This window comes from Polaribacter sp. (assembly GCF_051251875.1).
Taxonomy (GTDB): Bacteria; Bacteroidota; Bacteroidia; order Flavobacteriales; family Flavobacteriaceae; genus Polaribacter.
This window is the reverse complement of sequence record NZ_JBPOGL010000028.1, coordinates 1-57,671: the sequence shown is the minus strand read 5'-3', so window position 1 is coordinate 57,671 and position 57,671 is coordinate 1. Positions and strand designations below refer to the sequence as shown.

Here is a 57,671-nt window from a genome sequence, read left to right as displayed (position 1 = left end):
GACTATAATTTACCAAAACGATTTGAATTAACCTATAAAGGAGCAGATAATCAGTTACACAGACCTGTAATGATTCACCGAGCACCGTTTGGTTCTATGGAGCGCTTTATTGCGGTATTGCTAGAACACACAGGGGGTAACTTCCCACTTTGGTTAACGCCAGACCAAGTTATCTTGTTGCCAATCAGTGATAAATATCAAAAATATTCAGAAAAAGTTTTAGAATCGTTAGAAAATTCCGAAATTCGCGCCCTAGTAGATGACCGAAGTGAGAAAACGGGTCGTAAGATTAGAGATGCAGAAGTAAGCAAAATACCATTTATGGTAATTGTAGGAGAGAAAGAAGAGCAAGAAGGCACAGTTTCTGTAAGAAAACATGGCGAAGGCGATTTAGGTACATTTACCATTGAAGAATTTATTTCTTTAATTAAAGTAGAAGAAAGTAAAACATTGAAGAAATTTTAATTAATTTTGAAATTCCATAAAAAATAAAAGGTTGGTAAAAACAACCTATAAGTTAAATTTAAAAATTATAAGTCATAGCAATACGTAGAAGTAGGTCGAGAAGACCGTTAAGAGTAATCAAAGAAGATCAGCATAGGATTAATGAAAAAATAAAATATGTTGACGAAGTTCGTCTTGTGGGCGACAATGTAGAAGTTGGTGTATATCCTTTAGATAAAGCTAAAGAATTAGCCCGAGAACAGGAATTGGATTTGGTAGAGATATCTCCAAAAGCAAAACCACCTGTTTGTAAAATTATTGATTACAAGAAATTCTTGTATGAGCAAAAGAAGCGTGAAAAATCTTTAAAATCTAAAGCCACCAAGGTTACGATTAAAGAAATTCGTTTTGGACCTCAAACTGATGAGCATGATTATGAATTTAAAAAGAAACATGCCCTTAAGTTTTTACAAGATGGTGCTAAGTTAAAAGCATTTGTATTCTTTAAAGGACGTTCTATAATTTTTAAAGAACAAGGTCAAATTTTATTATTAAAATTAGCCCAAGAATTAGAAGAATATGGTAAAGTAGAACAATTACCAAAATTAGAAGGTAAACGTATGATTATGTTTATTGCTCCTAAAAAAGTAAAATAAAAAGAGTTCTTAAAGTTTTAAAGTTCTTAAAGTTTTAAAGTTTAGTTTGTACTTTACTTATATACTTTTTTAACTTTCTTACTTTTTTAACTAAAGATAATAAGCAAGTTTAAAACGAAGGAGAAATGCCTAAAATGAAAACCAAATCTAGCGCCAAAAAACGATTTAAAGTTACTGGTTCTGGGAAAATTAAAAGAAAGCACGCGTTTAAAAGTCACATCTTAACAAAGAAGTCTAAAAAACGTAAGCTTAAATTGACGCATGATACATTAGTACATAAGTCAGATGTTGCAAACATCAAACAACAATTAACTATATAATTTAGTTAAAGGGAATTTAATTATTAACCATGGAGTTTGGCTAAAAAAGAATTCAAAGTTTAAAATTCAAAATTTTGATTATTGAACTTATGAATCGCCAACTACAAAAAACAGTGAAATTATGCCAAGATCAGTAAATTCAGTAGCCTCAAGAAAAAGAAGAAAAAAAATCTTGAAGGCAGCAAAAGGTTACTTTGGACGTAGAAAAAACGTTTATACAGTAGCAAAAAATGCGGTTGAAAAAGGAATGCTTTATGCATACCGTGACCGTAAAAACAATAAGAGAAACTTCCGTTCTTTATGGATTGTACGTATTAACGCTGCAGCTCGTTTACACGGAATGTCTTACTCTCAGTTTATGGGAAAAGTGAAAGCTAACAATATCGAATTAAACCGTAAGGTTTTAGCAGATTTAGCGGTTAACAGCCCAGACGCTTTTAAGGCTGTTGTAGAAAAAATAAAATAAATAATAATACTTGCTTATATTTAAAAACCCAAACAAATTTTGTTTGGGTTTTTTTTATAAATTTACATTCTAAAAACAATTAACTAATGAAATCATTTTTAATAATACTAGTATTACTTACTACATCTTTAACTTTTTCACAAGAAACAATTACTGAAGACAATAATTCTATTGAAACTCAATTTGATAATATTTACAGAACCTCTACAACATATCAAGTATATAAAGTAATAAGCAAAGACCGTTACCAACGTTTAAAATTAAATGTTTTAGATTCTCTTAAATCTTCAAAAAAAATAATTTCTGAAAAAGAAGGTTTACTTAAAATAGAAAGAGATAACATAGAAAAAACAAAAAATACCTTATCTAAAACACAATTAGATTTAGAAGTATCTAACAAAAAAGAAAATTCAATATCTCTTTTTGGTATGCAATTGAGTAAAGTAACATACAACCTTACACTTTGGAGCATTATAATTGTGCTACTTTTAGCCTTATCTTATTTTGTATTTAAATTTTTTAGAAGTAATATTTTAACCAAAGAAGCTCAAGACAATTTACTTGATGTGGAGCAAGAATTAGAGCAACTGAGAAAAAAATCTTTAGAAAGAGAACAAAAATTAAGAAGACAACTACAAGATGAGATAAACAAACAACGAAATAGTTAATTTTAACATAGATTAGGTTAAAATATTCATGTTACATTTTATTTTTTAGTGATAATTTTACAATATAAAGCCTAATAATATCTATATTTATTATGAGTTTCATAATAATGTTCATTGATAAATAAATGATTTGCAATTTGCGGTACTTTTAATAGTATTTTCTTATATTATGAAGCCTAAAAACAACTAATTTTAAACAACTAAAACTTTTATGAAAGCCCTTTTTTTTACAAGAGAATTCCCACCTTATGTTTATGGTGGTGCTGGTGTACATGTGGAATATCTTGCCGCTGAATTAGCAAAATTAATGCAGATTGATGTAAGATGCTTTGGAGACCAAAACAACAGTGATGAAAACTTAACAGTAAAAGGGTTTCCTTATGACAACCCTAGCTTTGACAATTCTGAAGACAAACTTAAAGCAGTTTTTAAGACCTTAAGTACAGGCCTTCAAATGAATGCAGAACCTATTGATGCAGATATTGTTCATTGTCATACTTGGTATGCACATTTTGCAGGTATAGTAGCTAAATTGTGTTATGGCATTCCTTTAGTTATTACAACTCATTCTTTAGAACCCTTAAGACCTTGGAAAAGAGAACAATTAGGGCGTGGTTATGATGCATCCTCTTGGATTGAAAAAACAGCCATAGAAATGGCAGATGCTCTTATTGCAGTTTCTGAAGAAACTAAAGTAGATGTACTAAAACATTTTAATGTTGACGAAAAAAAAATTAAGGTAATCTATAATGGTATAAACCTTCAACAATATATTACCACATCAGAAACTACTACCCTAGATGAATATGGAGTGGACAAAAACAAACCTTATGTGCTTTTTGTAGGACGAATTACCAGACAAAAAGGAATTATTCATTTGGTAAATGCTATAAAATATATAGACCCAGACACTCAAATAGTACTATGTGCTGGTGCTCCTGACACTCCTGAGATAGGACAAGAAATGAAAGATGCAGTAGACGAAGTTAAAAAAACACGTAAAAATGTAATCTGGATTGATAAAATGGTTACCAAAGAAGAAATCATTCAATTATATTCTCATGCAGATGTTTTCTGTTGCCCATCAATATATGAACCATTTGGTATTATAAATATTGAAGCAATGGCTTGTAACACTGCCGTGGTTGCCAGTGCCGTAGGAGGTATTAAAGAAGTTGTTGTACATGGCGAAACAGGTATACTAATACCTGTAGAACAACAAGACGCTGCCCCTTTTGAACCTATAGACCCAGATAAATTTGCTAAAGATTTAGCAGAGGGCGTAAATAAAGTAATAAACGATCCGGAATTAAGAGACTCTATGGCCCAAAAAGGTAGAAAAAGAGTAGAAGATTATTTCGATTGGATTTCAATAGCAAAACAAGTAGAAGAATTATATAAATCATTAAAAAACTAAGGAAATGATAAATGATAAAGTATTAGGAATTATATTAGGAGGAGGTCAAGGCTCAAGATTGTATCCATTAACTAAAGATAGGTCTAAACCCGCAGTACCAATTGCAGGAAAATACAGATTGGTAGATATTCCTATTTCTAATTGTATTAATTCTGATATAAAAAGAATGTATGTATTAACTCAGTTTAATTCTGCTTCTTTAAATGCACATATTAAAAACACTTATCACTTTAGTTTTTTTAGTTCTGCTTTTGTTGATGTATTAGCTGCGGAACAAACAATGAAAAGTGATAAATGGTTTCAAGGAACTGCAGATGCCGTAAGACAGAGTATGCAACATTTTTTGGCAAACGATTTTGAATATGCTCTAATTCTTTCTGGTGACCAATTATATCAAATGGATTTTAATGATATGATTCAAAAACACGAAGAAAGTGGTGCTGAAATATCTATTGCAACCTATCCTGTAAATGCAAAAGATGCTACTTCTTTTGGTCTTCTAAAAACCAACGATGAAAGCGTAATCACTTCATTTATAGAAAAACCGGCTGCTGAATTATTACCAGAATGGACCTCTGATGTTGGGCAAGAAATGAAATCTCAAAAAAGAGATTATTTAGCTTCTATGGGTATTTACATTTTTAATAGAGACTTGTTAATTAAGTTAATGGAAAACCCAGACACCAATGATTTTGGTGGAGAAATAATTCCACAAGCAATAAATAAACATAAAACATTAAGCTACCAATATGAAGGTTATTGGGAAGATATTGGTAATGTAGACTCTTTCTTTGAAGCAAACTTAGGTTTAACAGATGATGTTCCTCAGTTTAATTTATATGATAATAAAGGAATTTATACAAGACCTAGAATATTACCAACTTCAAAAATATCTGGAACAATTTTAAACAAAGCAGTTATTGGGGATGGATGTATAATTCATGCAGAAAAAATTGATAGAGCTGTAATTGGTATTCGTTCTAGAATTGGTAAAAACTCGTTAATTTCTAATACCTATATGATGGGTAATGATTTCTACGAAACTTTAGAAGAAGTTGCTCAGAATAAAATTGACATTATGATGGGAATTGGCGATAGATGTTATATTCACAATTGTATTGTAGATAAAAACTGTAGAATTGGAGACGACGTAAGAATTAATGGTGGAAACCATATAAAAGACGTAGAAACAGATACTTATATGGTTAAAGACGGAATTGTAGTTATTAAAAAAGACGCTACTATTCCTAAAGGAACCAACATCGGATAACATATTATTTTACTTTTTTATTATTTAAAATTAACCAAATTAATGCAAAATCAAAGTAGAATTGTAGTAGAAAATATTTCTCCGCAAATAAATTGCGGAGAAATTTCTGTAAAACGTGTAGTAAATGAAATTGTAAATGTTACTGCAGATGTTTTAGTTGATGGACATGATGTTCTTCAAGCAAATTTATTATACAAACACCAAACAGACACAAGTTGGTCAGAAATAAGAATGTCTCCAACTTTTAATGATGAATATACCGCTAGTTTTACAACAGAAAAGCAAGGCTATTATTCTTATAAAGTAGAAGGTTGGGTAGATTATTTTTTAAACTGGCAACATGGTCTTGAAAGAAAAATTGATGACTCTCAGCATGTAAATTCAGAGCTTTTAGAAGGAGCTGAATTATTGTATTCTATTATAGACAAAGTTGCTCCTGAAGAAAAAAACTATTTACTTCACTTAATTTTTATCTTTAAGAATGATTTAACCTACGCAGAAGCTATTAAAGAAGCAGTCTCAAAAACGTTAACTTCAATTTTCAAGAAATATCCACAGAAGTTTTTAACAGATTCATCTAAAGAGTATGAAGTTTACGTAGATAGAGAAAAAGCAAGATTTAGTACTTGGTATGAATTTTTTCCTCGTTCTGCATCAGAAGAAGAAGGCAAACATGGTACATTTAACGATTGTCATCGTCTTTTACCAAGAATATCTCAAATGGGTTTTGATACCTTATACTTCCCTCCTGTTCATCCTATTGGTGAAGTAAACAGAAAAGGAAAAAATAATACAACGGTTGCCCAAGATGGTGATGTTGGTTCTACCTGGGGAATTGGTTCTAAACACGGAGGTCATAAAGATTTACATCCAGAATTAGGGTCTATAGAAGATTTTAAAAACTTAATTGCAAAAGCAAAAGAGCTAGGCATTGAAGTTGCCATGGATTATGCTTTACAAGCAGCACCAGATCATCCTTGGGTTAATGAGCACCCAGATTGGTTTAAATGGAGACCAGACGGAACGGTACAATACGCAGAAAATCCACCTAAAAAATACCAAGATATTCTTCCAATTTATTGGGAAACTAAAGATTATAAAAATCTTTGGCAAGAATGTTTAGACACACTTTTATATTGGATAGATTGTGGTATAAATGTTTTTAGAGTTGATAATCCGCATACTAAACCTTACTATTTTTGGAGTTGGGTAATTGCTGAAGTAAAAAAACTACACCCAGATGTGTTGTTCTTAGCAGAAGCTTTTACAAGACCAAAAATTATGCAACAACTTGCAAAACAAGGTTACACACAATCTTATACTTATTTTACTTGGAGAGATTCTAAACATGAATTGATTGAGTATATGAATGAGTTAACAAAAACCAATCAAAAAGAATATATGCGCCCAAATTTCTGGCCAAATACTCCAGATATTAATCCATATCATTTACAAGGAGCACCAGAAAGTAAATATTTACAACGTTATGCTTTGGCAGCAACTTTAAGTTCTAATATTGGTATTTACGGCCCTGTTTTTGAGCAAATGATTAGTGATCCTATTCCTGGAAAAGAGGAATATTATATGTCTGAAAAATTTCAGTTATGTAATTATGATTGGTTTAAAGTTAATAAAGTAACTACTTTAATTACTAAAATTAACCATATAAGAAAAGAGAACCAATCTTTTCAGCAAACTAATAATATTCAATTTTTAGAAACAGGTAATGATCAATTAATTGCTTTCTATAAATGGAATGAACAGAGAACTAATGAAACAATTACAGTTATTAGTTTAGATGCTTATAATTCTCAATCTGGTTCTGTTCAATTACCAATGCATGGTTTAAAAATTAATCACGGTCAAAAAATAGAAGTTGAAGATTTGGTGACAAGAAATTGTTACAATTGGTATAATGAGTGGAATTTTATTGAATTACACGCAACATTGCCTTTTCATATTTTTAAAATTAACAAATAATGGTTGAAAAAACGATTACACTTTCTAAAACTTCATTATTCTCTTCAATAAACAATTGGGAAGAAATCATTGAAGATAAAGAATTTGTAAACGTTTTTTTATCTGATGTTTTAGAAGATTATATTCAAAAACAACGGTGGTATGGCGGTAAATCTAGCGAACTAAAATATATAGAATTAATAGAATACTTTAGAATTCAACAAGGAGATGAAGTCTATTTTGGTTTAATTTTAGAAGTAAATTTTGTTGAAGCTTTTTACCACCATTACTTTTTACCTATTGCCTTTGTTTCTGATGAAAATTTTGCCCAAGAAAACAGAATTCTTCCTTTAAAACTAAAAAATCAAGAAGGTTATATTATAGATGCTATGCATTTAGAAGCCTTTAGAAAAGTAGTTTACCAAAGAATAAGTTCTGCGCTGCCAATAGACAAAACGCCTGTTCAGTATCATAAATCAGAGGGCTTTAATTTTCCTGCCTATACATCTTCTAGATTAATGGGTGTAGAACAAAGCAACACTTCTATCATTTATAATGATGCATTTATTTTAAAATTTTTTAGAAGAATTTATGCAGATAAAAATCCTGACTATGAAATGAGCAGGTTTTTATCGCTTAAAAAAGATTTTAAAAATACGCCTCCTTATATAGGTAGCATGAATATTATTGATTCTGAAAATGTAAACATCACCATTGGATTGATGCAAAAATTGGTTGCTAATAATGGAGATGCCTGGGAGTATTTTTTAAAAGAGATTGATGTTATTTACAGGTCTATAGAATCAAAAAAAATTAACTTTGATAATTTACCTAATATTCAGCTTTTTGAAAATAAAAAAATTTCTGAATTACCTCCAGAAATAGTAGATTGGCTTGGTTTAAATTTGATTAATAAAGTAAGTTTATTGGCAAAAAGAACCGCAGAAATGCACATTGCTTTAGGTTCTGAATTTGAAGATACAGCCTTTACTCCTACCCGATTTAATGGAGATTATACTGTTTGGTTAAAAAATAGATTAACCTATCAATTTCAAAATAGATTAAATTTAGCAGAAAACAATCTACACAAGTTAGAAGGATATGCTTTACAATTAGCAAAAGAATTTTTAGACAATAAAAATATCATTAGAAAACGTTTGGTAAACTTTGATTGGACCAAACTAAAAGGAGAACGAATTAGAATTCATGGAGACTATCACTTAGGGCAGGTTTTAGTACAAGATGATGATTTTTGTATATTAGATTTTGAAGGTGAACCAGAAAGCACCATCAGAGATAGAAAAGTAAAACAACCTCCGTTAAAAGATGTTGCAGGAATTTTTAGATCTTTTCATTATGCAATCTATTCTACCATATTTAACAATCAAGAGCATTACAAAAAAAACCAAGAGCAACTTTTTAAATACGGAGAGTTACTTTATAAATATATGATTTCTATATTTTTGGAAACATATATAAACACAACACAAAAAGAAAACCTACATATAGGTTACAGTAGCGAAAGAATTTTTATACTAAAGTATTGCTTGTTAGAAAAAGCAATTTATGAATTAGGCTACGAACTAAACTCAAGACCTAAATGGACTATTATTCCATTAAAAGGAATTGCAAATATTTTGAACTCATAAACTATGGCACAAACAAAAGTACACAGTCTTTTTACAGAATTTGATATAAGTCTGTTCCAAGCAGGAAAACACTATCGTCTTTACGAAAAATTTGGATCTCATATTACTACCGTAGATGGTGTAAAAGGAACCTACTTCGCCGTATGGGCGCCAAGCGCAAAATCAGTATCCGTAATTGGAGATTTTAATTTCTGGTTAGAGGGAGAACATCATTTAAATGTACGTTGGGATGGTAGCGGTATTTGGGAAGGATTTATTCCTAATATTGGTAAAGGAACAATTTATAAATATAAAATAAGAAGTTCAAATAATAACATAACTACAGAAAAAGCAGATCCTTTTGCAAGAAGATGTGAACATCCACCTAAAACCGCTTCGGAAGTTTGGGAAGATGATTATTCTTGGAACGATGAAAAATGGATGAAAACAAGAAAGAAAAACAATGCACTAGATGCACCATTTTCTGTCTACGAAGTTCATTTAGGTTCTTGGAAAAAACAACTAGAAGAAGGCAGATTTTTAAGTTATAGAGAATTAGCAGATGACCTTGTAAATTATGTTGCAGAAATGAATTTTACGCACGTAGAATTTATGCCAATTATGGAATTTCCGTATGACCCAAGTTGGGGATATCAATTAACAGGATACTTTGCACCAACATCTCGTTTTGGTTATCCGGATGAATTTAAATATTTAGTTGATAAATTTCACGAAAAAGGAGTTGGAGTCTTATTAGATTGGGTTCCTTCTCACTTTCCATCAGACGATCATGGATTAGGTTTCTTTGATGGTTCTCATTTATATGAGCATCCAGATAGAAGAAAAGGATATCATCAAGATTGGAAAAGTTTAATTTTTAACTACGGAAGAAACGAAATAAAATCATTTTTAATTAGTAATGCCATCTTTTGGTTAGACCAATATCATGCAGACGGACTGCGAGTAGATGCTGTTGCCTCTATGTTATTCTTAGATTATTCTAGAGAAGAAGGAGAATGGGAACCTAATGAATTTGGTGGAAGAGAAAATTTAGACGCCATTAACTTTATTAAAGAAATGAACACGGCTGTTTATGAATCTTTCCCAGATGTACAAACCATTGCAGAAGAATCTACCTCTTTTCCAAAAGTATCTAAACCACTCTATGATGGCGGCTTAGGATTTGGAATGAAATGGATGATGGGTTGGATGCATGATACTCTAGATTATTTTGCAAAAGAACCTATCTACAGAAAACATCATCAAAACGATTTAACTTTTAGTTTAAATTATGCATTTACAGAAAACTTTATGTTACCACTTTCTCATGACGAAGTTGTGTATGGTAAAAAAGCAATTGTAGATAAAATGCCCGGTGATGAATGGCAAAAATTTGCCAACCTAAGAATGCTTTATAGTTTAATGTTTACACATCCAGGAACCAAATTATTGTTTCAAGGATCTGAATTTGGACAAACCAGCGAATGGGATTTTGATGGTAGTTTAGACTGGCATTTATTAGAATATAAAGTACACCAAGGCGCACAAGAATTAGTAAAAGACTTAAACAAGTTTTATAAAAAAGAACCTGCTTTACATGAAAAACAATTTTCACCAGAAGGGTTTGAATGGATAGATCATGGAGATCACGAAAATTCTGTATTAACTTATCTTAGAAAAGGAGTAAATGAAAAAGATAATATTCTAATTATTTTAAACTTAACACCAGTACCAAGAGAAAATTACAGAATAGGATTACCAAAAGCAGGAACTTTAAAAGAAGTTTTTAATAGTGATGCTACCAAATATAACGGATCTGGAAACTTTAAAAACAAAAAGTTAACCTCAGAAGAAAAAGTTTGGAATAATAGAGAGAATTCTATCGAATTAGATTTACCTCCATTAGGTATGATTGCTTATAAATTCAAATAAAATTTTAGTAAGCCCTTTTAACACTATTAGTATCACAATTAAAAGGGCTTATTTTTTTAAACTTCCTATAAATAATAGGTCATTTTTATGACTTTAAAAATTATTCTTACATTTTTTAAAAGAAAATGTATTCTTTTTAATATTCAAAAAATAAACAATATTTTTACATCTTAATTAACCGTATAAGTTGTCGTAAAAGTGCTAAACAATCTTGTTTTCCTAACTTTTACAATTTATGCAAATGCAAAATAAACAAACAAAATAATGATTGTAAATACAGAGTTAGAACAAAAAGGTAACTTATTTCCCTCAGAAATTATAAGTTACAAGAAAGATGTAGACACGTTATATTTTACAACCTCCAACAACGTAATTTTGCAACTTACCGTTGTAAGAGATAGTGTAATAAGATTTAGATACTGTACAAGTGGAAAATTTGAAAATGATTTCTCATACGGAGTTACCATACACGCGTCTAGAGGATATTATTTTTTAGATGTTTCAGAAGATGATGTTCATTATATCATTACAACCTCTAAACTTATATGTAAAGTTGAAAAACAAAGCCTTCAAGTAAGTTTATATGATGCAGTAGACTTAACAATAATTAACCAAGATGAAATTGGTTTTCACTGGGAAGAAAGCTATGAATACGGTGGAGACATTGTAAAAATGAGTAAAACTTGTCAGAAATCAGAAAGCTTTTACGGATTAGGAGACAAACCTGTTGATGTAAATTTAAAAGGAAAGCGTTTTGAAAACTGGGCTACAGATTCTTATGCTTTTGGTAAAGATACAGATCCTATTTATAAAGCCATTCCTTTTTATACTGCACTTCAAAACGACAAATCGTATGGTATTTTCTTTGACAATACCTTTAAATCTCATTTCGATTTTGCACATGAAAGAAGAAATGTTACTAGTTTTTGGGCTCAAGGTGGTGAAATGAACTACTACTTTATTTACGGACCTAAAATGGAAGATGTTGTTAAAAATTATACAGATTTAACAGGAAAACCTCATGCATTACCTCCATTATGGGCTTTAGGATTTCATCAATGTAAATGGAGTTATTTTCCAGAAAGTAATGTAAAAGAAGTTACTAAAACCTTTAGAGATTTAAAAATACCCTGTGATGCCATTTATTTAGACATCGATTATATGGATGGTTTCCGTTGTTTTACTTGGGATAAAAATTATTTTCCAGACCCTAAAAGAATGGTTAAAGAACTAGAAGATGAAGGTTTTAAAACCGTTGTTATTATAGATCCAGGAATTAAAATAGACTTAGAATACGATGTTTTTAAAGAAGCATTAGATAAAGATTATTTCTGTACACGTGCAGATGGACCATATATGAAAGGTAAAGTATGGCCTGGAGAATGTTATTTTCCAGATTATACAAGACCAGAAGTTAGAGAATGGTGGTCTGGTTTGTTTAAAGAATTAATAGAAGACATTGGTGTAAAAGGTGTTTGGAATGATATGAATGAACCTGCTGTAATGGATGTTCCTAATAAATCTTTTCCAGATGATGTACGTCATGATTTTGATGGCAATCCTTGTTCACATAGAAAAGCACACAATATCTATGGTACACAGATGGCACGTGCAACCTATCATGGTTTAAAGAAATATGCATATCCTAAAAGACCTTTTGTTATTACAAGATCTGCATATTCAGGAGCACAACGTTATACATCTACCTGGATGGGAGATAATGTAGCAACTTGGGAACATTTAGCAATTGCCAATAACCAAGCTCAGAGATTGTCTATGTCTGGTTTTTCTTTTGCAGGTAGTGATATTGGTGGGTTTGCAGAACAACCACAAGGAGAATTATTTGCTCGTTGGATTCAATTAGGTATTTTCCATGCTTTTTGTAGAGTACACTCTTCTGGAGATCATGGAGATCAAGAACCTTGGGTTTTTGGTGATGAAGTTACAGATATTGTAAGAAAATTTGTAGAACTTAGATACCAATTATTGCCTTATTTATATTCTGCATTTTGGACTTATATAAATGATGGTACACCAATTTTAAAATCTTTAGTGTTATTTGATCAAGAAGATCATGGAACACATTATAGAAGTGATGAATTTGTTTATGGAGATAAAATTTTAGTTTGTCCTATTTTAGAACCTAATGCAAAAGGTAGAAGAGTCTATATTCCAAGAGGTAAATGGTATAATTTTTGGACGGATGAAGTTGTAATTGGAGGAAAAGAAATTTGGGTAGATGCAGACATAGATAGTTTACCAATCTTTATTAAAGAAGGTGCTGTAATTCCTAAATATCCTGTACAACAATATGTTGGAGAAAAAGAATTTGATCAAATTACTTTAGATGTTTACTATAAAGAAGGTAAAGAATCTTCTAAATTATATGATGATGCCCATGATGGGTATGATTATAAAAAAGGAAGATTTAGTTTGCGTACTTTTAAATTAACAGGAAAAAATAATAGTTTAATTTTTCAGCAACACAAAAGAGGAGATTTTAACGCTGCATACACAAAATTTAATATTGTTTTTCATAATCTACCATTTGAAATTAAAACTGTAAAAATAGATAGTGAAGAAGTAGCATTATCAAGTATTATAGCTGGTGAGAATCCGTCTATTTTAATAGATAAAGAATTTACTCAATTACACCTAATAGGTGCTTAATAAAAGTTAATTCAACAAATCAAAAAAAAATAGCTTGGAAAATTTTCCAAGCTATTTTTTTTTACACTAATTTTTTGAAACTTATTTTATCAAAAATCAAACTTATACGTAAGTCCTCCTAAAATTTGAAATCCTTGTGTATTAAAGTTAGCAAAACGTTGATAATTTGAATTTAAAATATTATTCAATTTTAAAAAAGCAGAAAACTTATCACTAAAATGATATCCTCCATTTAAATTTATATCAACAAAAGAATTAATTGTTTCTGAACCAGTAAAACTAGCAGGATATTCTGCTGCGTAAGAAGCGTCTTTACGTTCGCTTACATAAAAAATATTACTAGTTGCAAACCATTTAAGCGCCTTATATTTTCCTGATATTGATGCTTGCAAAGCAGGTAAATTCCATGCTTCTGTAGCGTTCTTTACATTATAATTATCATAAGTTATTTGCGAACCAAAAGTAAGTCTTTTGCTAAAGTCATATTCAGCTTCAGCAAAAAACGAAGTAGTTTTTACATCATCATAATAAACACCAAAAGAATTACCATATTCATAACCTAAAAGTTCTCTTGAATCTTTGATAGTTGTGGTACCATCTGATTTTGAATTATTTCGTAAAAATAATGCTTTATCTTCTTCATTTTTTGCACTTACTTTTAGGTTAAAACTAATATCATTTGTTACTTTTCCTTTTAAACCCACAAATAAATTAGAAGTTTCTGCAGTTTGTGTAATAAACAAGTTTGGTGAAACAAACGGATTTTCTTCAGTAAAACTTTTATAGGTATTGGTATGTAAATCTCCTGTAAAACCACCATAAGCAGTTAAATAATTTACAACAATTGGCGTTTCTAAATGAAGGTCTGGAAACAACAATAGTTTACTTACATCATTTTCAGCATCTAAAGATAAAAAGGTTTTAAAACCCGCTTTTGCATTAAAACTACCAATAGAAAATTTGTATGTTGGTTGAATGTTCGCCGTAAAAATTCCATATTTCAATTTAGCCAGATGATCATAATCATTTTTAAATTCTCCTTTTAAATATTCTAAGCCCGCTTTCAAATCAACATCGTTAAGTCCTAAACTTAAAAAAGCCATAGGAAATTTTAATTTACTAGATACATCTACCAAGGTTTCTGTGCTGTTAAAATCATCCTTAAAATATGTCATGCCCAATTTACCAAACTCTATATAAGAATCTATAAAACTAACTTCTCCTCCTAAGGTAAACGCAGCATATTTTTGACCAGGATTAATATTGTTCACGGTAGTTTCTGTAAAGTTTAAATTTGGTAAACCGTACCAATTATAACTATTAAACTCTGTGTTTAAATTTACTTTCCAATCAAAATAACGTTCTTCTTGTTTATAAAAAGCTCCTATATTTAAGTTTGAAAAATTACTATTTAAAGCCGTATTTTTAATATTATCTAAAGAAGCTACATATTTTGCATATAGCCCAAACTCATTTTCAAAACGCGTGGCATGATGTAAAAATGCCTCAAAATAAGGACTTGTATAATTACCAAAACCTGCAGCCAAATAATTCATGTACACACGTTCTTTAACGCCCACATCTATTCCTTTAACTACACCGCTTTTAGGAGTAAAAGTAGAAGCAACGGGAGCAGAAAAAATGGTATAATTCAATTTTTTCTTCTCACTATTTTTCAACAATTCTATGACAGGATTTTTCTTTATTTTTTTTGCATCTGCTATTTTAGGATTGTATGTAGAAACCACTTCTACCACCTCCGTTTTAACAGTATCTTTCTTTTTTTCCATTGATTTTTTTTGCGCTTTTACTGCAAAAGCACTCAATAAGAACACACAAATTAGAACCTTTTTTATCATTAATTTTTAGTTTCTTTATTAGAAATTTCTGTCTTATTAGGACTTACTGAATTATTTGTTTTTGCTTCTTTTTCTTTAATTGCATCTAAGGTAGTTTTTGCCTCTTGTACAATATCTTCGAATTGTGTAAAGTTTTTTATTACATTTTCTAACACATAGGTAGCTTGATAAACATCTTTTAAACCATAATAATTTTTACCCATAATTACATAACTATTAACCGCCCAATATTTATAGGCAGAATAATTAGCAATTAAATCTTGCACTACTTTATTAGAAGCAGCATACTCTTTTTGATTATTTTTAAAATAAGCATTATAGTACAAAGCCTCTGCTTTTAAGTTACCCGTTGCATTTCTTTCTATAGCCGTATAATACTCTTCCGCAGTAATTTCATCGTCTGTTTTTAAAGCTGCACGTGCAATTATTATTTTTGCATCATTCTCTAAACTATTTTCAATTTTTGTACTTTGTAGTAATTTTTTAGCATACGCTATTGCCAAATCATAAGAGGCCGTTTCAAAATACCCTTTCATTAAATTACTTTGTGCAAAAACTATATTCTCCGTTGCATAAGCCTCTTGTTCTAATGTAGTTAATATTGGCAATGCTGCTTTAAAATCTTCTTTTTGTAAATAAATTTGCGCTAGTTTGTTTAAAGATTCTTCTCTAAATTCATTTTGACCAGCACCAATAACTATTTTATAATGACCTGTTGCACTATCAAAATATTGTTGCTTAAACAAACTTTCTGCAGCATAAAAATTGGCCTTTAATTTATGAATTCCTTCAGGAAATTTATTGGTATAATTTAAAAGACTTTGAGAAATTTCATGCTGATCTTTAGACTCAAAATATTTCTTTTCTGCCACTGCAAAGGTAGTATTGTCTAAATCTGAATTGGTAACATTTATAAATTTTAATGTTTTTACCCAACTAATGTATTCGTCTAAATTACCATTATCAATATAAATATTTCTAGCATTAGAAACTGCCTCTACCGCATCTGATGAGTTTGGAAATTGGCTGGTAACTTTTTTATAAGTATCCAATGCTTCCTCACTCCTATTTTCATTATAAAACAACAAACCTTGACGTAACATTGCTTTTGGTAAAAACACACTATTGGGATGTTTCTGAATTAATCTATTATAAGCATTGTGTGCATTTTGCGTTTCTTTCATTGTGGTGTACGTACTTGCTAATTGATACAATGCATCGTCTTTTAAGGTAGAAACTTCATACTCATTTACCACCTTTGTAAGCGCTGAAATTTTATCTGCATTAGACCCCATAAAACCATAACTCATTCCTATTTGATATTGTGCATAATCTGCGCCAGCACCAAATTCATTCACAATTTTAGCATATTGTTCTACCGCATTTTTATAGTTACTTGTGGCGTAATAACAATCTCCTAAACGCACAATAGCATCATCTTTAATTTGTTGATCATTCGAACTTAAATTTAAAAAACTTTGAAATGAATTTGCTGCATTGTCATAATTTTTCAACTTAAAATTAGAGTATCCTATCTGATAATCAACCAAATTAAACTCGTCATTATTTGTATTTATAGCAGATTTTAATCTGGTAAATTTTTCTAATGCAACACTAAAGTTTTCTAATCTATACGCCGTTTCAGCCTCCCAATATTGTGCTTTATGCTTTATGGCATCATTATTTGACGCAATACTTTTCTTGAAAAATGGTTGCGCTTCTACAAATTTACTTTCATTAAATAATTGAATACCTCTATATAAAGAGACTTCTAAAGAAAGAATATTATTAACCGTTGATTTTTTCTTTGCTAAAAAGGCCAAAGCTCCTTCATAATCTTGCTGATGTAAAAACGAGGAAACAACCAATTCATTAATTTCATTGTAAGATGAAGATTTAGGATAGTTTTTTAAATAATCTTGTAAAACATCTGCCACACTTTTAAATGGATTGCCTTCTTCATAACTTAATTTGGCATAATTTAAGGCCGCATCTTCTTTAATATCTCTATTAAAATCCATTTCTGAAGCCGTCTTAAAAGCATTTAAAGCTTCCAATTTTTTATCCAACTTTAAATAGCATTCACCTAAATGATTGTATGCATTTTGAGAAACCGTATTTTTTTCATCAATAATCTTATTGAAATAATTAACGGCATTTTCAAAATCGTTTTGTTGATAAAAGGCATATCCTAATTGATAAAAATCTGTATTATTCCATTTGCCCTTTTTACCTTTATATGCTTGCAAATATGGAATAGATTCTTTGTATTGTTTTAAATTAAAATAACTTTCGCCAACAATTTTAGAAATCTCTGATTGATCTTTTTTTCTTGCAGTTTCTAATAATTTTGTCCCCACATCTATACAACGTTCAAATTTACCCGCTTTAAAACTGATGTCTAATAAATAATAAGAAATTTCTGCACTGTAGGATTTATTATCGGCAATTTCTTGCAAAGTAGATTCTGCAATTCCATAATCTTCTAATTTATAAGAGATAAAACCGTAATAATAACGAGAATCATTCCCGTACTTAGCATCATTAATAAGCGGTAAAAAACGTTCTTTAGCCAAATTTAAATTGTTGGTTACTAAAAAACCATAGCCCATTTTAAAATTAACCTCTTTTTTATTCTCTTCAGAAAGTAAATATAAATTTACTTTTTGAAACCACTTTAATGCATAAGAAGCCTTCTTATTAGAAAAATAAAAGTTGGCAACATTAAAAAAAGCTTTGTTCTTTTTTGTACTATTCGGATATTCTTCTACAAAAGCTAGTACTTTTTTATCAGCATCTGTGGTATTTAATTTTATTGCGCACATGGCATCATAATACGCTGCATCTGCCTTTAAATTAGAACTTTGCACAGCCGTTTTATCAATATTTATAAATATTTTTTGCGCTGCTGCATACGCCTTATTATCAAACAATTGCAACGCATTATTAAAATCTGTTAGCAAATTGTTTTCTATAATAGACTGCTGGCCAAAACCACACAAAGAAAATAAGAAAATAAATAGGAATAGAAAATGTTTTCTAAAAAACCGATACTTCATATAATTATTTTTGATACTTATTAGAATAACGCCCGTTTTCATTTTTTGTTTGATGAAAAATAAAAATTTACCAAAAAAATATTTATTCTAGATTTCTACATTTGTAAGCAACATATTTAAACGAAAACCCAAAAGCAAAACACCAAAGCAATGTTTACAAACAAAAATAAGTTGTTATTTTTTTTTATATCAAAAGTAAGAATTGTTATCATTTCTTAATGAAAAATCAATAGAAACTTATAAGTTTGTACAAACTAGTTATTTGTATGGAAAAACCTGTATTACATTTAGAAAATGCTGATATATATCAACGAGAAAACATGGTATTATCTCAAGTAAATATTACTATTAATAAAGGAGATTTTTACTATTTAATTGGTAAAACCGGAAGCGGAAAAAGTAGCTTGCTTAAAACTTTGTATGCAGATTTGCCTTTACAGAAAGGAGTTGGCAACATTGTTGGGTTTGATTTAAAAAAATTAACCGAGAAGGAAATACCTTTTTTAAGAAGAAAAATTGGTATTGTTTTTCAAGATTTTAAACTACTACCCGATAGAAATGTTTTTGAAAATCTAGAGTTTGTTTTAAAAGCTACAGGTTGGAAAGACAAAGAAAAAAGAAAGGAAAAAATACATGAAGTTTTAGATAAAGTTGGCATGAAAACCCAATATTATAGAAAAACCTTTGAACTTTCTGGCGGAGAACAACAACGAGTTGCCATTGCAAGAGCTTTATTAAATGACCCTGAATTAATTTTAGCAGATGAACCAACAGGTAATTTAGACCCAATAACGTCTTTAGAAGTAATGGAATTGTTAAATGAAATTCATAAAAATGGAAAAACCATTTTAATGGCAACGCATGATTATCAATTAATTTTAAAATTTAAACAAAAAACATTAAAATGTGAAGGTGGTATTTTGTTTGAAATGGCACAACAAGCTTAAATTTAGGCTTTAAATTCGATAATTTTGACTCCAAAAAAAAAGATTTTTGTTGCTGTAACTAATGATATTTCTACGGATTATAGAGTACATAAAATATGTACTTATTTATTGAGTAAAAAATTTTCTATACTTACTTACGGAAGAGTTTTGCCCAACACAATTCACATAGAAAGAGCATATAAAATAATACGTAAAAAACATTTTTTTAACCATAATTTTTGGTTTTATGCAGAATATAATTTGCGCCTTTTCTTTTATTTATTACCTAGAAAATACGATTATATTTTAGCCAATGATTTAGATACATTACCTGCTTGTTTTTTTGCTAGTAAATTTAAAAAAACCGAGTTAGTATATGATAGTCACGAGCTATTTTCTGAAGGACCAGAACTACAAGGCAGAGCTTTTGTTCAGAATTTTTGGCGAAAATTAGAAGATTATTTCTTGCCTAAAACCAAAAACGCTTATACTGTAAGCAAATCTATATCAGAATTTTACCACAAAAAATACCATAACAACATGGGACTTATTAGAAATGTCCCAGCAAAAAATATTTTGTTAGAAAAAGAAAACGTAACTTTTCCTACAACGGCAAGAACCATTTTGTACCAAGGTGTTTTAAATCCTGGAAGAGGCATAAAACCAATGATAAAAGCATTGCGTTTTATAGAAAATTTAGATTTAATTATTATTGGTTACGGAAAAGTAGAACAAGAATTAAAAGATTTTGTTGTTCAGGAAAAAATGGAAAATAGAGTTCATTTTTTAGGAAGAATATCTAGAGAAAAACTATTTAATTACACCAAATTAGCTACCTTAGGAATGGTTTTAGAAGAACCTTTAGGTTTGAGTTTTCAATATTCTTTACCCAATAAATTGTTTGATTATATACATGCAGAATTGCCTATTATAGCAGGTACTTTACCCGAAATTTCGCGTATTATTAATCAATATAAAGTAGGTGTTTTGGTAGCTGATTATTCTCCAGAAAAAATTGCAGAAAAAATTAATGAACTCTTACAAGACGAAGCTCAAATGGCCGAAATAAAAAGAAATCAAAAAATTGCCAAAGAGATTTTATGCTGGGAAAAAGAAAGTATTAAATTAGATAGGTATTTTAAATAGAACAATTATTAACCCAAAAATAACCATAATAATTCCTGTATTAAATAACCTTAACGGGTTACAAAAATCTATTAATAGCATTAAAAATCAAGAATTTACAAATTATGAAGTTTGGGTAATTGATGGCGGTTCTACTAAGGACACGCAACACTATTTACAAACTTTAAGAGCTCCATTCTATTTTTCATCAAAAAAAGACAACGGAATCTATGACGCTATGAATACTGGTATTTCTTTGGCAAAAGGTGAATGGTTGTATTTCTTAGGAAGTGGAGATTATTTGGTAAATAACGTTATTTTAAGTCAGGTATTTCTAAGTACAAACACAAGCAAATACTCTTTATTATCAGGAAAAATAGTATATGAAGGAGATACAAATCCTTTTATTTACAGTAAAAATAAAAGAATTAAAACACCTTCTTGGTCTTTTGCTCTTTGGCTTAGAAACGGATTACATCATCAAGGAACTTTTTATAAAAGAACATTGTTTACAAATCAGCAATACAATTTAAAATTTAAAATTTTGTCTGATTATTGGTTTCATATCGTCTTATACAAACAACAGAAAGCATGTAAAATACTTCCTTTTATCATCGCAAAATGTAATTCTGATGGAGTTTCCAAATCGGGAAGTTGGCAACTTTATAAAGAAGAAATACACTTAAAAATACTGGAAAGTTCTATCTTCCTTGCTCCTATTTTTTATGGTCTTGCCTTTGCTAAATATATCCTCAGAAAATTTAATGAACTTTAAAACCAATGATCATTTAGCTTTTATTTTTTTTAAAATTCTTCAATAAAACTCCAATTTATTGAGGTTTTAGGTTGTTTTAATTATAAATTTCAGTTTGTCTCTTTTTCTCTTGTAAAACATCAAAATATAAAAAATCTAAAATTTGTTCAGTACAATTGTTCATCGGTATATTAGCCCAACTATGTCCACCATCTTTTACTGAATATAAGTAATAGGGTTCTCCCAATTCTTTTAGTTTATTTGCAATTGCTTTAGAGCCATAAAGCATTAAATATCCGCTATCATTTTTATTACAATAATGGTGTGGCGCTATATTATAAGGCACTAATTTATCTGCTATTCCATGAAACAATTGTGTAGGAATTGCATTCATAGCCGTTAAATTATCAACAGAAACCGTTGCTCCTGCCATACTTACAACACCGGCAAATTTAAAGTCTTTGGGTAAAATTTTATTTTCATAATTATAGGCCAAGTTTAAAATAGCTTCTGCACCAGCACTAGAGCCAATAAGTATTATTTTCTTTGTATTAATCTTAAATTTTTTATTTTTCTCCAAAATATACTTAACAGCCAAACTAATATCTTCAGAAGCACTGTTAAAGGCATTTATTTTATCCGCAGCTTTAGTCTGACAACCAAAACCCAAATTTTTCATAGTTAAACGATATGAAATTGAAGCAACGGCATACCCACGATTTGCCATCTGCTTTGCAAAATATTTAATGTTATCTCCATCTCGTTTACCTCCAGAAAAACCACCACCATGCACAAAAATTAAAAGCGGATACTCTCCTGATAATTTCTTTGGCTTGTAAAAATCTAATTTTAGTTTTTCTTCTTTGCTTTTTTTATAGGTAAATGTTCTTTTAGAAACTTTTGCAACACTATCTAAATATATAGTTTGGGCAAAACTAAAGTTACAAAGCAAAATAAATACGATGGAAGTAAAAATTTTCATATAAAAATGTATGTGGTAAATATAATTACTTGCCTTTGAAGTTCTCTAAAAATTTTCTTAAATGATTGTATAAGAACGCATTTGTTTTTACGTAATAGAAAGCTATAAAACAAACACTAGACATAAACGCCAACGCACCAAAAACCGCTTGCCATGGCAACAATGTTTTTCCTATTAATTTTAATCCAAATCCGGTAAAACTACCATAAATAATGATAAAATGAATCACATAAATAGACAATGTTTTTTGTCCGATTTTTAAAATTAACGGAAACTTTAAATACTTTTCAAATCCATAGAAAAAAGCAAAATAAAGAAAGACATTTCCTAACCTGGTAAAGAGGTAATTGTAGCTTGCCGCATCTAAAAACAATTTAATATTTGTTAAATCATGCAGGATACAAAGTAAATAGGACGATGAAAAAATTAGAAGAACTCCCACAATAATAAAACTACTAATAGTGATGAATTTAAAGTTGTGGCTTTGTAATTTTTTATGAAAAAGAGTTGCTAAAAAAGAGCCAATTGCAACATAACCAAACCAAGGTATTATTGTAAAAATAGAACCATTTTTTTTACTGACGTAGTTGTTCAATACAACAGGAATGTTATCAAATGTAATACCGCGATACAAGGGTTCTGTTAAAAAAATTAGAATTCCTAATACTAAAGACACTACAGAAAAAATGAGTGTATTTTTTGCTGTAATAAAATATAGTATTATTATTAATATCAAACTTAAACCAATACATTGTAATACATCTATGACTAAAAAATAAGTATTAAAACCACCTGAAAGCCACTTTAAAACAGGAATTCTTATTAAATAACCCACAAAAATTAAAAAGAAGCCACGAATAATTCCTTTTCGCATTCTCATTTTTTCTTCTCCTTTTTCTCTTACTTTCAAAAGTAAATAGGTAAAAATTAAGCCAGATATCGTAAAAAAAGTAGGAGCTGTAATCCCTCTAAAATAAGACCAAATAACAAAAGGTGTTGCGTTTATGTCTCTATAAGAAATGGCCAAAAGGGTATCAATAAAATGCCCTTGCATCATCATTAAAATGGCAAAAGCACGAACAATATCAATAAAATATAATCTTTGTGATTTCAATATAAATAAGATTAATGCCTAAAGTAAGCATTATTCAATTGATATAATTGAATTTATTTGATTTTGATAAATTTGATAAATTTCATCTAAATGTGTACAATAAAACTTGATTTAGACCCTATGAATGTATTCTTTACTTAGGTTACCTATTTCTTTGTTTACCTAAAAAATTATAGTATCACAAACTCAGAAATAAAAAAATAATATAAACAAAACCACCAACAAGTAGGTATGGTAATAGCTAAATTGCCTGCAGAACAATATCAACAAAAATAAAAAAGTATAACTTAAATGTTGCTATTCTATTAAATTTGTCTTGTTCTATTTATCAACCAAAAATCTGCTAAAACCAAAGCTGCCATTGCTTCTACAATAGGAACGGCTCTTGGTACAACACAAGGGTCATGTCTTCCTTTACCAGTTATTTCTGTGAGTTCATTTTCAGAATTTATAGTTTGCTGAGCACTCATAATGGTAGCTACTGGTTTAAAAGCAACTCTAAAATAAATGTCCATTCCATTACTAATTCCACCTTGAATTCCGCCAGATAAATTAGATTGAGTAGAACCATCTGCATTAAAAATATCGTTATGCTCTGTACCTTTCATTTTAGCACCACAAAACCCGCTTCCGAATTCAAAACCTTTTACGGCATTGATAGACAACATCGCTTTACCTAATTCTGCATGAAGTTTATTAAAAATAGGTTCTCCCAAACCAACAGGTACATTTTGCGCAACACAGGTAACTGTACCACCAATAGTATCTCCGGCTTTTCTAATTTCTTGTATTTTGTTAATCATTTTCTCTGCAGAATCTGCATCCGGACAACGAACAATATTACTTTCTGTTTTAGAAAAATCTAAATCTTGATAAGGTTTATCAATAAAAATTTCACCTACAGAAGATGTAAAAGCATTAATATTAATACTTGCAATTAATTGTTTTGCCAAGGCACCAGCAACTACCCAATTGGCAGTTTCACGAGCAGAACTTCTACCTCCACCTCTATAATCTCTACCTCCAAATTTTTTATCGTAGGTGAAATCTGCATGAGAAGGTCTGTAAACATTCGTATTATGATTGTAATCTTTACTTTTCTGATTGGTATTTCTAATGATAAAACCAATAGAAGTACCTGTTGTTTTGCCTTCAAAAATACCCGATAAGAATTCTACAGTATCTGGTTCTTTACGTTGCGTAACAATTTTAGATTGCCCAGGTTTACGTCTGTCTAATTCATTCTGAATAGCATTTAAATCAACTTCTAATCCTGCCGGAAAACCATCTATAACACCACCAATTGCGGTTCCATGAGATTCTCCATAGGTTGTAACTTTTAATAAATTTCCGAAAGAATTAAACGACATATATAAATTATTAGAGTAAACGAGGCAAATATACTAAACAACTTGACAAAAAATATAGAATAAACCTATTTTGTAATGATTTCTAAAAATTATAATTTATTTAAAAACATTGATTATTAACAGGGTATAGATTTATTTTAATGATATTCAAAAAAAGGTTAAAAAAAATATGATTTTTATTTTTTAGAATTAAAAAAGGTTACTATATTTGCAGCCGCATTCAGGGAATACCTGATGAGACGCACTGGAGAAATGGCAGAGCGGTCGAATGCGGCAGTCTTGAAAACTGTTGACTGTAACAGGTCCGGGGGTTCGAATCCCTCTTTCTCCGCAAAAAAACCTCATAATCTTTTGATTATGAGGTTTTTAATTTTATAAATATTTAACAATAGGTGTTGTTATTATAAGTCATTCCTAATTGTACGTTGGATAAGCGGTTATTTTCCATAATAGCAGTAACCCACCTGTAGTTTACGAAAGAGTATTATAACTTCTATTATATAACTTAGCTTTGGACGAGTGTTGTATTTTGTGATAAAAAGTAATTACTAAAATAATTTTAATTTACTTGAACTATATTCCTAAATGATTAAATAAGCGACGGACTTTCATTCTCCAACTTGTTCTAGCCATTATCCAACTTTTACCTCCATCAACAATTAAAATATTATCGTTAGAGTGCATTGGCTTTACACCAACTTGTTTTACTCCTCCATCAAATTTGAGTAATAAATTAGGATTTAGTGTTGGACAATCATTATTGTTGTAATTAAAAATATTCTTATGTTCCTTTTTATTGAACACTTCATTTTTAACCTTTAACGCTTCAAATAATTCTATAATTGATATTTTTTCTGTGATGAAATCTAAATCGTAAATATCTTTTTTAGCAGCTCTAGTTGAACCACTAACTAATTTAAATAAACCTAAATCTTTTGTAGTTACTAACCTTACATTATCAATGATCTCTAAAGCATCCATCATTTTCATATTTTGAATGATTTCTACTTTTATTCTAGCTCCACAAGGTTTTGTTATATAGCATCTAAAAAAGCTATGCTGTTCACTTACTTTATCAGCAGGATAATCTATCCCTGTGACATTCTTTTTACCATAAAAATGTATAATTTCATTTTCTATAGCTTCTAATTGTTTTACACCAACTATTTCTGGGCAAAACTAATCTATGTCTTGAGATTCTCTATGATTGAAACGGAATGCTAAATTTGTACCTCCTGCTAATGCAAATGGAGATAAACTAGGTAAGGATTGTAATTCTTTTATAGTTTGTAAGAGTACTTCTGAAACCGCACTCATTTAACTAAAATCATAGCGTGAAAAAGCAGGCTTGTTATAACGTTTAGAAACTAATCTACAAACGCTATTACTAATACGTTCTTTTGTGTTTTTTAAAGTAGTGTAAATTTCATTGGTATTATAAACACTCTCTACAAGCTCAATATCTTTAGAAAAAGTATCCTCATTTGTAGTCATTAATACTCTAGGGATAATAATAGCCTTATCCTTTTGAATAGATAATTTATTAGTATCCATATCCCAAAATGCTTGTTTTGGAAATGTATTAGATATGTTTATTGTTTTAGCCAATGGTTTATTGTATTTAAAAATAATCTTTAATTACTATACAAAAGTATGTAATTACTTTATTTAAAGCAACTATTATACCATTTATTGTATTGTTAGTGTTGTACTTAGTGATATAACTAATATCAGGTACTTACTTCTATTTATTGTCTCAATATAACTCTGGCTTGTGACAATGAAACAATTTCATACTTTGTTATTTTTCTTTAATTTTAAAAAATTAAATTTGTCAACCACATTACAAAATGTCATATTGTAATTCATCTATTTTTTGAGAAATGTTTTTGAATAATATAGGTTTGGATTTTAAACTTAAATAATTATCCCATGTATTTTCTATAATATCATTAAAATAAAAAAAATCAAAGTCTTTTTGTTTTATTGATAGTTTATATTTTTTTACTAAAGTTATTACTTCCAAACACATTTCTGGTTTGTTATTTTGAGTAATATTTTTCAAAACTTCAACGGCTATTCTTATGGGATTAGAAAAAGTATTAAAGCTTAAACTTGGATCACAACTAATTTGAATTAATTCAATGACATCATTAACCGAATTTTCATTAGTAAAACTACCCCAATTTTTATTAGTGATTCCGTAATTAATTTCTTGTTTGAATTCACTAATATTTGATTTTAACCAAGAATTAAAAAGTTTAAAAGCATCTGTATAATTACATCTCATTAAATACTTTATATTTTCAATTCTGTTTTTACTTGATAAGTCTAATGAAAGATTTTGAAGAAGCTTTTTAATTACAAAATCAAATTCATTTGCCTCAATTAATAGTTTTAAGGAAGTCCATGATAATAAATCTTCATAATCATTTTCAAATTTGAAGCTAATCATTTTCTTTAAAAAATTAATATCATTTGCTTTCTCAAAGTATTTTTCGAGAACATTAGATCTAATAGATTCACTAATATCTATATTGGATATAAAGCTCTCAATTTTATGATATACACTAGAAATGTTATTTTCTAAAGCGAATAAACAATTGTTCCAAATCACTAAACTACTAGATAACTCTTTCTCAAAATTCTCAATAACTCTTTTTACAACTATTTCTTTTTCAACTTCATTTGTAACAGTTATAAACATAGATTCATCTTTATATCTATTAAAATAAATTTCATCATAAACTTCAGTAAAATCTAAAACAACCTCTTTAGGATATTTTAACTTAAACTTATCTCTAAAAAATAAGAGTATTTCGCATTTTAAGTGATTTGTTCTTTTATTATAGTTGGAATATTCTGTAAAATCTACATTCTTAACCTCTTCAAAACACCAATCTTTTATAAAATTAAGTTGAACTTCATCTATTTTTATCTTATTTCCCTTATCGTTTTGCAATTGAGATTTAATATTCTTGATTAGAAATAAAACATTATTAATTTTTTGTTTTACATCATTTGCAGTAACAATCTTTTGTTTACTTTGAAAACTTGAATATATTAAATGAATAAAATTTTGAGGAAATTTTTCTTGTAATTTTAAGCTTTTATAATATTCCTCTCTATCATCAAGTTGGTTATCTCTAGTTAAAGTTTCATTATCAAATCTGTCAAAATATTCACCTGTTAATAATAAAAGTTTTTCTTTATCAAATAAAATATCAAATTCATTTTGCAATTTGTTTTCATGAAAATCTTTCCACCTATCTTTAATTTCAATTTTAAGTAGTTCATCATTAAAATTAAAACCAGTTTCTTTTACTATTAAATCTTGAAATTTTAAACTTAATTCAAAATTTATGTGACTAAGATTATTTCTAAAATAAAAAATTTCTTTTATTTCAATAACCCCTGTTTTATGTTGTTGAAGAATAAAGCTAAACTCTTTCTCAGAAACTAGATAAGTTAATAGCCTTCTAACCTTATCAAATTCGTTGTTTGAATTATAAATATCAAAAAATGCTTTTTCTCTATTTAAAGTATTGTAAAAGAAAGAAAATATGATTTTCTCAAAATCAAACATTAAATCTTCATTCTCTAAACAAAATTTTATTAGCAAACTATATGTAGATATATCCTTTCTATAAAGTTGAATTATTTTTCGAATTGATACCTCAATATCTTCATTTTCAATTTTAAACTCATGGTTGTTTTTTAAATACAGTTCAAGTTCAAAAAAGCAACCTTTTGGTGTATTTAATTTTTTTAAAATTTTCTTTAAGGTATCCTTTTCCATAGTACTCAAATTCCCCTCTCTTTGGTACTTCCTTTTTGAATTGTCTAATGTTTTAGGAGCTGTTTCAATAATGTAATTTAAATAATAATTACAATCTACTTCATTAATCAATTTAAAAATTGAGTTTGTAATTTCTAAATGATCAATGTCTTTGTGAAAACCTATTATTAATTTAACTGACTTTTTATCATCCATATGAAATTTAAATTCTATGAAAGAATCAATAAGATATGCAGTAAATGAAAAATCATTATTTTGTATAGGTTGATTAATCAATTCTAATAAACTTGATTTAAGTTCGTCTTTTAAGAACTTATAATCCATTAAAGAAATTAAATCTAAAGCTGAAATTCTTGTTCTTCGATGATAATTAGCATTTTTAAAAACTGAAAACAGATATTTTACATTCTCTTTACTATTTGCGAATCTTGAAATATCTTTAACGTCTGCATCATACTTTCTAACCCACAAAGTGTCTTGAACACATCTCTTATTAAAATATTTTTGAAAAACACTTGCTTTAATATTTTTAGAAATTCTGTTTCTATCTGCTTTAAATAAAACTTCTGAATCATTTTCAACTAGCCATTTTAAAAGTTTCTCAAACTTAGAATCTTCTTTTTCAAATAAATTGATTAGGTGAGAAATTGAATTTAGCTATGAGGGATGAGTTTTATTGTGTTTATCATCTATTTTAATGAATTGAATTATTTGTTCAAATTCTAAGTCTTTTAATGCACTAGCTACAAAATATTCTTGAACATTTTTATGTTCAAACTTCCATTCATCTTCATCAAAAACTAGCTCCACAAAACAACAGTTTGTAAATTGTTGTTTTTCATTTTTCAGAAGGGCATTTATATGTGAGTTCGGAATTTTACTTACCTGCATAGCCTCCATTGCAAGTGCTACTTTTTTACAAACTAACTTAATTGTAGATTTATCAAATTCTTTATTTTTATATTTAATTTTTCTATCATCTTCAAGTCTATTTTCAATATATCTTTCAATAAGTTGAACTTTATTTGTTGGTAGTTTTTTTGTTTGTTGGTAATATCTGCCAAACAAGTTTAAATAGTAAGGTGTTTTTAAAAATTCTTGCTGATTACTATTTTGATATAATTCAAAAAAATCTTCTGAATCTAATTGGTATTTTTTATTTAAAAATTCAATAGCATCATAATAAGGGATTTCTTTCAAAACAAAACAATCAAATTCCCTAATGTTTTTTATAGTATTCTCATAGATATTAGTTCTACAACTTATGATAAATTTAATATTTGTCTTAGTATTTTCAGTAAGAAATCTATCTAGTTTAGTTTTAAATTCGATACTATGAGCTATTTCATCTAAACCATCAAGTATTATTAGTAGGTATGGAATATTTTTCCAGTCTTTTGGAAGGTAGTCTACAATTTCACTTGAATTTATAAAAGTATTTATTGGTCTGTAAAAAGGTATCCATTTGTTGTCTTTTCTCTGCTCCCATAAATTAATTGCTAAATTTTGGAGTTCTATAGATTTTCCACTACCAGGATTTCCTAGCAATATTATACCATCTGTATTGTTATCATAAAGTATATTCTGTGTTGCTTCAAATAGATTTAATTCATTAACATATTGATTAAGTGAATTATTTTCTCTTTTAGATGATGACTGTTGGTAAATAAGATTTCTTGTTATATAATGATCTATTTTAGCAATATTGATAATATATTTCTGTTTATCTGTCTCATTTATTTGTATTTGTCGTAATGCACCTCTTGAAAATAAAATACTTTTAAATTTTTCATATTCTTTTTCAATATCAACGCTAATTAAACAATCTTGTTTATAAATTTTTTTATAAATTTTCTTGTTAGTAGCAAACAGATTTTCAATCCCATTATTTTTTTCTAATAGTTGAATATTAAATGGAAATTTACCTGAATTAAATATTGGTTCATTTTTTTCAGAATTTTTACTATTCCCAAAATTAGCTCTAGGAGAAATAAATATAGCGATATCATTTTCTGATAATTGATAATTAACTTCTAAGTCATGTGCTTTTGCATATATATTACCAAAACTTAAATCACTTGAATAATCTTTACATTCAATAAAGATTTTTCTTTCAATATAATCTTTACTTATTACCAAGAATACGTCAAAACCATCTTGAGTGCCACTTTTTTGAAGCCTTTGTTTATTAATCGTGAAGCCAATTTTTTGGAATAAATCTGTAAAAAAAACCTTAGTTAACTCTTCAAATTCTTTTCCTGTATTTTTTGCCATAAACAACAATTTTTTAAAAGATAAATTTAGTTTAGATTTAAGAATTCTCCACAATCTTAATCTCTTCCTCCGTTAACCCATACAAGGCATACACCATAGCATCAATTTGTTTATCGGTTTGGTTAATTTGGATTTGTAAGGCTTGTGCTTTTTGCTTGTTTTCTTCAAAAAGGTCTAACCATTCAAACTCATCTTTTTTGGTTAATGGTGCAATTGCAATGGGCTTAAGCCCATTGTAATTTTTAATAGCTATTTTTATGGCTTTGTTTAACTCTTTTATAAACTCTCCAAATTCTAACTCGTGCCAGTTTTGTAGTTTTCTAGATAGCTTTTCCAAGTTAAATTTTTGTTGAAGATAAGTTTGGAATTTTTTAAAAATATTTTGAAAATCACTATTTAATAAAAGCATTTGGTTTACTTCTAAATCTAAATTAGAATTATTAAGCTCTGGAATAGGAATTTTACTGAAATACTTCCAAATTAATTGACAACCATTTTGTATTTGAGTACAATATTTGGTAATTAAAAACCAACCCATTTTAGAATTTAAAACACCTAATAAAGCTTTGTTATCTGTTGGTATTATCCACATAGAATCATTACAATACAATTGTTGTTCATCAAAAATAAAACAAGGTTTTACCTGAAATTTTTGATACATTATTTTTGGTCTTTTATATATAGATAAATAAGATTCAGATGGATTATTATCTAATTCTAACCAATGATGTTGACCTGTAAAAGGTTTTTCTTCTGTTATTCTACTTCCATTACATTGCCCTCTTTTTCTTAATTTTTCTTCATACTTAATAAGGTGATTATAAATAGCAGGATATTTTTCTTCTATAAACTTATAACTACCAAAACCAGCCAAAATAATACTATCCAAATTTTCTTTTACGGGTTGTCCATATCTAGTTAAATCTCTTCCTCTTAAAATTGAACCGATTATTTTTTCTGAATTAACATCATCATTTATTAATTCTTGTTTTTTATAATTGTCTATTAAAAAAGCTTCGGTTAAACCAAATTTTATTCCATAGTTTGCTTCTCCATTTACAAATTCTTCTAATGATTTATTTTTTGATAACCGAGCTAAAAGATTTTTTTCTAGTTTAGAAGAAATAATCCAAGTGTCTTTACTGAAATCTGTAATGTCAAAAACTTCTTTGGTACTATTTACAACAGTTTCAAAATCAAAAGCATTTGTAGATTTTAATACAGAAACATTAATATTTTTCTTTGGTTTATTATTTTTTGCAATAAAAATACAAGGATAAGTTGTTGCTCCTTCAAAAATTTGAATGTCTCCAAAATCAATTAATTGCTGTAATTCTTTAGTTAGAAAAAACGCTCTTAAATTTTCTCCATAACCTGCTTGCAACCATTTGTTAGGCATAATGTATGAGCAAAATCCTGTTTCTTTGGTTAAGCTAAATGCTTTTTCCACAAACAAAATATATAAATCACCTCTTTTATTATAGGTTTCATAACCTTGTTTTTGCAGCGCTATAGAAACTTCTTTCATTCTTTCTAAATTTACATAAGGCGGATTTCCAATAACCACATCAAAACCACCAGTAAATTCGGTAGTAAAGGCTTTGGCTTGTGTGCAACAAATGGCATCAATCAGTTGTTGTGTGGCTTTTTGGTGTGCGGGTAATTCGTGTTTTGCTCTATTGGTTTGTATGTATTTTATGGTATTAAGCAATTGCTCGGTTGTGGTAATTTCTATTGGTGAGCTGTATTTTTGTTGCCACAAAGGTTTGTTTGGTTTTTCTTTTTCTGCAAGGGGTTTAAGCCCCTTGTACAGCCCATTGTTATGTTCCTTGTCCTTTTTGCCTTTTACAAAAGAAGTGCGTCCTTTTATTTTCTGCATAATAGCAGGAATGTCATTTATATGGCAAACTAATAATAAGTGAATATGGTCTGCACAAATATTATATGCCAAAAGGTTTAACTGGTCTTCTTTAACAATATCTGCAATGGTATTTGTAATCAAAACATCGTCTTCAGACGTAAAATAAATAACATTAGGATACGGATTTGTACCCAAATCTCTATGTGCTCTTACTTTATATTTCACCATCCTATCAGAAGTACGACTGTCATGTATGGCTGTTGTAATGTGGTAGGCTTTTTTATCTTTTTCTTTAAATATTTTAGGAAATTGTGTTTCCCAATTAAAAGCCTTATCGCCTGCAACGGCTTTACTATCTATTAAAGAGTTACCGCATTTAATATTAGAGCTTAAATCGTTTAACTTACGTCTGGGTTGTGCGGTGCGTAGCCATAAAGATAGTTTTGCAATTTCTACAGATTCTTCATTTAAATCTACACCATAAATATTGTTTTCTAAAATGGTGTTTTCAATATCTGGGAATTGTAAACCGCCTCCTAAAACTTTGGTTTTTAACTCATCTATGTAAGTGTGTTCTTTTATTAAAAAGTCTAAGGCTTGGTTAAGGAACGCACCCGAACCACAAGCAGGATCGCAAATAGTAAGTTGCAATAACCAATCTCTATACGTGTCTAATATGTTTACTAATTTTGTAATGGTTGCTTTTTGTCTGTTCTTTCTACCTTTAAAATATTCTTCTTCTTTAAAGTCTAATTCGGTTTTCTTTTGGTCGCAAAGTTTACCAATCGTATTTTCTACAATGTATTTGGTAATGTATTTGGGCGTGTAGAAAACCCCGTCTTTTTTACGTTTAGATTTTTGTTTATCAAAATCGCTGCCCTCAATTTCAGCATTAACGCTTTCTATTTCGTTTAGTGAGTTTTCAAAGATATGTCCTAGTATATTTACATCTACTTGACTTTCAAAATCATAACCTGCTAATTTACCAGTGTGATTGTACAATAAATTACTATCTATTTCTAAGTTATCTAGTGTTTTATCTTCTTTAAATAAACCTCCGTTATAGGCGTATATTTCTGCTCTTTTAAGTGTGCCTGCTCTTCCTTGATCTAAGAAATTAAAGTACTGTTTAAAAAGTACATAGAGTGGTCTGTCGTCACCAAAATCTACATCGTCTTTCCATTTGTCTAATATTTGTTGTGTGCTGTTTGCGGGTAGTAAACCTCTATCTTCTGCAAAGAAAATAAACAAATAACGGTCTATTAATTTCTGAGATTTTTTAAAAAGTGTGAGCTTTACGTTTTTTTCTAAACGTTGTAGTTCCTGTTGTTCTTCTTGAGACCTCTTAACTGCGCTCGAGGTGACACTAGACGCTTGTGCTTTTAATTGTTTTGCATTGCGTTTTACCAAATCTCTATATAATTCACGTTTAAATACCGAATAATCTTTATAGAATTGTTTTGTAATTTGTTCTTCAATAACTACAGATGCTTCCTTAATGTTTAAGGGTACATTATTAATAATATTATCCTTTTGTAAGCAGAGATATAATAAAGAAAAGCGTTCTGGAGATAGTTCAAATAAATTAAATTCTTCAAATTCAGTAGCATCGTTTATATAGAAGCGCAATTTTTCAAAGTTTGATGTAATCACATACACACAGCCTTTTTGATTGGCCTTATAGTCAAACGCTTGTTTACGAATACTTTCTAAATCTTTGGTGTTTGTCCCTTTTAATTCTATAACACCAACAGCAACATCATTATTTAATATGGCGCCATCAGCTTTACGTGCGTTATTTTGGTTTTTATATTCAGCAACAAGATTAAAATCTGCATTCGGTTTTAAGGTGTAACCCAACATGTTTGCAAATAACTCTGTAAGAAATATACCTTGATATTCTTCTTCCTTAGAACTGCGTATATTGTCTTGTATGGTTGGGTTTAAGAAATACTTAACGTATTTTTTATACGCTTTAGTAACAAGTTCTTTGTCTTGTAAAACAATCTGCTGTTTTAATACTGAAATTTGAAATAATGCCATGAACTAGTTTAGAGTATTATAAAACCTCTAAAATACTAAAACCAAATTGTATTTAGCTATCTAACGACTTATATAATGTTGGTAATTTTTAACAAAATCATCATTAAAAATTTTCCTTTAAGTCAAGGTGAAATAATAGGGCGATGTTTAAATACTATTAAAAATTTAGACCAACCTTTCTTTTTTTCTCCCAAAAACTAAAAAAATTGGACTCCTTATTTTTTATGCTGAATTAAAAAATAACTTTCTAGTTTTAATGATCTTTTAGTTGAATATTTTTATACGCTTCTTGCACCAATAATGCTCCGTATTTACGTTCTAAATGCCTTATTTTAAAGTGAGCCGTTGCCATTTCTTGAAAATGATTCACAAATACAAAATTTAAAGACGCGCCACCAATAGCGCCAATTACAGGAATAGCTTGTGCCAAAAATTTCTCACTAATTAATAAACTTAATTGTGTAGCAATTTTGGATATAAAATTTGTAATTACATTAGAGCCTACTGAACTTACGCCCTTTACAAGTGCATCAAGACCAATTTTTACTCCGCTTGCGGATATGTTTTTTAAAGCAGAACTTAATGCTATTCTTGTAGTATAATAACTAGATTCCATTCCATCATCTTTATCAGAATCACCTCCTAAAGCAAAAACTTCTAAACAAGCCAATTGCCCTTCTAAGGTATAAATATCTTCTCCCTCACTACGCGCAATATCTAAAATTGTACGCATTATAAATTTTGTAGTTACAGTTAATTCTGATGTAAAAATTAAAGTTCCCAAACCTGTAGCAGCACCAAAAAAACCACTTACAGCTCCAGAACTTGTTACAATTGCTTTATAGGTAGTTTTAGAGGGTTTTCTGAATTTTTTATTTTTCTGTATGGTTATTAAATTGGCTTTTATAACACCTAACAATACAGATTTTGTGACTTTTTGAATTTTTGCCAACGCCTTTTCCGGAATATAATTAATTCCATCTTCTATAGTATTACCTATCTTATTTACATTTCTAATAGCCCAACCTAAGTTATTCATTGTTTGTTTCGCTTTTTTTAAAGCTTCCAAATCTTCTGTTGACAATTGTTGAAACGTTACATCTTTACTCATTTTCTACCTTAAATTACTTATTGTTTCTTTGTCTTTATAATGCACTACGTGACTATCTATTTTATAAATCTAACGAAAGTATTTTACCAATTTAATTCTTAACATTTTTATTTTATTATTTAAAATAACCCTTGTTGAAAAGGAACTTCCGTTAATATACTAGCTACATTACTTTCTTTTTTATTTGAAAATAAATCTGTTGAAACAGGATATGCAATGAACTCTTGTTTTGTAAAAGTATGAAGTAACTCTTTAATTTCTACTTCTTCTGTGCTATGCAACCATTTTCTATAATCTGATGGATCTAAAATTAAGGGCATTCTAAAACTTCCTAATTTATTTGGCGTATTATGTATTTCTTTAAATAATGAATTTGCTTCTGTAGTAATTATAGAAGCAGTATATGTTGGTATTTTTGCCAAGGTATCTACAATTGAATAAATACCTGCAAAAGCAATTAAATTGTGATTTTTCTCCTTAAAATAATACGGAATTTTCTTTTGAATTCCTAATGCAGCATGAGGTTCAAACAAGCCATCTGCCAATATCAAACATCGTTGCCTCCTAATAAACTGACTAAAAAAATCACTTGTAAACAAACGTTCTTTTGTTGCGTTTAATGTATTGGTTTTTATTAAAAATTCTTTTCTTTTTGTAATATCATAATTTGTTGGTAAAACGCCCCAAGTGGCATGTTCTATCAATGTTGGATGGTCTTGTTTTACGATGGCTAAATTCTTTGTTTCCCATCCATTAAAATGATAATATGGTTCATATTGCAAAGGGTTGTTAAAAATCATTTTAGATTTTTTTTCTAATTCTTTTAAAGACTTGGTTAAGGAAATATGGAAACACATAATTTTTTAATGATTTCGAAAGCTCATGTATTCAAATATAACAAATGTTCATTACATAAGAACAGTCTATATTTATATACTTTTTTTTTAATATTAAGTATAGATACTACTTTTACTTCACTATAAAAAACGCTAGTTTCAATTTAAAAATTAAAGAAGTCAGTAAATAAAGTCAAATCTTTAAAGACAACAAATGCGGTATTGTTATAAATATAATTAAATGACAAAATTTTCTAGAGTTTGCTGATAGGTCTAAAACGGATGAAAATTGCAAGTAATACTTAGCAAATATTAAACTAAAAAGATGATTTTAAGGTGTTAAATGTGGTCCAAAAAAAGCTCAAAATAAGAATAGATTTTTCACAAACTTGTAAAATTTATTCTCAACAAAAATTAGAAAAGCCATATAAAGTAATAGAAGAGTCCAATAACTGGTATTTACAAATCGATAAAAAATATAAATTTAGTATCTATAGTGCTTAAACAAATATTTTACCAGCCAAAAAAAAATTAAGTAAGCTATTTATTAATATTCTAAACCTCAATTTGCAAACCATCAAAAGCTAAAAAAACATTTTCTGGAAGTTGTTCAGAAACTATTTTATGAAAGCCCAACTTATGACTAATATGAGTAAAATAGGTTTTTTTTGGTTGTAATTCTGCTACAAGTTCTAAGGCTTCTTGTAGGTTAAAATGAGTAGGATGTTCTTGTATTCTAAGTGCATTCACAATTAAAACATCTAAATTTTTTAACTTCTCCTTTTCCAGATTATCAATTTTTTTTACATCCGTTAAATAAGCAATATTGTTAAACCTATACCCTGTAATGGGTAAATTACCATGCAATACTTTTATAGGTATAACTTTTAAACCCTCTAAAACAAAAGGAGAATTATCTACAATATTTGCACGTACTGTTGGCGCTCCTGGATATTTATTTTCTTCTTCAAAAATATACTGAAATCGTTGTTGTAAACTCTGTAAAACCCTAGCATTTAAATAAATAGGCATCTCTCCTATTTGATAACAATAGGGACGTAAATCATCTAAACCTGCCGTATGATCTGCATGTTCATGTGTAAATAAAACGCCATGTAAAAAAGGTACATTTTCTCTCAACATCTGTTGTCTAAAATCCGGACCACAATCTATTACATAAGAAAACGTATCCCAAGAAATTAAAATTGAACTACGTAAACGCTTGTCTTTTAAATCCTTAGACAAACAAACCGGATCATTACTCGCAATCATAGGAATTCCTTGTGAAGTACCTGTTCCTAAAAAGGTAATCTTAAATAATTTTTTCTGCAAACTCATTAAAACAAAAATAGTATAAAAATTGACTGATAGCGCTCTATTTTAGTACATTTGTTTTCACCTTATCTAATAAAAAAAAATATGGCAATATCTTTAAGAGGAGATCAAGAGATTAGTAGTGTTCCAACTACTAAGAGTAAAGCATTAAGAATTAATTTAAACACAGATATTTACGGAACATTTGCAGAAATTGGTGCGGGTCAAGAAACCGCGCGTAATTTCTTTAGATCTGGTGCAGCTTCTGGTACCATTGCAAAAGCTATGAGTGCGTATGATAAGGATTTTTCTGATGCCATTTATGGTATGGAAGAAGACAAGAGGTATGTTACACAACCTCGTTTACAAACAATGTTGCGTCATGAAATTGATTTAATTGAAGACCGTTTAAGTAGAAATAAACATCCAGAAAAATTATTTTTTAGTTATGCAAATACAGTTACTACCATAGATTTTGCTAGACAATTTAAAGGTCATGGTTGGGTTGGTATTCGCTTTCAATTAGATCCTTTAGAAGGGTATAATGAAATTGTATTGCACTTACGTTTTAAAGAAACCGATGCTCGTTTACAACAAGAAACATTAGGTGTTTTGGGTGTGAATTTAATTTATGGTGCATTTTATTTAAATGACAATCCTAAGGAATTGGTAAAATCTTTTTATCATAATTTAAATAATGATCAGCTAGAAATAGATATGATTAATTTCTCTGGACCAAGATTTATGTATGTAGACAACCGTTTAATGAGTTTACAGTTACTTAAATATGGTATGACAAATGCCGTAATGTTTGGCCCAGACGGAAACAATTTATTACCAGCACAAGTATTATACAAAAAAAACATATTAGCTTTAAGAGGTAGTTTTAGACCGGTAACTAAAGTAAATATGGATATGTATGAAAAATCTAAAAAACTTTTTCTAGCAGAAAATAAAGTTGATGAGAAAAAAACACAAGTTATTTTTGAAATTACCCTCAGTAATTTAACTTCTGAAGGTAAAATTAATGAACGTGACTTTTTAGATCGTGCAGAATTACTATGCTCATTGGGCCAAAATGTAATGATTACCAGCTTTCAACAATACTTTAAATTGGTAGAATATTTTAGTGAATTTACCAAAGAAAGAATGGCATTAGCCATGGGAGTTTACAACCTTATTCAAATTTTTGATGAAAAATATTACCGCAATTTAAGTGGTGGAGTCTTAGAAGCTTTTGGTAAATTATTTTACAGAGATTTAAAAGTATATATGTATCCGTATCATGACAAAGCAATGGATAGCATTATTACTAGCGAAAACTTAAAAGTGCATCCTAGAATGAAGGAATTGTACAAACACTTTAAAAACAACGGTAAACTAATTAATATTGATGATTACGATCCAGAAATTTTAGATGTATTTTCTAGAACTGTCTTAAAAATGATTATTGACGGAAAAGAAGGTTGGGAAGAAATGTTGCCAGAAGGAATTGCAGAAATTATTAAACAAAAAAGATTGTTTGGTTATTCTAGACCTAGAGTAAATGATTAATTTACAGTAAACCTTTCATCAAAAAAAAGAATAGAGAATAACGTATCATTTTAATTAAAAATAGATAGTAAGTCCATTTTTACTAAGCTTTTTAGAATAAATATGTGTAATTGACAGAAGAATCCATTTTAATAGCACAATTAAGTAATGCTAAAACAAAAGAAAAAGCGTTTAAAGAATTAATAGCTCTTTACAAAGAACGTTTGTATTGGCATATACGTAAAATTGTAATTTCTCATGATGATGCAGATGATGTATTACAAAACACATTTATCAAAATTTTTAAAAATATTGATAAATTTAATGAGCAAAGTAAGCTATTTTCTTGGATGTATAGAATTGCAACCAATGAGTCAATTACCTTTATTAATAAAAGAGCAAAAGAAAGAAAGCTAGATATTGATGATTATCAACAAGAATTATCTTCAAATTTAGCTGAAGATGAGTTCTTTACAGGAGAAGAAATTCAACTTATTTTACAAAAAGCAATTGCCACGTTGCCGCAAAAACAGCGATTGGTTTTTAATATGAAATATTTTGATGATTTAAAATATGAAGAAATTTCAGAAATATTAGAGACCTCTGTAGGAGCCTTAAAAGCCTCTTATTTTCATGCCGTTAAAAAAATAGAATCCTATATCAAAGAAATATCAAATTAAACCTTTTAAGAAAAAAAAGGTCTAACCAATAGTATGAGAGATAATATTAAAAATAGCGAAAATTTTGTAACAACTGTTTCTGGGAAAGAAACGGGTTTTGCAACGCCTAAAAACTATTTTAAAGATTCAGAATTGCGGTTTTCTAGTTTTATATCAGAAGAAAAACTACCAAAAGATGTTTCTTTTAAAACACCCTCAAATTATTTTGATACCTTAGAAGATAGTATTTTAGAAAAAATAAATTTACCAGAAAAAGAAGTAAAAGTAATTACTTTACAACAAAAATTGTGGAGACTTATACCTGTAGCTGTTGCTGCCAGTTTAATACTCTTTTTTAGTTTAAATCCGTTTAGTGCAAAAGGAGTTTCTTTTGAAACTATTGCAGATAACGATATTGAAAACTGGTTTAATGATAGCGCAATAGAAATTAATACAGAAGATATTTCTTTTGTTTTCTCTGATGAAGATTTATTAGATGACACTTTTTCTTTAACCTCCATTTCAGATACCTCTTTAGAAGAATACATTATCACTTTAGATAATAGTGCTATTTTAAGCGAATTAAATTAGCGCTATTACTAGAGGTAAAAAATAAAAATTATGAAAAAATTATACTATATTTTATTATGTACTGCTTTTTATAGTATTTCCTTAGTTGCTCAAAGTAATAACCAAGAAGGCAAAGATAAAATCAAAGCTTTAAAAGTAGCTTATTTTACAGAACAACTAGAATTAACAACCAAAGAAGCACAAGAATTTTGGCCACTTTACAATGCCTATGATCAAGAACAACGTCTTTTAAGACATGAATTTAAAACAAAGTTAAAAGCTGCTATAAATAAAGCTGGTAAAATAGATTCTTTATCAGATGAAAGTGCAGAAAATTTAGTGTCTTTAAAACTAAATATTGATAAAAAAAAGTACGATTCACAAGTAAAGTTTTCATCTAAAATAAATAAAGTAATCTCTTATAAAAAGATTTTAAAACTGCAAATTGCAGAAATTGATTTTGGAAGAAAACTCATGAAAAAATATAAACGGGGTAAAAAATAAGATTAAAAAAAAATAACCTTACCCCTTTTTTTTACAGGATAAGACTATTTCTTTTTAATTTGCTCTCGTAAATTTTTTGAATATAATTTGTAAAAATAACATTACTGCTTTCATTGTTAGCTAAAGGCTAACAACCTGCTTTTTGTTGTTTAAAAAAAAATGGGGGATTTCAATATCTACTTGTAATTAAACTACCTAATTAAAGCCATACAAGAATACAATTCTGGTTTGTTTGCTGTAAACTGTTTTAACCAAATTGTTAACTCTTCTACCTCATAAGGCAATAATAAATTTAATGCCTTTTCTAATTCTTTATAAAATAACTCTGAATTAAAACTAACTTTTTTAAGTATTGTTTTTGTGTACTCAAACATTGCTCTAGCCATTTTTTAAAAGTATAAATATATTAATATAAACGTATACTAAATCGATTTAGTATAAAAATGTAAATAAACTTTAAAACTATTATTTTTACATTTTAACAAATCTGATATTTACAAATTTAACAAAAAAACCATCATCAAAATTGATAATGGTCTTAAAAAATGTTTAAAAACTGTTAAGATTATAAATTATTAATCTTTTCTACTAAAGTTTTTGCTTTTACTTCTAATTCTGCGTTAATTGCTTTAAAATGAGCTTTTTTATTTTCTACATTTTTAGCATTTAACTTTTCTATTAAACTATCAAAAGCTAAAATAGCTTCATCGATAATTGCTTCAGATTTTTTAGAATCATCTTTAGGATTTAATAATTCCCAAACATAACATTCTTCAATAATATCACCTAAAGTATAGTTTATATCTTTTTTTAAGTTTTTTATACTTGCCATAATCTTTTATATTTTAAAAGTGCAAATTTAGGTTTTTTATTTAAAAGAGCCCCATAACTTCTTTTATATTTGAAACTGTTCTATAATCAGCCGCTTCTTGCTCTTTTTCTGATATTTTTTCATGAGCCCAAGTTGTATGAAAAGGAACATGTATGGCAGATGCCCCAATTTCTAACAAAGGTAAAATATCCGACTTTAAAGAATTGCCAATCATTAAAAATTCTGAAGGGTTGATATCTAAATGTTGTATCAGCTTTAAATAATCTGTAGGTTTTTTATCACTCATTACTTCTATATGATGAAAATAATGAAGCAGATTAGATTTTTCTAACTTACGTTCTTGGTCTAATAAATCTCCTTTTGTTGCTACAATTAATTTGTATCTATGTTGCAAACCTTCTAATACATCATCAATTTCTGGCAATAATTCTATTGGTTTTTCTAACATCTCTTTACCAATATCCAAAATCTTACTAATAATTTTCTGATTTATGTTATAATTAGAAAGTTCTAACGCACATTCTATCATCGATAAAATAAAACCTTTAATTCCGTAACCGTATAGTTTTAAGTTCTCTATTTCTTTTTTAAAAAGCTCTTGATCTATTTTATTTTCCGTTTCATATTGAGATAATAATTTCGCAAATTGATGTTCCGCATCTCTAAAATAGGTTTCATTTACCCACAACGTATCATCTGCATCAAAAGCAATTACCTTTATATTTTTATACATTTTAAGATTATTTTTTCAAAAACGCTATGGCTTTTTCTAAGTCTTCCGGGGTATCAATACCAACAGCTTCTACAGATGTTTCTACCATTTTAATTTTTTTTCCTATTTCTTGGTAACGAATTGCTTCAATTTTTTCAGCAGCTTCTAAAGGAGTCATTGGTGTATTGTAAAAATCAATTAAAGCTTGTTTTCTAAACGCGTAAACACCTTTGTGTTTGTAATATTTTACATTAATATTTGTGTCTCTATGATACGGAATTACACTTCTAGAAAAATATATTGCTAAGTTATTTACGTCTGTAATTACTTTTACATTATTTGTATTTTCTATATCTTCTTTATTGGTAATTTCTACTTTTAAAGAAGCCAAATCTATTTCTTTTTTGGTATCTTTTTTAAATACGTCTATCAATTTTGATAAAGAAACTTCATCTATAAACGGTTCATCTCCTTGTACGTTTATCACTATATCTGCATCAATATTTTCTACCGCTTCTGCAATTCTATCAGAACCACATTCATGTTCCTTTTTACTCATTAAAACATTGCCACCAGCATCTGCAATATTTTTAAAAATAACATCAGAATCTGTTACTACATACACTTCATCAAACAAATTAGTATTTACAGAAGCTTCATAAGTTCTTAAAATAACCGATTTTCCTGCTAAATCTTTCATCAGTTTACCAGGAAAGCGAGCTGCATTATACCTAGCGGGAATCATTGCAATAATCTTCATACTTATTTTATATAAAATTGTAATTATTAATTTATACTTGATTTTTATTCTCCGCTATAACTTACAAAGTTTCTAGCTGTTTCGTATAAAGTAATTTTTAAATCTAAATCTATTGGTAAATGTTGTCTTAATTTATCATATATCACAATAGAAATATTTTCTGCTGTAGGATTTAATTCTTTAAATTCAGTTACTTCTATATTCAAATTTTTATGATCAAAAGCATCTTCAATTTCAGTTTTTATCAAATCTCTTAAAATACCTAAATCATATACAAACCCGGTTTCTTTATTTATTTCACCTGTTAGCGAAACTGTTAAATTGTAATTATGACCGTGATAATTAGGATTGCTACATTTACCAAAAACAGCATAATTTTTTTCATCAGACCATTCTTTTCTAAAAAGTCTGTGTGCTGCATTAAAATGTGCTTTTCTATGAACCGTTACTTTGGGCATATTACAATTTTTAAAATTTAAGGTTTAAAATTCTTAATTTTTTGATAAGATTCTTGAAAAATAATTTTAAACCAAGCTGTATATTCAGCAGGATTTTTTACTATATCATTTTTTACATCTTCTAAAAGCATCCATTTAAATGCTTCTACTTCTTCTTTATTAATGTTTGGCGCTTCATCAAAATAACCAATTAATACATGATCTAACTCATGTTCTGTTAAACCATTATCAAAAGGTGCTTTGTAAATAAATGAAAAAACTTCTTGTAATTGGGTAGTAAATCCCATTTCTTCCTGCAATCTGCGTGTACCTGCTGCTATATTTGTTTCTCCATCTCGTTGATGAGAACAACAGGTGTTTGTCCATAATAAAGGCGAATGGTATTTGCATGCTGCTCTTTGCTGCAATAAAAGCTCTCCTTTCTTATTAAAAACAAATACCGAAAAAGCGCGGTGTAAAAGTGCTTTTTCATGAGCCTCCATCTTAGGCATTAACCCAACTTTTTGGTCGTTTGTATCAACTAAAATTACATGTTCTTCCATTATTACAAAAATAGGGAATGAAGTAGCAATAAATCATAAAAAAGCATTAAAAACAATCAAATTTATTTATTCTTTTATTTTGATGATTTATCTTTGAAGCAATAAAAAGAGCGCTGTTTTCATGAAAATCCTTATAAAATTACTTTTAACAACCATTATTTTCTCTCTGTATCAATGTAAAGCAGATGCATCAACAAAAAAACAATCAGAAGAAACTGTAATACAAAAGAAGAAAGATTCTATAAAAAAGAAGTTAGAAAAAAAAGTTGCAAAACGTTGGGACAGTTTAAATAAAGATAATGTTGAAGCTTTTTTTACCGAATATGGCAAAAAAAACAAAGAAACTAAAGTTTTAATTAAAACCCATTTTGGAAACATTAAAATTCGTTTATATGAAGATGTACCTGTTCACAGAGCTAACTTTATCTTTTTAACTAAAATAAAATACTTTAATACCACCGTAATTTATAGAGTTGCTAAAAACTTTGTAATTCAAGGAGGAAATTCTGATGAAACCTACACACATAATCAAAGAAGATTGTATGGTAATTATTTAATAAAACCAGAATTTCGAAAAAACAGAAAACACAAATATGGCGCTTTGGCTGCCGCAAGACAATGGGAGAAAAATCCTGATAAATTATCTAGTCCTTTTGAATTTTATATGGTACATAGCAGAAAAGGGGCTCATCATTTAAACAACGAGCATACGGTTTTTGGAGAGGTAATTTATGGTTTTAGCACCTTAGATAAAATATCTAAAGTTAAAGTAGGCGTAGATGAATGGCCTATTGATGATATTAAAATGACTATTGAGATTATAGAATAATGTAGGCTTAAGATTTTAAAAAACAAGATCCATAAATACTTAAAAAGAAAAATAAAAAAATGAACGATTTAAAAAGTAAAAAAGCAATTATTACCGGTGGCGGAAAAGGCCTAGGTAAAGCAACTGCAATTGCATTTGCTAAAGAAGGAATTGATATTGCTATAACCGGTAGAAATGAAAAAGTTTTAAAAGAAACAGTTTCTGAATTAGAAACTTATGGCATTAAAGCGATGTATTCGGTATTTGATGTTGGTAATTACGAGCAAGTAAAAACCGGTATTAAAAGTATTATAAATACTCTTGGATCTGTAGATATTTTAGTAAACAATGCAGGAATTGCTGCCTTTGGCACTTTAAATGACATGGATGTTAAACAATGGGAACAAATTATTCAAACCAATGTTATGGGCATGTATTATGTAACTAAAGAAGTGTTACCATACTTAATAAATCAGAATGTGGGTGATATTATCAATATATCTTCAACAGCAGGATTGTCTGGAAATGCAACCACTTCTGCCTATTCTGCATCAAAATTTGCTGTAATTGGCTTGTCAGAATCTTTAATGAAAGAAGTTCGTAAAAACAATATTAGAGTGTGCACTTTAACGCCAAGTACCATTGTATCAGACATGACAATAGACCTTGGTATTGCTAATAAAGATAGTGAGGATAGTGTTTTACAACCAGAAGATTTTGCAGAATTAATTGTAGCTGGCTTAAAATTACCAAGAAGAGCCATGTTAAAAGGCGCTTCTTTATGGTCTACAAATCCTTAATGAATAAAAGCAAGATAAAAGTAGTACATCACAATTAAATACACTGTTAAATAAGCGCAAGTTCTAAAAGCTTGCGCTTTTTTTATTCTAGCGCATCATCACCCTAATTTCACTATAAAATATTGCATATAAAATGTATCTTTGCACCACAAATTTTGTAGATGACTTTTTTAGAAGAAATAGAACGCAGAAGAACCTTTGGAATTATCTCGCATCCCGATGCTGGTAAAACAACCTTAACAGAAAAGTTATTACTTTTTGGGGGCGCAATTCAAGAAGCAGGTGCTGTAAAGAATAATAAAATAAAAAAAGGCGCAACTTCCGATTTTATGGAAATTGAGCGTCAACGTGGAATTTCAGTAGCTACATCCGTACTTGCTTTTATCTACAAAGACAAAAAAATAAACATTCTAGATACTCCTGGTCACAAAGATTTTGCAGAAGATACTTTTAGAACTTTAACGGCTGTAGACAGCGTTATTGTTGTAATTGATGTTGCCAAAGGTGTAGAACCTCAGACTGAGAAATTGGTAGAAGTTTGTAGAATGAGAAGCATACCCATGTTGGTATTTATCAACAAGTTGGATAGAGAAGGAAAAGATGCTTTTGATTTATTAGACGAAGTTGAACAAAAACTAGGTTTAACCGTTACACCAATGAGTTTCCCTATTGGAATGGGATATGATTTTAAAGGAATTTATAATATCTGGGAAAAGAAATTAAATCTTTTTTCTGGTGATAATAAAACCTCAATTTCTGATGGTGTTGAGTTTGATGATCTATCAAACCCAGAATTAGATACTATAGTTGGTAAAAAAGCTGCTGATACTTTACGCGAAGAAATAGAATTAATTAGTGAAGTATATCCAGAATTTGACAGAGATGAATACCTGAGCGGTTCGCTACAACCTGTATTTTTTGGTTCTGCTTTAAACAATTTTGGAGTAAAAGAATTATTAGATGCATTTATAGAGATTGCTCCTGCTCCACTTCCAAAGAAAGCAGAAGAGCGTTTAATAGATTCTAAAGAGAAAAAAATGACTGGTTTTGTGTTTAAAATTCATGCTAATATGGATCCGAAACACCGAGATAGATTGGCATTTATAAAAATTGTGTCGGGTGTTTTTAGAAGAAATTCTCCTTATTTACATGTTAGAAACGGTAAAAAAGTAAAATTTTCGAGTCCGAATGCATTTTTTGCTGAGAAAAAAGAAATTGTAGACGAATCATTTCCTGGAGATATTGTTGGAATTCATGATACTGGTAATTTTAAAATTGGAGACACACTAACTGAAGGAGAAATCCTTAATTTTAAAGGGATTCCGAGTTTTTCTCCAGAACATTTTAGGTATGTAAATAACGCAGACCCAATGAAATCTAAACAATTATACAAAGGTTTAGACCAATTAATGGACGAAGGTGTTGCACAATTGTTTACCTTAGACATGAACGGAAGAAAGGTTGTTGGTACTGTAGGAGCACTACAATATGAAGTAATTCAGTACAGATTAGAGCATGAATACGGTGCTAAATGTACTTATGAAAATTTAAACGTTCACAAAGCTTGTTGGGTAGAACCAGAAAATATTAAGAATAATGAGTTTAAAGAATTTAAACGCGTTAAGCAACGTTATTTGGCAAAAGACAAACAAGGTCAGTTAGTATTTTTAGCTGATTCTGAATTTACAATTCAAATGACTCAGAGCAAATATCCAACGGTAAAACTGCATTTTACGAGCGAGTTTAAAAAATAACATGATGAAAAAACTACTATTATTTCTTTTTACGGCAACCTGTTTACAGACATTTTCCCAAACCTACAATTTAGCAGATTTTGAGCCCAAAGAATTACATAATAGTATTCGTTTAAATTATATTTTAGTACAACAACCAAAAGACCAAGTTATTAATAACGGCATAGAACCTACAATGGGTTTTATAGGTTTAAATTACAACCTTCCCTTAAATGATTGGCTATATACAGGTGTTGGTTTTCATACAGCAATTACAGGAGATCAAGGTGGCCTTTTTACCTTAGGTGTAAATTTAGGAGTAAACTTTCCTATCTATAAAAATCTTTATTTTGATGCAAATGTGCACTTTGGTGGTGGTGGTGGATACCGCTCTCTTGTTAATGGCGGTGGAATTATCTATCCGAATGCAGGTTTACAATACAAAAAAAACGGATACGCAATTGGTGTACAATATGGGTATGTAAATTTCTTTACCGGTATTCAAAAAGATGATAATGTTTCTTTTTTTATAGAGATTCCTAGTACTTTAAGAATGGCTTCTTATAAAGATGCTCAAAAAAAGTTTACTGTTAACAATGACTCTAAAGATGAATTTTGGACCAAACCGGCCGTTAAAAGTGTACAACAAGTAACGTTCGATTTTTTCTTTCCTTTTGGAGACTCTAGAGCGGATACTAGTACAATTCCCATAAATAAACCAATCACAAATACATTGTCTCTTCTAGGTTTTGAATACCAACGGTATTTAACTGAAAACATGTTTATTTATGCTCATGTAGATGCCATGTATAGTGGTTTAACTGCTGGTTTTATGGACATGTTTTTTGGAGTTGGAAAAAACTTTATCGAAACTAAATATGTTAATTTCTTTGCAAAATTTGGAATAGGAGCTGCTGGTGGAAGAATATTTGCAGAAAATGGATTAACCATGTATCCTAGTGCTGGGTTTGATATAAAACTAACAGACAAATTTGGTCTTAGTGCCCATGGTGGTTATCACCGTTCTATTGGAGGAACTTTTGAGGCGTATACTGCTGGTTTTAGTTTAAAATATTATGGTTTAAGTGGAGGAACAAAAGATCCTTTTACGGGTGAAAAAGTAGTAGAAATAAATACTCAAGCCATACAAGTTGCTGTTCAAAATCAATCTTATTTTGATGTTGCAAAATTCGGAATTCCAGACAGTAATTTACAATTAATTGCTATAAAAGTAATGTATGATATTAATAAACGATTCTATTTAGCAGGTGAAGCTTCTTTTGCTTACGAAGGAGAATCTGGAGGATATGCACATGGTATTTTTGGTTTGGGAGTAAAATCTAACAAGTTCGCAAATAATAAATTGTCTTTATTTGCAGAAGCTGCTGCAGGAGTTGCTGGTGGTGGTAGAGTAGATTCAGGTGAAGGTATTTTAGTAAGACCAACTGCAGGAATCAATTTTCATGTAAATGATGATTTCGCTTTTCACGTTTCTGGCGGACAAATGTGGTCTCCTTATGGAAACGTAAACTCATCGAATATAAACATTGGGTTAAGCTATGGATTTTCTATACTAAATGCTAAAAAATAATTAATGCTGAATTGATTTCAGTATTCTTTTAATACAAAAACCTTAATACATTTTAAGGTTATAATTAATGTCGGTTCGAGCGCAGTCGAGAACTATTAAATGAATAAAACCTCTCGATAGAGTTCGAGAAAACAAATAGTAAATTAGAGAATATGAATAACGGAATTTATGCAAAATTCACCACAACAAAAGGTGATATCTTAGTACAATTAGAACACGAAAAAACTCCTGGAACTGTTGGTAACTTTGTTGCATTGGCAGAAGGAAATTTAGAAAATGCTGTAAAAGCACAAGGAACTCCATATTATGATGGATTAAAATTTCATAGAGTTATTCCAGATTTTATGATTCAAGGTGGTTGCCCTCAAGGAACCGGAACCGGAAATCCTGGATATAAATTTGATGATGAATTTCACCCAGATTTAAAACATGATGCTCCAGGTAAATTAGCGATGGCAAATTCTGGCCCAGCAACCAACGGAAGTCAATTTTATATTACCCACGTTCCTACTCCTTGGTTAGATGGTAAACATACCGTTTTTGGCTCTGTTATAGAAGGACAAGATATTGTTGACGCAATTGCACAAGGTGATAAACTAACATCACTTGAGATTATTAAAGTTGGCGCAGAAGCAGAAGCTTTTAATGCGGTAGAAGCGTTTAGAAAATTTGAAGGATCTAGAGAAGCACGTGAAGCAGAAGAAAAAGCAAAACAAAAAGAATTGTTAGATTCTGTTGCGGCAGGTTATGATGAAACCGCAAGCGGATTACGTTACCAAATTTTACAAAAAGGAACAGGAAAAAAAGCGACAAAAGGCGCTGGAGTTTCTGTACATTACAAAGGTCAGTTATTAGACGGTACTGTTTTCGATTCTTCTTATAAAAGAAAAGAACCAATCGATTTTAATGTTGGTGTAGGTCAAGTAATTTCTGGTTGGGATGAAGGTATTCAATTATTACAAGTAGGAGATAAAGCTCGTTTTGTAATACCTTCTAATTTAGCTTACGGTTCTGCAGGTGCAGGAGGTGTTATTCCACCAAATGCAACACTTATTTTTGATGTAGAATTAATGGCTGTAAAATAATCCTAATTACTTTTTAAATATTTTAAACCTCAAAACTTTTTCAAGTTTTGAGGTTTTTATTTAAACATGTTTTCTTTTTACTTTATAGCATAAAAAAATATAACTTCGCTACTACTGTTATTTTTTCAATAAATAAAATGTACTAAACAAAAATGGAGCAAAAAACTTGGGAAAAGTTATACAAAGATTCCTTACAACTCACAAAACCAACATAGTAAGCAATTGATTTCTCAAGAAAACATTGCTGAAATAAAACCTTTAACCCTTTCAGTAATACAATCTTTTTTAAAGAAAGGAGAGGTACATATTGGTTTAAAAACATATATAAATAAGGAGTTAAGGAACGATATAACGGAAAAAATGTTATTATTTCCGCCATCAGAAAACGACACTTTAGAAACCTGGTCTAGAAAAATTTTTGGTAAAGAAAAATTTGGAATGGTCTTTAATTATGTAGAAGAATATAGTAATTCATTTGCTGAAAAAGCTGCCACAATTGTAAGTCCTTTGTTAGCACTCTCCGGATTACCATTAGAAGGAATTTCATTCCTATTCTTTATGGGAAATTATGGATTTACTCCTTTTGGTGTGCATAAAGAAGCTGTTGGAGAAGAAGGAATTCTTTTCCACCTTGGCCCAGGAAATAAACAATTTTATACTTGGGATGATCCAAAACATAACAAAATAGCACATAATACTCAGGTATTTCATAATATTGAACAAATGCTGCCCATGGCTAAATGTTATGAATTAAAACCTGGTGATGCCATGTTAATTCCTCACAGAGTTTATCATATTGCCAATACTTCAGAATTTTCTGTAAGTTTTGTGATGGACTATGTAAATGCACCTACAGACAGGTTTGAAAATGATTTATTGAAGGATACGTCTAAAGAAAAGATAACCATCAATAACAAGTATCAAATTCCTTTAAAAATCAACAGTCCACGTTCTGAATGGAAAAAACAATTAAACCATAAATCTATTCAACAAAAAATAGAGCTTGCTTTCGAAAGAAAAATTCTTGCTTTAAAAAGTAATGGTGGAATTTTAAGAAAATCTAAAATAAAAAGTGGCTTTCAATTTCCAAATGGTTCTTTTTCCATAAAAGGAAAACCTATTTTTCCTATGTTTGTTGAAATACAATCCACTGATAAAGATTTAATATTTGCAAGAGGACATCGAATTGTAAAAAAACATCATCCAAAGTTGGTAGAAATCATAGAAGGTTTAAATAAGGGTAAATCAATCAAATTAGAAACAATAAAAGAAACCTTATTACCGTCATGGGATTTAATTGAGTTATTGGGTTTTATAGGAGAATTACTTCAAATAGAAGCCATTGTTATTGACAATAAAGAATAAATAGTATCCATATATATTTGGTACAACTAAAATAAAAAAGCTTAATTATGATAAAAAACAATAGATTCTACTATCATAGACAAACTTAAAAAGCTCTCCAAATGGAGAGCTTTTTACATATATTTAAACTAAAATAGCAAACTAGATATTTGCTGCTAACCAGTCTCCTACTTCTTTTGTACCGTAAGATTTTCCTCCATCTGCTAAATCTTCAGTAACAAAACCTGCATCTAAAGCTTTATTTACGGCTGCTCTAATTGCTTTTCCTTCTTCTTGTAAACCAAAGTTTTCAAACATCATTGCTGCAGATAAAACAGTAGCCATTGGATTTGCAATATTTAAGCCTGTTGCTTGTGGATAAGAACCGTGTATTGGCTCAAACAAAGCATTTTCAGTTCCTACAGAAGCCGAAGGCATTAATCCCATAGAACCAGAAATAACAGAAGCTTCATCTGTTAAAATATCTCCGAATAAGTTTTCTGTAATTAACACATCATAACTATTTGGCCATTGTACCAAACGCATTGCAACTGCATCTACAAATTCATAAGAAACCTCAACCTCTGGATAATCTTTTTCCATAGCTTGTACAGTTTCTCTCCATAAACGAGATGTTTCTAAAACGTTTGCTTTGTCTACGCAACATAATTTCTTAGAACGAGTCATTGCCAATTCAAAACCTTTTACAGCCAATCTTTGTACTTCTGCTCTTGTGTAAACACAATTATCAAATGCTGTTTCTCCTTCGTCTCTTCTACCTTTTTCACCAAAGTAAATACCTCCAGTTAACTCACGTAAAAAAACCAAATCAGTTCCTTCTATTCTTTCTCTTTTTAAAGGAGATTTATCTAACAATGATGGAAACGTAAATGTTGGTCTTACATTTGCAAATAAACCTAATTTTTTACGCATTTTTAACAAACCTTGCTCCGGACGAACCGTTGCAGAAGGATCATTATCATATTTAGGATGCCCAATTGCACCAAATAAAACAGCGTCTGAAGCCACACAGATATCATGTGTTGCATCTGGATAAGGTTCTCCTACTGCATCAATTGCAGCAGCACCTGTTAAAGCTGGATTCCAAGTAATTTCGTGGTTAAATTTGGTAGCAATTGCATCAGATACTTTTACTGCTTGGTCAATTACTTCAGGTCCTATTCCGTCTCCTGCTAATAATGCGATTTTTAATTTCATATTTTTAAGCTTTTAGCTGTTAGTTATTGGCCATTGACACAATATACAGCTGATAATTTATATTTTATTTTTATTATTTATATCCATTTAACAAGGTTAAGAACTTATAATTAGGTCTCTTCTCCTATCAAACAGATACTCTTTTTAATTTATTTCTTCTTCAAAAATGTTCTCAATACTATTTTTCTTATAAAATCGAAAATCACTCGAACTGACAGACTGAAAACTGCTTACTTTATTAAATAATATTCAGCATTTTCTCTGTGGCTTTAATTGCAGATACCGTTTGATCTGAATCTAAACCATGAGTTATAAATTCTTTTTCTTCTCTTCTCCAAGTAATAATTGTTTCACACAAGGCATCGGAATTACTTCCAGGAGGAATTCTTACAGCATAGTCAATTAGTTTTGGCAAGGCTTTTTTACTATGTGTTTTATATAGTTTTTTTAAGGCATTCATAAACGCATCAAATTGTCCGTCTCCTTGCGCATGAGCTTCGTATTGCACACCTTCTACAATTAACTGCAAGGTAGTTGATGGCTTCATTCCTTTAGCATGTCCTAAAACATAATTTTCTACAACAACACGTTTTTCTATGGTGTCACTGTCTAAAACATCAGAAATAATATAAGGTAAATCTTCTTGAGAAACTACCTCTTTTTTATCCCCTAATTCAATAATTCTTTGTGTAACCTTTTTTAGCTCTTCATCATTTAAGCTAATACCCAAATCTTGTAAATTTTTCTGAATATTCGCTTTTCCGGATGTTTTACCTAAAGCATATTTACGTTTTCTACCAAATCGTTCTGGCATTAAATCATTAAAATACAGGTTGTTTTTATTGTCTCCGTCGGCATGAATTCCGGCAGTTTGTGTAAACACATTTGCTCCTACAACAGGCTTGTTTACAGGAATACGAAAACCAGAAAAAGTTTCTACAAGCTTGCTAATTTTATTTAATGCTTTTTCATTAACCTTGATTTTTACATCCGTTAAAAAATCATTAATTACAGCAATAACACTTGCCATTGGTGCATTTCCTGCACGTTCTCCCATTCCATTTATGGTTAAATGCAAACCATTTACACCAGCTTTTACAGCTTCCATTACATTGGCAACTCCTAAATCATAATCATTATGACCATGAAAATCGAAATGCGTTGTTGGGTATTTCTTGTAAACTTCTGAAATAAATTTAAACGTTTCATCTGGCGTTAAAATCCCTAAAGTATCTGGCAATAAAACACGTTCTACATTTTGAGCCGTTAAGAAATCTAAATATTGAAAAACGTATTCTTTAGAATTACGCATTCCGTTAGACCAATCTTCTAAATACACATTGGTTTTAATACCATGCGAAGCAGCCAACTCAATATTAGCCTTAATGTCTGCAAAATGTTGTGCTGGTGTTTTTTTAAGTTGATGGGTTAAGTGATTTAAAGAACCCTTGGTTAATAAATTCTGGACTTTTGCTCCAGCGGCTAGCATCCAATCGATAGATTTTCCTCCATCAACAAAAGTTAACACTTCTATGTTGTCTATAAAACTAGTTGAAGTAGCCCAAGAAGTTATTTTTTTAACCGCTTCTAATTCACCTTCCGAAACTCTGGCAGATGCAATTTCTAAACGATCTACCTTTAGTTCTTCTAATAATAATTTTGCGATTGTTAATTTTTCAGAAACTGAAAACGACACGCCTGATGTTTGTTCTCCATCACGCAGTGTCGTATCCATTATTTCAATCTTTCTCTTGGTCATTTTATCAAATGTAAAAAAAAAGTAATTTGTAATTTTTAATATTTATTTCAATTTGTCATTTCGACTTTAGGAGAAATCTAATCACGTTAAAAACCAAAATTATAATACTTTCTGTGATTTCTCCCTTTGGTCGAAAAGACAAAACGGAGGTGTAAATCAAAGGTTTAATTATTTCTTAGGTTTGTTTGATCTATGATAACAATCTAAAAGGGTCTTGTTTCAGCAAAAGCAGAAATTTCGTTTTCGATATTTTTTAAGTAATCGATATCATCAAAACCGTTTAACATATTGTCTTTTTTGTAAGTGTTTATTTCAAAAGTTTCAGACTCGCCAGTAGCAACTAACGTTACCGTTTGGTTGGGTAAATCTACTTTAATTTCTGTTTTAGGATCTGCCATAATTGCAGCGAATAAAGTATCCGCAAATTCAGCAGAAACCTGCACAGGTAAAACGCCTACATTTAAACAGTTTCCTTTAAAAATATCTGCAAAAGCAGAAGAAATAACACAACGTAATCCAAAATCGTACACAGACCAAGCTGCGTGCTCTCTAGAAGAACCAGAACCAAAGTTTCTACCTCCTACTAATATTTTAGAACCTGCATAAATTTCTTTGTTTAAAGGAAAATCTGCTTTAGGAGTTCCGTCTGAATTATATCTCCAATCGCGGAAAAAGTTTTTATCAAAATCTACACGCTCAGTTGCTTTTAAGAAACGAGCAGGAATTATTTGATCTGTATCTACATTTTCTGTAGGTAAAGGATATGCTGTACTTGTTAGTACGTCAAATTTATCGTAAGCCATATTTTAAGTATTCAGTCTGCCAGAATTCAGTTGGCAGTCATTATATTTATTTTAAATTTTATTTCATTAGCAGAACATCAGTTTTTGACTGAAAAACTACTTACTGCTAACTGCAAACTATACCAAAAGCGTTCTTGGATCTGTAACAACGCCATTAACGGCAGATGCTGCTGCTACTAAAGGTGATGCTAATAAGGTTCTAGATCCTGGTCCCTGTCTTCCTTCAAAGTTTCTGTTTGATGTTGAAACAGATAATTTTCCTGAAGGAATTTTATCATCATTCATTGCCAAACAAGCCGAACAACCTGGTTCTCTTAAAACAAACCCTGCGTCTGTAATAATTTTATCTAAACCTTCTGCTTTTATTTGATCTACCACTTTATGAGAACCTGGTACTAACCAAGCTGTTACATTAGGTGCTTTTTGTCTTCCTTTTACAATAGAACAAAAACCTCTAAAATCTTCTATTCGTCCGTTTGTACAAGAACCTAAGAATACAAAATCAATTTCTTTACCAATCATAGAATCACCTTCGCTAAAAGACATATATCCTAAAGATTTTTTATAAGTATCTACTCCACCTTCTACATTTTCTGCCAAAGGAATCGATTTTGTTACGCCCATTCCCATTCCTGGGTTTGTTCCGTAAGTAATCATTGGTTCAATATCTGCTGCATCATAATTAAATTCTACATCAAATTCTGCGTCTTTTTCTGTATACAGCGTTTCCCAATATTTCATGGCTTTGTCCCAATCTGCTCCCTTAGGAGTTTGAGCACGACCTTTTAAATATTCGTATGTTTTAGCATCCGGAGCAATCATACCTCCACGTGCTCCCATCTCTATAGATAAGTTACACACAGTCATACGACCTTCCATAGACATGTCTTCAAAAACATCTCCTGCATATTCAACAAAATATCCTGTTGCACCAGAAGTTGTTTGCTTAGAAATAATATACAAAGCAACATCTTTTGGCGTTACACCTAAACCTAATTTTCCGTTTACGTTAATACGCATTGCTTTAGGTTTTGGCTGCATAATACATTGTGTAGACAATACCATTTCTACTTCAGAAGTACCAATACCAAAGGCAATAGCACCAAAAGCACCATGCGTTGATGTATGAGAATCTCCACAAACAATTGTTGCTCCAGGTAAGGTAATTCCGTTTTCAGGACCTACTACGTGTACAATTCCGTTGTTTAAATCCCCTAATCCCCAGTGAGAAATACCGTGTTTTGCAGCATTTTTTTCTAAAGCATCTAACTGATTTGCAGATAAAGGATCTGCTACCGGTAAATGTTGGTTTATAGTTGGTGTGTTGTGATCTGCAGTTGCGAATGTACGCTCTGGATATACCACATTGTTTCCTCTACTTTCTAATCCTAGAAAAGCTACGGGACTTGTAACTTCATGAATAAAATGACGATCTATAAAAAACACATCTGGTCCGTCTTTAACTTGACGAACAACGTGTGAATCCCATACTTTGTCAAATAATGTATTTGCCATTTGTTTGTTCTTTAATTATTTAAATGATAATCAGCTACCAAAAATAAGAATTTATTCTGCTTTAAGTACTAGTAAATATTTATGAACATTATACCCAACTGTTAAACTTATCTTTATACTACTGAAAAACAGTAAATTAACCTGTTTAAAAATACGATGTCTATTTAATTTATAGGGTATTTATTTTTTGTGATCATCTATTAGTATTATTTCTATAAAAGTGATAAAATGTTTCTTAAAATCTTAAAATAAAGTCCTCATTAGAATGACAAACTACATGTAAAAATGCAACCGTTTGTCATTTCCTCAGAACGACAAAACAGTAACGAGAAATCTGATTATGAGATTCCTCTTCGTACCTCATTCGGAATGACAAAACTAAACGTAAAACAAAACTAGTTGTCATTGCTAGGAACGAAGCAATCTTTTTCTTTGATTAACAAATCATAAAATAAAGTCCTAACTTAGAATGACAAACTACATGTAAAAATGCAACAGTTTGTCATTTCCACAGAACGACAAAACAGTAACGAGAAATCTGATTATGAGATTCCTCTTCGTACCTCATTCGGAATGACAAAACTAAAC

The 57,671-nt window shown here is 29.6% G+C and carries 48 protein-coding genes and 1 tRNA gene (1 of these 49 running past the window's edge); 25 read left to right on the top strand and 24 right to left on the bottom strand.

Annotation, left to right across the window (positions count from 1 at the left end; translation table 11 throughout):
* The 11 genes from thrS to ACSHW5_RS12530 all read left to right on the top strand — a co-directional run.
* Positions 1–465, top strand: partial view of a threonine--tRNA ligase gene (gene thrS, locus ACSHW5_RS12580; protein ID WP_435676490.1) — the final stretch only. Its footprint begins 1,476 nt before the window's first position; 465 of the gene's 1,941 nt are visible here — the last part of the coding sequence; the start codon falls outside the window, past its left edge; the stop codon is at positions 463–465.
* A 116-nt stretch (positions 466–581) separates the two neighbouring features.
* Complete coding sequence (infC, locus tag ACSHW5_RS12575) at positions 582–1,100, top strand: translation initiation factor IF-3 (RefSeq protein WP_435676492.1); 519 nt, start codon at positions 582–584, stop codon at positions 1,098–1,100.
* 125 nt (positions 1,101–1,225) lie between these two features.
* On the top strand, positions 1,226–1,420 hold the full coding sequence (gene rpmI / locus ACSHW5_RS12570; RefSeq protein WP_435676489.1) for a 50S ribosomal protein L35: 195 nt from the start codon (positions 1,226–1,228) through the stop codon (positions 1,418–1,420).
* 121 nt (positions 1,421–1,541) lie between these two features.
* Entirely contained in the window at positions 1,542–1,886 is a 345-nt protein-coding gene (gene rplT, locus ACSHW5_RS12565) for a 50S ribosomal protein L20 (protein WP_087520785.1), read from the top strand.
* A gap of 86 nt (positions 1,887–1,972) precedes the next feature.
* Positions 1,973–2,554: a hypothetical protein gene (locus tag ACSHW5_RS12560; protein ID WP_435676488.1), complete on the top strand. Its 582-nt coding sequence runs from the start codon at positions 1,973–1,975 to the stop codon at positions 2,552–2,554.
* Between the two features lie 211 nt (positions 2,555–2,765).
* On the top strand, positions 2,766–3,971 hold the full coding sequence (gene glgA, locus ACSHW5_RS12555; protein WP_435676487.1) for a glycogen synthase: 1,206 nt from the start codon (positions 2,766–2,768) through the stop codon (positions 3,969–3,971).
* A gap of 4 nt (positions 3,972–3,975) precedes the next feature.
* Positions 3,976–5,241 carry a glucose-1-phosphate adenylyltransferase gene (locus ACSHW5_RS12550; RefSeq protein ID WP_435676486.1) on the top strand — a complete coding sequence of 422 codons (1,266 nt, stop codon included), beginning with the start codon at positions 3,976–3,978 and terminating at the stop codon, positions 5,239–5,241.
* 42 nt (positions 5,242–5,283) lie between these two features.
* A complete protein-coding gene (locus ACSHW5_RS12545) occupies positions 5,284–7,221 on the top strand; it encodes an alpha-1,4-glucan--maltose-1-phosphate maltosyltransferase (RefSeq protein WP_435676485.1) in 1,938 nt (645 codons plus the stop codon).
* Positions 7,221–8,849: a maltokinase N-terminal cap-like domain-containing protein gene (locus ACSHW5_RS12540; RefSeq protein ID WP_435676484.1), complete on the top strand. Its 1,629-nt coding sequence runs from the start codon at positions 7,221–7,223 to the stop codon at positions 8,847–8,849. Before ACSHW5_RS12545 ends, ACSHW5_RS12540 begins: the two co-directional genes overlap by 1 nt.
* A 3-nt stretch (positions 8,850–8,852) precedes the next feature.
* Entirely contained in the window at positions 8,853–10,760 is a 1,908-nt protein-coding gene (gene glgB, locus ACSHW5_RS12535; protein WP_435676483.1) for a 1,4-alpha-glucan branching protein GlgB, read from the top strand.
* A gap of 264 nt (positions 10,761–11,024) precedes the next feature.
* Positions 11,025–13,430 carry a glycoside hydrolase family 31 protein gene (locus ACSHW5_RS12530; protein ID WP_435676482.1) on the top strand — a complete coding sequence of 802 codons (2,406 nt, stop codon included), beginning with the start codon at positions 11,025–11,027 and terminating at the stop codon, positions 13,428–13,430.
* Between the two features lie 89 nt (positions 13,431–13,519).
* Here the strand turns inward: ACSHW5_RS12530 and ACSHW5_RS12525 are convergent, their stop codons facing one another.
* Both ACSHW5_RS12525 and ACSHW5_RS12520 read right to left on the bottom strand, forming a co-directional pair.
* Positions 13,520–15,220 carry a hypothetical protein gene (locus ACSHW5_RS12525; RefSeq protein ID WP_435676481.1) on the bottom strand — a complete coding sequence of 567 codons (1,701 nt, stop codon included), beginning with the start codon at positions 15,218–15,220 and terminating at the stop codon, positions 13,520–13,522.
* Positions 15,221–15,288: 68 nt separating this feature from the next.
* Entirely contained in the window at positions 15,289–18,348 is a 3,060-nt protein-coding gene (locus ACSHW5_RS12520; RefSeq protein WP_435676480.1) for a tetratricopeptide repeat protein, read from the bottom strand.
* A gap of 266 nt (positions 18,349–18,614) precedes the next feature.
* On the opposite strand from ACSHW5_RS12520, the gene ACSHW5_RS12515 reads away from it, so the two are divergent.
* The 3 genes from ACSHW5_RS12515 to ACSHW5_RS12505 are packed head-to-tail and all read left to right on the top strand — an operon-like array spanning position 18,615 to position 21,174.
* On the top strand, positions 18,615–19,295 hold the full coding sequence (locus tag ACSHW5_RS12515; protein WP_435676479.1) for a cell division ATP-binding protein FtsE: 681 nt from the start codon (positions 18,615–18,617) through the stop codon (positions 19,293–19,295).
* Positions 19,296–19,319: 24 nt separating this feature from the next.
* Positions 19,320–20,420 (top strand): glycosyltransferase, encoded by a 1,101-nt coding sequence (locus tag ACSHW5_RS12510; RefSeq protein WP_435676478.1) that lies wholly within the window; start codon positions 19,320–19,322, stop codon positions 20,418–20,420.
* Complete coding sequence (locus ACSHW5_RS12505; RefSeq protein ID WP_435676491.1) at positions 20,404–21,174, top strand: glycosyltransferase; 771 nt, start codon at positions 20,404–20,406, stop codon at positions 21,172–21,174. Before ACSHW5_RS12510 ends, ACSHW5_RS12505 begins: the two co-directional genes overlap by 17 nt.
* A gap of 76 nt (positions 21,175–21,250) precedes the next feature.
* Here the strand turns inward: ACSHW5_RS12505 and ACSHW5_RS12500 are convergent, their stop codons facing one another.
* From ACSHW5_RS12500 to aroC, 3 genes are all read right to left on the bottom strand, one after another.
* On the bottom strand, positions 21,251–22,135 hold the full coding sequence (locus ACSHW5_RS12500; protein WP_435676477.1) for an alpha/beta hydrolase: 885 nt from the start codon (positions 22,133–22,135) through the stop codon (positions 21,251–21,253).
* 25 nt (positions 22,136–22,160) lie between these two features.
* Positions 22,161–23,249, bottom strand: a complete 1,089-nt coding sequence (locus ACSHW5_RS12495; protein WP_435676476.1) for a heparan-alpha-glucosaminide N-acetyltransferase domain-containing protein — start codon at positions 23,247–23,249, stop codon at positions 22,161–22,163.
* A 305-nt stretch (positions 23,250–23,554) separates the two neighbouring features.
* The gene (aroC, locus tag ACSHW5_RS12490; RefSeq protein WP_435676475.1) at positions 23,555–24,619 is read right to left on the bottom strand and encodes a chorismate synthase; all 1,065 of its coding nucleotides are present in this window, start codon (positions 24,617–24,619) and stop codon (positions 23,555–23,557) included.
* Between the two features lie 246 nt (positions 24,620–24,865).
* Here aroC and ACSHW5_RS12485 point away from each other — a divergent pair.
* Positions 24,866–24,950 (top strand) — tRNA-Ser (locus tag ACSHW5_RS12485).
* A gap of 242 nt (positions 24,951–25,192) precedes the next feature.
* On the opposite strand, the gene ACSHW5_RS12480 is transcribed toward ACSHW5_RS12485, so the two are convergent.
* From ACSHW5_RS12480 to ACSHW5_RS12440, 9 genes are all read right to left on the bottom strand, one after another.
* Positions 25,193–25,603 (bottom strand): hypothetical protein, encoded by a 411-nt coding sequence (locus ACSHW5_RS12480; protein WP_435676474.1) that lies wholly within the window; start codon positions 25,601–25,603, stop codon positions 25,193–25,195.
* 195 nt (positions 25,604–25,798) lie between these two features.
* The gene (locus ACSHW5_RS12475; protein WP_435676473.1) at positions 25,799–25,936 is read right to left on the bottom strand and encodes a hypothetical protein; all 138 of its coding nucleotides are present in this window, start codon (positions 25,934–25,936) and stop codon (positions 25,799–25,801) included.
* Positions 25,937–26,227, bottom strand: a complete 291-nt coding sequence (locus ACSHW5_RS12470) for a DUF6922 domain-containing protein (protein WP_435676472.1) — start codon at positions 26,225–26,227, stop codon at positions 25,937–25,939.
* Positions 26,228–26,462: 235 nt separating this feature from the next.
* The gene (locus ACSHW5_RS12465; RefSeq protein WP_435676471.1) at positions 26,463–28,889 is read right to left on the bottom strand and encodes a hypothetical protein; all 2,427 of its coding nucleotides are present in this window, start codon (positions 28,887–28,889) and stop codon (positions 26,463–26,465) included.
* Between the two features lie 186 nt (positions 28,890–29,075).
* Entirely contained in the window at positions 29,076–30,692 is a 1,617-nt protein-coding gene (locus ACSHW5_RS12460; RefSeq protein WP_435676470.1) for an NACHT domain-containing protein, read from the bottom strand.
* 37 nt (positions 30,693–30,729) lie between these two features.
* The gene (locus tag ACSHW5_RS12455) at positions 30,730–34,596 is read right to left on the bottom strand and encodes an Eco57I restriction-modification methylase domain-containing protein (protein ID WP_435676469.1); all 3,867 of its coding nucleotides are present in this window, start codon (positions 34,594–34,596) and stop codon (positions 30,730–30,732) included.
* 253 nt (positions 34,597–34,849) lie between these two features.
* A complete protein-coding gene (locus tag ACSHW5_RS12450; RefSeq protein WP_435676468.1) occupies positions 34,850–35,707 on the bottom strand; it encodes an EcsC family protein in 858 nt (285 codons plus the stop codon).
* Positions 35,708–35,826: 119 nt separating this feature from the next.
* A complete protein-coding gene (locus tag ACSHW5_RS12445; RefSeq protein WP_435676467.1) occupies positions 35,827–36,564 on the bottom strand; it encodes an SOS response-associated peptidase in 738 nt (245 codons plus the stop codon).
* 534 nt (positions 36,565–37,098) lie between these two features.
* Positions 37,099–37,881, bottom strand: a complete 783-nt coding sequence (locus ACSHW5_RS12440; protein ID WP_435676466.1) for an MBL fold metallo-hydrolase — start codon at positions 37,879–37,881, stop codon at positions 37,099–37,101.
* Between the two features lie 81 nt (positions 37,882–37,962).
* On the opposite strand from ACSHW5_RS12440, the gene ACSHW5_RS12435 reads away from it, so the two are divergent.
* From ACSHW5_RS12435 to ACSHW5_RS12420, 4 genes are all read left to right on the top strand, one after another.
* Complete coding sequence (locus ACSHW5_RS12435) at positions 37,963–39,411, top strand: TonB-dependent receptor (protein WP_435676465.1); 1,449 nt, start codon at positions 37,963–37,965, stop codon at positions 39,409–39,411.
* 110 nt (positions 39,412–39,521) lie between these two features.
* Entirely contained in the window at positions 39,522–40,070 is a 549-nt protein-coding gene (locus tag ACSHW5_RS12430) for an RNA polymerase sigma factor (protein WP_435676464.1), read from the top strand.
* Positions 40,071–40,103: 33 nt separating this feature from the next.
* Entirely contained in the window at positions 40,104–40,640 is a 537-nt protein-coding gene (locus ACSHW5_RS12425) for a hypothetical protein (protein ID WP_435676463.1), read from the top strand.
* Between the two features lie 30 nt (positions 40,641–40,670).
* Positions 40,671–41,123, top strand: coding sequence for a sensor of ECF-type sigma factor (locus ACSHW5_RS12420; protein ID WP_435676462.1), 453 nt, complete (start codon positions 40,671–40,673; stop codon positions 41,121–41,123).
* Positions 41,124–41,314: 191 nt separating this feature from the next.
* On the opposite strand, the gene ACSHW5_RS12415 is transcribed toward ACSHW5_RS12420, so the two are convergent.
* The 6 genes from ACSHW5_RS12415 to idi form a co-directional block, all read right to left on the bottom strand.
* Positions 41,315–41,509: a hypothetical protein gene (locus ACSHW5_RS12415; protein ID WP_435676461.1), complete on the bottom strand. Its 195-nt coding sequence runs from the start codon at positions 41,507–41,509 to the stop codon at positions 41,315–41,317.
* A 179-nt stretch (positions 41,510–41,688) separates the two neighbouring features.
* Positions 41,689–41,955 carry a hypothetical protein gene (locus tag ACSHW5_RS12410; RefSeq protein WP_435676460.1) on the bottom strand — a complete coding sequence of 89 codons (267 nt, stop codon included), beginning with the start codon at positions 41,953–41,955 and terminating at the stop codon, positions 41,689–41,691.
* Positions 41,956–41,995: 40 nt separating this feature from the next.
* The gene (locus ACSHW5_RS12405) at positions 41,996–42,688 is read right to left on the bottom strand and encodes an HAD family hydrolase (protein WP_435676459.1); all 693 of its coding nucleotides are present in this window, start codon (positions 42,686–42,688) and stop codon (positions 41,996–41,998) included.
* A 7-nt stretch (positions 42,689–42,695) separates the two neighbouring features.
* The gene (gene kdsB, locus ACSHW5_RS12400; RefSeq protein ID WP_435676458.1) at positions 42,696–43,427 is read right to left on the bottom strand and encodes a 3-deoxy-manno-octulosonate cytidylyltransferase; all 732 of its coding nucleotides are present in this window, start codon (positions 43,425–43,427) and stop codon (positions 42,696–42,698) included.
* 44 nt (positions 43,428–43,471) lie between these two features.
* Complete coding sequence (locus ACSHW5_RS12395; RefSeq protein ID WP_435676457.1) at positions 43,472–43,885, bottom strand: 6-pyruvoyl trahydropterin synthase family protein; 414 nt, start codon at positions 43,883–43,885, stop codon at positions 43,472–43,474.
* A 17-nt stretch (positions 43,886–43,902) separates the two neighbouring features.
* The gene (gene idi, locus ACSHW5_RS12390) at positions 43,903–44,427 is read right to left on the bottom strand and encodes an isopentenyl-diphosphate Delta-isomerase (protein WP_435676456.1); all 525 of its coding nucleotides are present in this window, start codon (positions 44,425–44,427) and stop codon (positions 43,903–43,905) included.
* Positions 44,428–44,548: 121 nt separating this feature from the next.
* On the opposite strand from idi, the gene ACSHW5_RS12385 reads away from it, so the two are divergent.
* The 6 genes from ACSHW5_RS12385 (at position 44,549) to ACSHW5_RS12360 (ending at position 51,809) form a co-directional block, all read left to right on the top strand.
* Positions 44,549–45,256, top strand: coding sequence for a peptidylprolyl isomerase (locus tag ACSHW5_RS12385; RefSeq protein WP_435676455.1), 708 nt, complete (start codon positions 44,549–44,551; stop codon positions 45,254–45,256).
* 59 nt (positions 45,257–45,315) lie between these two features.
* Positions 45,316–46,035 carry a 3-ketoacyl-ACP reductase gene (locus ACSHW5_RS12380; RefSeq protein ID WP_435676454.1) on the top strand — a complete coding sequence of 240 codons (720 nt, stop codon included), beginning with the start codon at positions 45,316–45,318 and terminating at the stop codon, positions 46,033–46,035.
* Positions 46,036–46,196: 161 nt separating this feature from the next.
* Positions 46,197–47,789, top strand: coding sequence for a peptide chain release factor 3 (locus tag ACSHW5_RS12375; protein ID WP_435676453.1), 1,593 nt, complete (start codon positions 46,197–46,199; stop codon positions 47,787–47,789).
* Positions 47,790–47,793: 4 nt separating this feature from the next.
* Positions 47,794–49,359 (top strand): hypothetical protein, encoded by a 1,566-nt coding sequence (locus ACSHW5_RS12370; protein ID WP_435676452.1) that lies wholly within the window; start codon positions 47,794–47,796, stop codon positions 49,357–49,359.
* A 152-nt stretch (positions 49,360–49,511) separates the two neighbouring features.
* Positions 49,512–50,444, top strand: coding sequence for a peptidylprolyl isomerase (locus ACSHW5_RS12365; RefSeq protein ID WP_435676451.1), 933 nt, complete (start codon positions 49,512–49,514; stop codon positions 50,442–50,444).
* A 222-nt stretch (positions 50,445–50,666) separates the two neighbouring features.
* Positions 50,667–51,809, top strand: a complete 1,143-nt coding sequence (locus tag ACSHW5_RS12360; RefSeq protein ID WP_435676450.1) for an RNA methylase — start codon at positions 50,667–50,669, stop codon at positions 51,807–51,809.
* A 141-nt stretch (positions 51,810–51,950) separates the two neighbouring features.
* Here ACSHW5_RS12360 and leuB read toward each other — a convergent pair whose 3' ends face one another.
* The 4 genes from leuB to leuC all read right to left on the bottom strand — a co-directional run bounded on the left by leuB (position 51,951) and on the right by leuC (position 57,083).
* Positions 51,951–53,006: a 3-isopropylmalate dehydrogenase gene (gene leuB, locus ACSHW5_RS12355; protein ID WP_435676449.1), complete on the bottom strand. Its 1,056-nt coding sequence runs from the start codon at positions 53,004–53,006 to the stop codon at positions 51,951–51,953.
* A 238-nt stretch (positions 53,007–53,244) separates the two neighbouring features.
* A complete protein-coding gene (locus tag ACSHW5_RS12350; RefSeq protein WP_435676448.1) occupies positions 53,245–54,765 on the bottom strand; it encodes an alpha-isopropylmalate synthase regulatory domain-containing protein in 1,521 nt (506 codons plus the stop codon).
* Positions 54,766–54,968: 203 nt separating this feature from the next.
* Positions 54,969–55,568, bottom strand: a complete 600-nt coding sequence (leuD, locus tag ACSHW5_RS12345) for a 3-isopropylmalate dehydratase small subunit (RefSeq protein ID WP_435676447.1) — start codon at positions 55,566–55,568, stop codon at positions 54,969–54,971.
* Positions 55,569–55,685: 117 nt separating this feature from the next.
* Positions 55,686–57,083 carry a 3-isopropylmalate dehydratase large subunit gene (gene leuC, locus ACSHW5_RS12340; protein WP_435676446.1) on the bottom strand — a complete coding sequence of 466 codons (1,398 nt, stop codon included), beginning with the start codon at positions 57,081–57,083 and terminating at the stop codon, positions 55,686–55,688.
* Between the last annotated feature and the right edge of the window lie 588 nt (positions 57,084–57,671).

What these genes read in the sequence shown, in the direction of transcription:
- rpmI (WP_435676489.1), top strand. Translation starts at nt 1,226, where the DNA reads ATGCCTAAAATGAAAACCAAATCTAGCGCCAAAAAACGATTTAAAGTT.
- rplT (WP_087520785.1), top strand. Translation starts at nt 1,542, where the DNA reads ATGCCAAGATCAGTAAATTCAGTAGCCTCAAGAAAAAGAAGAAAAAAA.
- ACSHW5_RS12560 (WP_435676488.1), top strand. Translation starts at nt 1,973, where the DNA reads ATGAAATCATTTTTAATAATACTAGTATTACTTACTACATCTTTAACT.
- glgA (WP_435676487.1), top strand. Translation starts at nt 2,766, where the DNA reads ATGAAAGCCCTTTTTTTTACAAGAGAATTCCCACCTTATGTTTATGGT.
- ACSHW5_RS12550 (WP_435676486.1), top strand. Translation starts at nt 3,976, where the DNA reads ATGATAAATGATAAAGTATTAGGAATTATATTAGGAGGAGGTCAAGGC.
- ACSHW5_RS12545 (WP_435676485.1), top strand. Translation starts at nt 5,284, where the DNA reads ATGCAAAATCAAAGTAGAATTGTAGTAGAAAATATTTCTCCGCAAATA.
- ACSHW5_RS12540 (WP_435676484.1), top strand. Translation starts at nt 7,221, where the DNA reads ATGGTTGAAAAAACGATTACACTTTCTAAAACTTCATTATTCTCTTCA.
- glgB (WP_435676483.1), top strand. Translation starts at nt 8,853, where the DNA reads ATGGCACAAACAAAAGTACACAGTCTTTTTACAGAATTTGATATAAGT.
- ACSHW5_RS12530 (WP_435676482.1), top strand. Translation starts at nt 11,025, where the DNA reads ATGATTGTAAATACAGAGTTAGAACAAAAAGGTAACTTATTTCCCTCA.
- ACSHW5_RS12525 (WP_435676481.1), bottom strand. Translation starts at nt 15,220, where the DNA reads ATGGAAAAAAAGAAAGATACTGTTAAAACGGAGGTGGTAGAAGTGGTT.
- ACSHW5_RS12520 (WP_435676480.1), bottom strand. Translation starts at nt 18,348, where the DNA reads ATGAAGTATCGGTTTTTTAGAAAACATTTTCTATTCCTATTTATTTTC.
- ACSHW5_RS12515 (WP_435676479.1), top strand. Translation starts at nt 18,615, where the DNA reads ATGGAAAAACCTGTATTACATTTAGAAAATGCTGATATATATCAACGA.
- ACSHW5_RS12500 (WP_435676477.1), bottom strand. Translation starts at nt 22,135, where the DNA reads ATGAAAATTTTTACTTCCATCGTATTTATTTTGCTTTGTAACTTTAGT.
- aroC (WP_435676475.1), bottom strand. Translation starts at nt 24,619, where the DNA reads ATGTCGTTTAATTCTTTCGGAAATTTATTAAAAGTTACAACCTATGGA.
- ACSHW5_RS12480 (WP_435676474.1), bottom strand. Translation starts at nt 25,603, where the DNA reads ATGATGGATGCTTTAGAGATCATTGATAATGTAAGGTTAGTAACTACA.
- ACSHW5_RS12475 (WP_435676473.1), bottom strand. Translation starts at nt 25,936, where the DNA reads ATGAGTGCGGTTTCAGAAGTACTCTTACAAACTATAAAAGAATTACAA.
- ACSHW5_RS12460 (WP_435676470.1), bottom strand. Translation starts at nt 30,692, where the DNA reads ATGGCAAAAAATACAGGAAAAGAATTTGAAGAGTTAACTAAGGTTTTT.
- ACSHW5_RS12455 (WP_435676469.1), bottom strand. Translation starts at nt 34,596, where the DNA reads ATGGCATTATTTCAAATTTCAGTATTAAAACAGCAGATTGTTTTACAA.
- ACSHW5_RS12450 (WP_435676468.1), bottom strand. Translation starts at nt 35,707, where the DNA reads ATGAGTAAAGATGTAACGTTTCAACAATTGTCAACAGAAGATTTGGAA.
- ACSHW5_RS12445 (WP_435676467.1), bottom strand. Translation starts at nt 36,564, where the DNA reads ATGTGTTTCCATATTTCCTTAACCAAGTCTTTAAAAGAATTAGAAAAA.
- ACSHW5_RS12440 (WP_435676466.1), bottom strand. Translation starts at nt 37,881, where the DNA reads ATGAGTTTGCAGAAAAAATTATTTAAGATTACCTTTTTAGGAACAGGT.
- ACSHW5_RS12435 (WP_435676465.1), top strand. Translation starts at nt 37,963, where the DNA reads ATGGCAATATCTTTAAGAGGAGATCAAGAGATTAGTAGTGTTCCAACT.
- ACSHW5_RS12425 (WP_435676463.1), top strand. Translation starts at nt 40,104, where the DNA reads ATGAGAGATAATATTAAAAATAGCGAAAATTTTGTAACAACTGTTTCT.
- ACSHW5_RS12420 (WP_435676462.1), top strand. Translation starts at nt 40,671, where the DNA reads ATGAAAAAATTATACTATATTTTATTATGTACTGCTTTTTATAGTATT.
- ACSHW5_RS12415 (WP_435676461.1), bottom strand. Translation starts at nt 41,509, where the DNA reads ATGGCTAGAGCAATGTTTGAGTACACAAAAACAATACTTAAAAAAGTT.
- ACSHW5_RS12410 (WP_435676460.1), bottom strand. Translation starts at nt 41,955, where the DNA reads ATGGCAAGTATAAAAAACTTAAAAAAAGATATAAACTATACTTTAGGT.
- ACSHW5_RS12405 (WP_435676459.1), bottom strand. Translation starts at nt 42,688, where the DNA reads ATGTATAAAAATATAAAGGTAATTGCTTTTGATGCAGATGATACGTTG.
- kdsB (WP_435676458.1), bottom strand. Translation starts at nt 43,427, where the DNA reads ATGAAGATTATTGCAATGATTCCCGCTAGGTATAATGCAGCTCGCTTT.
- ACSHW5_RS12395 (WP_435676457.1), bottom strand. Translation starts at nt 43,885, where the DNA reads ATGCCCAAAGTAACGGTTCATAGAAAAGCACATTTTAATGCAGCACAC.
- idi (WP_435676456.1), bottom strand. Translation starts at nt 44,427, where the DNA reads ATGGAAGAACATGTAATTTTAGTTGATACAAACGACCAAAAAGTTGGG.
- ACSHW5_RS12385 (WP_435676455.1), top strand. Translation starts at nt 44,549, where the DNA reads ATGAAAATCCTTATAAAATTACTTTTAACAACCATTATTTTCTCTCTG.
- ACSHW5_RS12380 (WP_435676454.1), top strand. Translation starts at nt 45,316, where the DNA reads ATGAACGATTTAAAAAGTAAAAAAGCAATTATTACCGGTGGCGGAAAA.
- ACSHW5_RS12375 (WP_435676453.1), top strand. Translation starts at nt 46,197, where the DNA reads ATGACTTTTTTAGAAGAAATAGAACGCAGAAGAACCTTTGGAATTATC.
- ACSHW5_RS12370 (WP_435676452.1), top strand. Translation starts at nt 47,794, where the DNA reads ATGAAAAAACTACTATTATTTCTTTTTACGGCAACCTGTTTACAGACA.
- ACSHW5_RS12365 (WP_435676451.1), top strand. Translation starts at nt 49,512, where the DNA reads ATGAATAACGGAATTTATGCAAAATTCACCACAACAAAAGGTGATATC.
- leuB (WP_435676449.1), bottom strand. Translation starts at nt 53,006, where the DNA reads ATGAAATTAAAAATCGCATTATTAGCAGGAGACGGAATAGGACCTGAA.
- ACSHW5_RS12350 (WP_435676448.1), bottom strand. Translation starts at nt 54,765, where the DNA reads ATGACCAAGAGAAAGATTGAAATAATGGATACGACACTGCGTGATGGA.
- leuD (WP_435676447.1), bottom strand. Translation starts at nt 55,568, where the DNA reads ATGGCTTACGATAAATTTGACGTACTAACAAGTACAGCATATCCTTTA.
- leuC (WP_435676446.1), bottom strand. Translation starts at nt 57,083, where the DNA reads ATGGCAAATACATTATTTGACAAAGTATGGGATTCACACGTTGTTCGT.